Below are 57,671 nucleotides of genomic sequence, written 5' to 3'. Positions count from 1 at the left end.
ACTAAATAAAATAAAGTTTGTCCAACATGCTCCGGCAATACCATAACCAGCACCGACACCACCGATTTCAGGCAATCCGAAGTGCCCAAATATCAGTGAGTAGTTTAAGAATACATTCACTACAAAACTCGTTACTACAATGGCCATAGAATAGTGAGTTAACCCGTGGGAATCAACGGTGTTACGCAATGTATTAACCCATAACAGAGGGAATAGGCCAAGTGCGAAAGCTTTCAAATAATTGATACAAACAGCCGTAGCAGCAGGTTCTAAGTTAAGGAAATTTAGTAATGGTACTAATCCGAAAACACCGAGTAATAATATAATAAGTGCTAGGGTTGTTGCAATATAAAACCCTTGGTAGACGATGGTAGGTATACTATCTGTTTTCTTGGCTCCTAATAGCTGTGCAATGATCGGGGTGATACCCATTAGGGTCCCTTGTGCAAAGATATAGAATAATAACCATAGATTGTACCCTGTAGCAACTCCAGCTAAATCAATTGTACTATATTGTCCTGTTAAGAAGATGGCGATAAATGTGCCCCCTACAAGAGAAAATTGGGTGATGCACATAGGAGTAAATAATTTAATGAACAACCATAATTTTTGTAGTATAGAATATGTTTGATACATAATGACCTCCTAAATTGATGATATATTTTAACATAGTCTATCTATTATGGCTAGGTGTATTAAAAACTATAGAATATAGTTATATACAGGTATTCGTATTACGAATAGATGGATACATTACAGTATTGTACAAGGTAGATGCTCTTTAGTATAATAAGTATATTAAATATTTTCGTTATAGGAGGTACGAATTGGACATTGTATCTGTTCAAGGTTTGTTGGCAATGTTACAAATCATTGTCATCGATATTCTGTTGGCCGGCGATAATGCCATTGTGATTGGCATGGCTGCACGAAATTTGCCGGCTCATTTACAAAAGAAAGCAATTTTCTGGGGCACAGCAGGTGCTATCATTTTACGTCTCGTTATGGCATTCCTCTTCGTTGAGGCTTTAAATACAATTCCAGCACTTCGTTTGGTAGGTGGTATCCTTTTATTATGGATTGGGTACAAGCTCGTTGCTGATGATGACAGTGAGCATAATATCGAGGCCAAGGATAGTTTGCGAGCTGCCATCATGACGATTGTCATTGCTGACGGTATCATGGGTATCGATAATGTAATTGGTGTAGTAGGCGCTGCAGGTGGCCACATGACAATGGTTGCTATTGGTATGCTTATTACGGTGCCTATCATCGTGTATGGTAGTACATTATTTGTGAAAGTCATCGAGCGTTTCCCAATTATTCTCTACGTTGGTGGTGGTATCCTAGGATGGGTCGGCGCTGGCATGAGTGTGGAAGATACATTAATTGCTCATACAGTTGAACCGTATGCGCTGTATATTAAAATAGCTGCCGTTATCCTTGTAGTAGGTGCATCTTTAGTAGTAAAACAACTTAAAAAATAATTGGAATGTATAATATCTCTTCTCTTTTTTACAGGAGGAGAGATATTTTTTTGCAGTAGATTATGAAAGATATTAAAGCATTTGTTTTAGATGAGAAAATACATAAAATATGGTATAGTTAAGGGATAGTTATAGAATTAATTATAGTTGAGGTGCATATAATGGAATTTTTAGAAGCGGCCACGTGGGTTACGATTGGCAAGATTATATTGATAGATATTTTATTAGCCGGAGATAATGCTGTAGTTATCGGTATGGCAGCCGGTAAATTAGCACCAGAACTTCAAAAGAAAGCCGTTATATGGGGGACGGTAGGTGCCATTTTAATGCGCCTTCTGTTTGCCACCGTTTTGGTAGAAGCGTTAACCTTGATTCCTCTCGTTCATTTAGGCGGTGGACTTGTGCTCATATGGATTGCTATTCAGCTTTTAAAAGGCGATGATGAAGAGGCTCATATTGAAGCTAAAAACTCCTTAATGGGTGCTATTTGGACGATTATCGTTGCCGACGCTATGATGAGTATCGACAATGTCATCGGTGTTGTGGGCGCTGCAAGAGGTCATTTAGAGCTTGTTATCGTTGGTATGCTAATTACGGTACCTATCATCGTATTTTGTTCTACACTATTCGCTCGTATTATTAACAAATTCCCAGCCATTCTTTGGGCTGGCGGTGCACTACTTGGATGGGTTGCCGGTGAAATGATCGTAGAAGATCCACTTCTTTTACCATATATTCAAGGGGAAGAATTACTCGTTAAATTTGGTGCGGTATTCTTTGTACTCATCGTGACTGGTATCATTAAAATTTGGAAGAAAAGAGACGCGTAATGAACGGTACAGGTCGTACATCTCGTAAACATAAATCTAAAGGTAGACAACAACATACAGGTGGAAAACTTTCTAAAAAACAACAGGCCATTCTAAATGCGCCTGTTAAACTTGGTGATGAGGTTTTGGTAACCATTCATGGTATTGGCAGTAGTGGAGAAGGTGTAGGTCGCGTAGATGATTTTACCGTCTTTGTTCCCTTTGCCTTGCCTGGAGAAACGGTGAAAGTATCTATTAATATGGTGAAAAAGACCTATGCTACAGGCAAGTTAATAGATATTGTAACACCAGCTTCTAATCGTATAGAGCCTACCTGTAACTTATATGGTGTATGCGGTGGGTGCCAATTGCAACATATTACCTATGAAGGGCAGCTTTCACTAAAAACACAAAAGGTGAAGGATGTTATTGAACGAATTGGTCACCAAAATCCTGATCTTGTAAAACCTGCACTAGGACCAAAAGAACCTTGGGCGTATCGAAACAAGATGCAAATGCCTGTCGGTGGTGCTAGAGGCGACATTCAAATGGGATTCTATGCAATGGGATCTCACGATATCGTACAGGGGACGAATTGTCCTATCCAAGATGATGGAAATAATCGTATAGCCCAAATCTGTTATGACATAGCCAAAGAGCTTGATGTTGAGCCATACGATGAACATACGGGAAAGGGCGTATTGCGTCATGTTATCGGTCGTATTGGACAATCCGGATGGATGGTTATTCTCGTAACCGCTACTGATTATTTACCGCATCAAGAAGAATGGGTTAAGAGCATAACCAATCGTATACCACAAGTGGAAACCATCGTTCATAATGTGAATGGTAAACGAACCAATGTCATTTTAGGTCCTACTAATCATGTTATCTATGGAGATGGTACAATCACTGATCATATTAAGGACCTACGATTTAATTTATCACCACATTCCTTTTTCCAAGTCAATCCAGAACAAACTACGGTGCTTTATGATCAAGCGTTAGCTTATGCAGACCTAAAAGGTAATGAAACTGTTATCGATGCGTACTGTGGTACAGGTACCATCTCATTATTTCTAGCTCATAAAGCTAAACATGTTATCGGCATTGAAATTGTAGAACCAGCCATAATCAATGCTCGTGAAAATGCTCGAAATAATGGCTATGACAATACTGAATTTATCGTCGCTGATGCGGCTGTTGAAATGCCAAAACTCTATAAAGCCGGCGTACGACCAGACGTGATTGTATTCGATCCAATCCGGGCAGGCTGTAAAGAAGAAGTACTAACCTCTGCAGCAGGGATGGAACCAAAACGCATTGTCTACGTATCCTGTAACCCAGCCACCATGGCTCGAGATATTGAAATTCTCACACACTACGGCTATGAACTAAAAGAAGTCCAACCTGTAGACATGTTCCCAATGACAGCGCATGTTGAGGCAGTGGCTTTGCTTACTAGGAACGAAGTGACGCAGTAAGCATTAGCACTGCCCATGTGATAGGCGTCCAAGAACACGAGACGAAGACGAAGTGCGATTGGAAACGCCGAACCACTGAGGCAGTGGCTTTGCTAACTAGAAGCGAAGCGATGTAGTGAGGATTAGAATGGCTCATATTAGAGATATCCAAAATTTATGGAAAAGCTTATTTTTAAAAGTATATATTTTGTAGGTGAGACTATGAACTTTAAGAAACAAATTGTTTTATTTTCAATTTTAGCTATGTCTGTTATGGCAGTATCTGCTGAAGATATTAGTACTTATAATCCTCAAGTTATTGAGAAACACCAAATTACAAATGAAGATATTGCATCAGCAACATCTTATGGACAGTCTTTAGTAGAAAAGAAAAATATCAAAATGATATCTACTGCTAAGAAAAAGTTTATTAAAAGACGTTATGGTGGAATTTTCCCAAGAAATGAATTGCAAGGTATCGTATATGTTCAAACTCCATTCGCAATTTTTGCAAATACGGCATTGGAGGATGCTAGAGGTGTAGCAAGTACTTATTCAACAAGAAATGCCACTAATATATTACAGGTTAGATCTTTCCTTTATATGCCGGAAAGTAAGATGTATAATGATACTAATAATGTTGTTATATCTATAGTACAAAATGGATATACATATTATCCAATAGAAACAGTACGTGGCGATGATCAATATGAAGGTCCTGGTATGTGGGTAACAGTAGGTTATCAATCATTATTTGAATTATCTCAGATTGATACTAATAGTCCTTTTGAAGTTCATATTAAGTCTGATGCGGTTAAGGTTGGAGATGCAGTAATTCAGTTTCCAGCCTTAAATTCGTCAAATAAGTATGTTTTGGATGACTCTTATTCACTTTATAGAGGTGATGCAGTGTTTATCGATAAGAAATAATATTTATTTAAGTGCATTATTCTAGAACTGAATAAATCTGATTTTTTATTTAGACCTAATATAATAAAGCGGCTGTAATAGAATACACTTCGTTTAAATAATCAAATAATAGTTTTATAATATATTTAATTACAATTTTAGATTTCATATTGTGAGGAATAATATGGAGTTTATACATGATAGACATAGTAATATCCTTTTCAGTCTTTATGGTAGTAAAGTAAATAGAATCAAAATTCATAATAAAACATTAACATTAACAGTTGAAGAAATGTATCAATTGTTAGATGGTGAAGAAAAAGCATTCTCAGGAGAAATATGTTTTAACAACTGTGATGTGGATTTGTGTAAGGTACTAATATTTAACAAAACCTTGGGTGAAGGTCGCTTTTATGGAAAGTCTCTTTGTTTACAAGATTTTATAAATGAGTATGTAGACTCAGAATTTGAAATAATTACTGAAGGCTATTATGCTAATACAACTACATATACCGGTTGGCTTTGGGCCGATAAAAAATCTCCAGTATCCACGATTATGTATATTTGGAATAGCGGAGATATGGTGTATCGTGTCAAAAAATAACCCATGTTTTTACCGATAAAGTAATCTTTAAAAGAAATACAGCACTATTTAGGAGGACTTTTACAATCTTGAAACCTAGAGAGTTATGTGAAAAAGCTTGGCAGGAGATAGCAAGTAAATTTCCTGATTTTAAGGTAGTTAGTAAAGGTCAGAAGTTAAAGAAAACCTCTAAGAATAAAGACCTTATCTTTGAAATCTACTTTCAAGCTAATAGAAATAACTATGCAGATAGCGTAGAGTTTGTTCCACATATTGCCATTTATTCTAAATCTATGAAAAAAGCTAATATTCATAACGGGTTTGTATATGGCGGAGAATTAGGTCGTTTGTTAAATAGAACGGAATGGCATTGGTATCAATTAGCAGGTGCTAGCTATCAATATACTGTAGATGAAGTTAGCAAGTTATGTGAGGAATATATAATACCGCTATTTGCAGGTTTTGAAGATACAGAACGTAATATTGAAAAACTTATAGAGGGAGATATAAACGATTATAATCTACCATATTATATTTATCATTATGGTGGAAAAGATAAAGCTCAACAATATTTTAATAAAATAATCAAAAATTCTGAGTTAAGAAGTATGTATATTGACTTTTATAATCAGTTGAAAGAAATTCCTAAAGAAAATATTTCATTAGGCGTGAGTGAATTTTATGGATCCACTATGATTGAATTTGCATATATAAATGGAATAATAATTGAAGAAGAATAAATAAGTCCATCGCATAGAAACGATATGCGATGGACCTTTTTTTGCTTTTATATATTAAATTTAGATAGATTTTATATGGTTGTGGTTAAATCAAATAGAAGTTATATAGTAAAATTTGATGAATGATTACTAAAATTTAAACTTCATACTTGCAGAATATGTACGGCCTGCGGTAGCTTCATCATCGTAGAAAATACGATTAAATACATTTTGAATACCTAATTGTAATGTCGCTTCTTTGGAGAATTTGTAATTCATTGCTACATTAGAGATAAAGTAGCTATCTGAGGAACCGTATTGACCTGTAATATCATCTACTGATTGTCGACGACTTACATATTGAGCATCCCAAAGGGCATTCCATTTACCATTAGTATATTCAAGACCTGCATGGAAGATATGTTTAGGTATATCATAATTGATTTCCTCATATCCGCTTGCATTTGTGTTAGGAAGATCTTTATGTTTTATACGACCCATTTGCCATGTATAGTTTCCAAATACAGACCATTTTGAGGATAGTTGGTGGCGAAGTTCTAATTCTATGCCGCGACGAGTTTCTTGGTCTACATTTTCATACATTTTATAATCTACATCACCATTATTATCATAATGTGTTACATATTTAACCTTATCCTTCGTTTTTACATAGAATGCAGATAGATTTAATGCAGTTTTTGTGCCCCATTCTTTTTTCATACCAACTTCAAATGTATCTGAACGTTCTGGATTAAGATTTGGATTCGCTCGTACTACATCTGTGTAACGATATACTTGACTAAGTGGTGGTGGATTAAAAGAGTGACCATAGGAAGCATATACATTTAGCGAATCGGTTACATAATGTTCAATTGCTAATCTTGGACTCCATTCAGTATAGCTACCTTCACCATGATTTACGGTGTCGTATCTATTATTGGTCGTATCATAGGTAACATGCTGACCATCGAATTTTTTGAATCGGTCTATACGAAGTCCGGTATAAATAGCCCAATTGAAATTAGGACGATATGTGTCTTGGACGAATAGGGCTAAATTATTTGTAGCACCTTTATTGATTTCATACAATCCCCCAGGATATGTGGTTGAATCAAAGGAAGAATGATTTCTCCAATTAGTTAATTCTCTTCGTTTTTGCTCAAAGCTCTCCTTTTTCCAGTTAATGCCCGCAACAACGCTATGTTTCCCCATACGATCCCATACTTTTTGTGCATCAAAATTAATTGTTTTTCCAGGATAGAATGAATCATCACCAGGGCCGCTGTAGTTAGGTGTATTTGGATTGTTAGGGCTAGAGAATCCATCTTTTTTTCGATCTAATATATTGAAAGTAACTTGTAGCTTATTTTTGTCATTTTTATATTGTAGTTTATGAGCATGATATTCTTTTAATCCATCATAGCCTAAGTATCTACTTGTTCTAAGTGCTACATATTTTTGATTGTTAATTTTGACATTTCCAGAGAAGATAGGTGCGCCATTTACGGTTATGGTACTCATTGGATTCTCATAAGCATATCTATTTTTCGTATATAGATAAGAGTAGGTTAATGATTCTCTATCACGGAGTTTCATCGTTACATACGCAGATAGATTCTTATTATTAAATGACTTATCTCCTCGACTACCTAATAGATAGGAACCATCTTTGGTTTGTGGAACTGGGTTATCTGGTGTAACTGTTACAGTAGACGGCCTTATGTTGGCAGCTCTGCCGGTAATAAAGAAACCTGGATAACCATCTGTTTTTCTTTGCTCTCCGGACATACCGACAGTAATACGATTAGATACTTGTGCATCAAACCCTAACTCATTATTTAGTGTCCCATGAGATCCATATCCAACTTGTCCATGCCAATGGATATCTTTTACAGATTGTTTTGGTTGTTGTTGTTTTGTTTGAATGTTGATAACACCAGCAACACCTCTGCCACCATATAAAGAGGAGCTAGGACCACGTACTAATTCGATCCTTTCAATAGAATGTACTGGTATAGCTTCCCAATCAACACCATTATTAAAGGTGTTATTCATTGGTACACCATTGAGTAATACTAAGATGTCAGTAGAATCAAAACCGCGAATTTGTAATCCACCGTTTGCTTTTTGGCTTTTATACACGCCAGGTAACATTTGTAGAGCATCTGTTACGGTATCAACTCTTCGTGTTTCAATATCTTTGTCTGTTACAACAGATACAGCACTTGGTGTTTTTTATGATATCCTCCATAGTTCTAGTAGCAGTTACCGTGATGGTATGTGATACTTTAGGTTCATCGGCCACGTTGGTATCTGCTGCATATACAATGGATGCGCTCATAGCCGTTAAAATCATTGAAAATAACATGATTTTTGATGTACTGGTTTGCTTACAACCAGTTAATGTTTTATTTCTTTTACCTTCTTTCATACGTATGACCCTCTACACTAAAATAATTAAAAATACATCATTTTTAGTATAGCATTGGGATGAATAAATTATTATGAATAGTAGTTATATGAGTATAAGTAATGCTAATTATATAAAAAACGAAAACAATTTATAATTAATTTATATTATGGATTTTTTTGAATAAAAATTATTCAGAAAATGATCTGTGTATTGTGTATATCAAGAAAGGAGTCAATTTTGTAAGTGTTTTTGGTAAGTAGTTTTGTATATTCATAGAGAGAGAAGAGAGACATGAATAAAGTACAAATGATGTTAACTGGTAAGATAAAATCTCATAAATGTAATCCTAAGAACGTAAAGCGCCTTAGTACCGCAGTAACTGCTTGTGCATTTGCATTAACATTAGGCTCGGTTATGGTATTAAGCACACCTAGTGTAAATGCAGCCGGTCAAGTAATTGGTGGTTATACGACTGGTAATCAAGCGATAGGTGATGGTAGTGTTGTTGTCAGTGGTGGTAAGGATAAGGCGCCTAATTTAGCCGAAGGGGAAAATAGTGTTGTTCTTGGTGGTACAAAGAATGCAGCAGAAGGTTCATATACTTCCATCGTAGGCGGCTTTCAAAATACAGTTCATGAAGAGATTAAAAATGGTGCCATCCTTGGTGGTACGAAAAATCAATTGAAGCAGTAGGAACTTTAGTAGGCAATTATGCAACTATCAGCGGTGGGGAGGATAATATTGCGTATGGTGAGTCCTCATCTATTTCAGGCGGTAATTCTAATGGTACGTATGGATTACATAGTTCCATTGCTGGTGGTCGTGGCAATAATGCAGCAGGTGAAATTGGTTCTGTTATAGGCGGTTCTCAAAATAATGCAGATGGTAAAGGGAGTACACTTGCAGGTGGTTTAGGAAATTCAGGTGTTGGTATGTGGTCATCCGTATTTGGGGGCAGTAAGAATGAAGCCGTAGGCACTGGTGCTTCCATACTTGGTGGTGGCGGCCGTGAATTTACAGGTCGTAAATTTGTGACCCATAAAAATATTGCAAGTGGTGAATATAGTACAATCGTTGGATCTCGTGATGGTATGACGGTGGGAAATGGTAGTACAGTTGTTGGTGGTTCTAATGGTGTGACCCTTGGTCTTGCTTTAACCTCTGTAGGAGGTGGTTTTACAGGTGCTAAGGCAGAAAATAGTTTGGCATTAGGCCATAAGGCAGGTACTACTGTTAAATATGGCACTGCTATCGGTTATGAAAGCGTAGCAACTGAAGAAGGAACTATTGCATTTGGTCATGAGGCAGGAGATATATCTGGTTATACTGTAAAATATCCAGATAAGGAAATTACTACTCACTTAGGTTATAAAAAGACAGTACCAGATTATGATAAAGAACCGATAGTAACACCTACTACATACTCAGATGCTAAATATAATCGTTTGGTGAAAGTAGCCGATGGCGTTGATGCACATGATGCAGCAACAGTAGGTCAATTGGAAAATGCTATTAGCCAAGTCCAATCGGTAGGTACAAATTTAGAATCTACAGTTAATAAAGCAACTGCATCTAGCTATGCATTAGCTGCATTACAACCGAATTTCTCTGAAGGAGAAACTGGATTAGGTGTAGCCGTAGGATTTGGTCATTATCATGGAAAAACAGCTACTGCATTAGGCGCTTACTATCGCCCAAGCCGAAATGTACAATTTAATGTAGGTACTGTGGTAGGCAATGGCAACCAAGGTTTTAATGGTGGACTTAGCTTTAAGGTAGGTCCTGAATCTAAATCAAATACAACATCCACTGATGAAAGAATCGCTCAATTAGAAAAACGTATTCAAGAACTAGAGCAAGCAAAAAATGATTAGAATTAAATCAAGACGATAAAAGTATTCTGTATAGATTTTATCAAGTAGTAGGGAACATCCTTAATGTTTATAGCACTAACTATGAAAATAGTTAGTGCTATTTTATATGTACGCCGAATAGCAACCCCCTTCGCTACGATGCGAAGGGGGTTGCTATACACTAATATTTATAAATACAATATAATTAAACTAAATATTAGTTTGCTTATGAAGAAGGGTGTAACTTATATAGTTACACCTTTTGACTTATATAATTTTTTTGATAGAAATCATATTATTTAGATTTATTGATTAAATAGATTTTCATAGAGTAGGGTTTCTTATATAATATAAATATAAGTGTTTTTATAGAATATAGTGGGGAAATGGGAAATGCCAACAACAATAGAAGTAAATAAGCAAAGTGTAGAAACATTATTAGGAAGTGGGAGGGTTAAACCTTTTGTTATTCCAGAATATCAAAGACCATATGCTTGGAGTGATGAGCAAGTTGAGACACTATTTGAGGATTTGTGGGAGTTTACTGCAAGTTCTGGTGGAACAGAGAATAATGGATCTTATTTTCTTGGAAGTATTGTTTCCTATGAAAATGATGACGGTGAACAGGAAATTATTGACGGGCAACAGCGTATTACCTCTTTGTTTTTATTATTAAGAGCTATATATACTAGATTAACTGATACCTTAGAATCAGAGAGAACGGCAGAAGCTAAAATTTTCATTAGTAAAATAGAACCTACTATCTGGAGAACTAATAAACTAACAGGGGTTGTTGATTATACGGATATTTTATTAACCTCTCGTGTCATGAATAATGATGGCAATCAAATTCTTAAAGCAATACTTGAAACTGGTGAGACTAGTGAAAGTGCTAAAGATAATTACTCTAAAAACTACAGATTATTTCAGCGTTTATTAGATAAACATTCTTTAGAGAATCCTTTAATGGTATATCAATTTATTTATGCATTACTAAATCAAGCTATTTTACTTCCTATAACAGCAGACACTCAAGATACTGCATTAACAATTTTCTCTACATTGAATGATAGAGGATTGCCATTATCCGAAGCAGATATTTTCAAGGCTAAGATTTATAATCAACTTGATTTAGACAACAAGAAGATTTTTATTGAACGATGGAAGAATCTTGATGAACAAGCAACATATAATAAAGAAAGTATTCAACAGCTATTTTATTATTATATGTTCTATTTACGTGCTTTAGAAAAGGATATAAAGACTACTACCCCTGGTATAAGAAAATATTATGCTAAAGAAAAGTTTAAACGATTATTTGAAGTAGATTTAATGGATAATCTTTGTATAATTTTAAATTTATGGAAAGTGATTAATAAAGGTCAGGAGCTTGATGGGGAAGCATGGTCTAATAACAATAAAATTAAGCAATCTTTAGATACCCTATCATCATATCCAAATGAGTTTTGGAAATATCCTGTTGTAATTTATTATATTTGTCATAGAAATAAAGAAGATTTTGAAGTTAAATTTACAGTTTTTTTAAATAAATTACTTTTGGAACTATTCACAAAGTATTTAATATCTCCAACTGTTAATGCAGTTAAGACAGATATTTTAAAGCTTAATGCTGAAATTGTTAAATCTGATAAGCCTATATTCAGTTTTAAAGAGATTGATATGGCTATTCTGGAAAATCACATTCAAAATCCACATAGAAATCTTGTACGGATGTTACTAAAAATTCTTGCTTACCAAGAACAAGATACCCTTTTACCAAATAATTGGGAAATTGAACATATTTTCCCACAAAAATGGCAAGATAATTATTTCACAGATGTATCAGAAATAACCATTAAAGAAAAGATTGAATATATAGGAAATAAAGTTCCTTTTGAAAAGAAACTTAATATTATTGCTGGAAATGGTTATTTTGGTAAAAAGAAAAAAGAGTATTTATTATCGAATATTTCAATTACTAAGAAATTAGGAACACTAGAAATTGATGAATGGAATTTAGATTCTATTATGACAAGAAATATTCGTATATTAGATTCTGTGAAAAATATTTTAAGCCAATGGAATGATACATATAATAATATTTCTATAGACTCTACTAAAGAAACTCAGCCAACAGATTTTGATTTAGAGAAAATCGAAGAGTATAAACGAAAAGGGTGGATATAGGAGGAATGTAATATGTTAGGAGCAATAACTGGGGATATAGTTGGTTCACGATTCGAATTTAATAATATTAGACGGAAGGACTTTGACCTCTTTACAGATCAATGTGTATTAACTGATGATAGTATCATGACACTTGCTGTAGCAAAGGCCATTCTTATGAGCCAACCAAATTACAGAAATCTTTCAAAAAATGCAGTGGAATGTATGCAGACGATTGGGAGATGCTATCCAGGTTATGGATATGGCGATCGGTTCTATAGATGGATTTTTGCAGAGAATCCAAAGCCATATAATAGTTATGGTAATGGGTCTGCTATGAGAGTTAGTGCTGCTGGATTTGCAGCACATAGTTTGGACGAAGCAATGCTTTTCTCTAATTTAGTTACTGAGGTCACTCATAACCATCCAGAAGGCATGAAAGGTGCAGAGGCGACAGCAGTTGCCGTATACTTAGCTAAAATTGGTAAAGATGTTCAAGAAATCAGAGATTATATTAATCAGCATTATTACACCATGGATTTCACATTGGATGAAATCAGAGATACCTATAGGTTTAATGAAAGTTGTCAAGGAACCGTGCCACAAGCATTGCAAGCTTTTTTTGAATCCACTGATTTTGAAGATGCCATTCGCAATGCCATCTCAATAGGTGGCGACAGTGATACTGTTGCTGCTATTTGTGGTGGTGTAGCACAAGCATATTATGGTATTCCAACGGATATTAGAAAACAGGCTCTGTCATTTTTAGATACTAAACTGTTAGGTATATTGACTGCCTTTGAAGAGAAGTTTATACCAGTTGTGGTATAAGTAAATAGTATATAGGAGAGAGGGATATGATACATCTTAAAGATTTAGGCAGTTTTGAATCTGTACCAGATTTAGTGACAGATATTATAAATGGAAATATAACTGCTCTTGAAAGCTCATTAAATAGTGGTTGGGATATAGATGAACCTATACAAATTGGTAAATATAGTGAGTATTCACCTCTACAATTAGCGTTAGTGATGAACTGCGTGCCAAGTGTTCAGTGGCTAGTTGAGCATGGCGCAGATCTAAATGATGAAGAGAATCCAAGTTTCTTATTAGCTGTACGGTATGGCAATCAAGAGATTATAGCCTATGTTGTGGCTCATGGTGCTAACATTCATGCTTTGAACTGTGTGAACGTAGATGCCTTTCAAGCTGCCTTATATGGCAAGAAATATGAGAACTTACAACTCATTCATGATTTAGGACATACAGTACAGAAATACGGTGGTAAAGCCTTTAGAAATGCCATTACAGACGAAAATTACGAGGTTCTAGATTTCTTTATTAATAATGGTGTAGATATCAACTACAATAAACCTGATTCGGTATATCCTTTTAATCCAACGCCATTGTGCGTAGCAGCTCGGTATGTGGATTTACAGATGTGTAAATATCTAGTAGAACATGGTGCAGATGTAACCATCACAGAAAAGGATGGAATGCGTCCCTATAGTATTGCTATTGAAAAAGGCGATATGGAAATGGCAGAATATTTTAAAAATTTAGAGCCTGCTGAGTACCATGATAAACAGAATAAAATGGATCAATTAAAACCATTTAAACTACCAAAAGTGTTAATATCCTTTTTAGAGGGAGATAATCTTTACTTTGAATTGCCAGACTCAGATTTTATCTCTATAGAGTTCTTACCTTTACTTGATACAGTTCCATTTAAATGGGGGCGTCGTAAACTATTACGTTTATCTAAAGAGCTAGGTGAGTACAACGATTATCAAATTGTATGGGACCCTAAATCTAAAAAGATTTCCTGTTATGATATGGAACATCAAGAACTACGAGAGATCTGTAAATTTGATGAGTTTATAGCGGATATGGCAAGGCAATTAGAAATTTTGTTTTAATGGATATCGTAAAGGAGAGGCGATACATATGATAGATACATTTGAGAAAACATATACGGATTGGTCTATTGATGTAGGTGAGTACAAATATGAAGGCATAACCTTGAAAGAAGTAGAGCAAAATTTATATTCTATTCAAGATAATGATATGGACTTCCTAATTGTTTCACCATCAAAGGCTATTTCAGTAGGTAATAAGCTATATAATTTTGTACAAGTTTGTAGTGATCAACACACAGAATTACTACATATAGAAATTAGTGTTACTGCTATAGACGAAGAAGGTGCCATCATATATGGTAAAAATGAACTAGGCCACCAAGAGGTGTTACAGATCATAGAAGACTTTATTGCACATCATAAGGTTCCAACATTAGATGATTGGGAAATCGTGTTAGATTTAAGACCTAAGATGGAAAGCTATGTAAAGGATACTGAAAATGATTAATGAGATAATATATGATGAACGGTTAAGGCAATATACATTGACCTATGAAGGCATACAATTTTGTTGGGATGAGAAGCCAACAGATGCTAATGTAGATACTGCTAAATTATTAGCTACTAATTATCATAAGAATATAGATTCTATTGTTACTTTCATTCATAACGAAATCCAAGATTGGTATGGCGATGTAAACATTGATGAAGTGAAAACACGGATAGGTATGCCTATTATTGAACCAGAGCGAGATGCTGTGACCTATTGTGAGCAAACCTTTGATGATACGCACATCTTTTCCTTTACATTTTGGGATAATGAATTCAAAGATTTACATTACTTTGCCATAGATGGATAATATATTCTCCAATGATTTAGTTACTATCAATAGCATGCGGAGTCTATTATGTTATATACACCGAATAACCTTTTGTATAAGTATATTCGCTATCGATTTAGACGAATTCAGATTCAATGTAATATGGTATATGATATAGCACCAGAGGAAGAAGATGAAATTTATCGCAATCTGTTAAAACAGAGAGCGAAGATATTAATTCCAGTTGGCATAGTATATGCATTAATATTTGCCCTTACTTTCGCTTGGCTATTAGGCACAAGTGAGGAATTGAACCCATTAATGCAATGGGAAGTAAGAGTTATTGACTATGTTATACCATTTTTAAATACCATTGATTTTAAGTGGTATGCGTATTCACTGAATTTATTGTGGGCAGCTCTTATATTGGCCCCTGTCGGGATTATTAACGTATCTCCTTATATCATTTTTTCCTATATTATAGATACCATTTTGATACGACGCGAGGTGAAAGCTTTAATAAAAAAATATTCCATTGATCAAATAAAATGTGGTTAGATTATATCTATTTGTTTAGGAGAGAGTATTATGAGTCATCTAAAAGATTTCAATTGGACTGGATTTTGGAAAGACACCGATTATGCATTTGAGTCCTATATAGGTAGGGAGGTTACCGATGAGGATATTAAGAATGCTGAAGCTGAACTAGGCTATACATTGCCTGCAGCATATATTGAACTACTTAAAAACCATAATGGTGGTGTAGTAAATAAGAATTGTTTTATTAACGATGATGACGATTGTGTATATATAACAGGAATATATGGCATTGATAGAGATAAAAAATACTCTCTTTTAGGTGAGATGGGTAATGAATTTTGGATTTCAAAAGTAAAATATCCCCCTATCGGTATCGTTGTAGCCGATACAATTTCCGGCGGTCACGACATGATTTTCCTCGATTATCGTGAGTGCGGTCCAACCGGTGAACCTAAGGTTGTACGGGTAGATCAAGAATGTGATTACTCAATGACTCCCTTAGCAGATAACTTTGGTGACTTTATTAAGAACTTATATTTCAATATAGAAGACATTACGGATGAAGAGTTTCAAGAATTAAGTGATGAGGAAAAGGTTAAGCTCCTTAATGAACAAGAGGGCATCGATTTCAAGCGTGCGATGGAGTTATTAACTAACATAGGCATTGATAATTTGTCGCCTATATTGTTAAGTGCCTTAGGACGTATGTATAACAATAATGGCCGTGCAGCAGAGGCTATCGATTTATTTGAACGTATCGATGAGGCACATCGCGATTGGTCTTGGTACTATCGTTGTGGCTATGCTTATGGCATGCTAGGGTATGGTAAAAGCTATGAATCTGAACATGTACAGAAGGCATTACAATTAATAGAAACAGGCATAAAAATGACGAAAGAAGACCATTTAGATAAACAACTTGGTTGGTGCTGTGAAGTAGTAAAATATCACCTATTTAAAATCAAGCCGAAACAGTACAAGGAGGATTATCCTGTGATATTTGAAACCATTAAGAATGTATTTGATAAGAAAAACAGTCAAGATGCTACAGAAGGTAAAGATGTCGAAGACGTTAATGAATGCGATGAAGATAACTATCCTACATATGATGTAGTCCATTGGGTATTTAATAAGCAAACATATAGAAGAGAAGAGTTTTCCAAAGAATATAATGATAATGTAAAGAAATATGTAGATGATGATCAAGCAGATGACAATGATAGATTAGAAGAACCTGAAATTCTAGTAACCTATGAAGCTTGGATTGAAAGTTTAGACCAACTTTTTGATAATGAACGTGTTACCGATGAAGAATTGCTGGAAGAAGATAAAGAAGATGGCATGTGGCAGGTAGAAATTATGGCTCATCTTGTTGCGGATAATGGTACATATTTTACTAGAGAAGAATTACTCTTTAAATTGCATAATTTAATGGCTAATAAAGAACTTGGCGATCACGTATTCTTTGAAGGCATCGAATACGAAGGACATGAATGTGAAGGGTATGGTCTCATAGATAACGAAGACGGTATACCTGTATTTTATATTGTTTGTGGTAGCTAGCTTCTAGATAATGTTTATTTTAAGACTATATATGAAATATGATAGGGTGTGACATAATGGGATTAACGGTTGAACAATTTAATGCATTTTCTGATGCGGAGCAATTACAAACCATTAAAGAGCTTAATAATTCTGGGAATGTAGAAACTGTTATTAATATATTAACTGATGTGGGCATGGAAAATTTATCCGTACCTCTATTAGGTGAGCTTGGTAGAGCTTATAACAATAATAGCAATGAAAAAGAGGCTATTAAGGTATTAGAATCTATTGATGAAGAGTATCGTGATGCGGTGTGGTATTATCGCTGTGCCTATGCGTATGGAGCCCTTGTCTTGGATAATAGTGACGGGTACACATCGAATACTATGCAACAGATGCTAAGATTAGTAGATAAAGGTGTACGTTTAGCTACGGAAGCTAAACTAGATGATATAAAATCGTATTGTTTTGAAGTCATTGATATGTGCTATTTGCAAATGGATTTTGAAACATGTGAATCTGATTATCCTGACTTGTGTTCTGCTTATAATGAATATGTAGCAGAGAAAAAGAAGAAACGTAAAGGTGTACCTCGTCATCGGACTATCACTGTCGAAGAGATACAAGCTACCGATGATGTATGGACCATTAATGAACCTATGTATTGGACCATCAATATATATGGATCTTATGATGATTATATAGAATCCGCAAAACCTTTCACCTTAGAGCAACGCTATCTTAATGCTATATCTTGGTATTTCGCAGAGGTTAATAATGGTGGTCATCATCAATTCTTCTATAACTCGACAGGTATTGTATGGGAAGATGCTCTAGCCGGTTTACGTCTCTTTAAGATGGATGAACTAGCAGATAACTTACAAACTGTCATCGAGTACTTTGGTGGCTCAGTTCCATTTGATAGAGAAGAACGATGGAACATTTTAAAAGATTGGGAAAATGAGGATGAACTGTTCAATTTCCTTGATAAAAAAGATGATGTAGTATATGAATATGATGGAATCTATGAAGACACATTCGTACATGAACATCCTGAATTGTTTGTATTTGATGGAACCTATACGGCTCCAGAATAAATTTGGTGAGATAGACATGTTAGATAAACAAGGCGTATATGATTGTTTGCATGACCATCATATCGATTTTGAAGTTACGGATCACGCACCGCTATTTAGTATGGACGATAAACCAGATGTAGAACTGCCATATCCAGAATGGGATGCGAAGAATTTATTTATCCGAGACCATAAGCGAGAGCATTACTATTTAATTACCGTTCGTGGTTCAAAGCGTGTAGATTTAAAACAATTCCGTAAGGACCACAATCTTAAAAAGATATCCTTTGGTTCTGAAGAAGAGTTATGGGAGATTTTGAAGATTAAACCAGGTCATGTATCACCATTCTGCTTACTTCACGATGAGGAGCGTAAGGTGCATTACTACATTGATGCGGATTATAAGGATAATCTCATTGGTATCCATCCAAATCAAAATGATGCGACCGTGTGGTTACAAGGGAAAGACCTTGTTAAGCTTATAGAGGAGCATGGTACAATATTTGAATATATAACAATATAGATGTAACATAAGAGGTTTTACATGAAAGTTAAATTGATTCAACCGCGTATGTTAAAACGTCCTATGGATACAGATTTAAAAATACGCATGTCCCCTCATTTAGGTTTGTTGACGGTGGCTAATATTATTCGACATGATTGTGAAGTTACAATTGAAAATGAAAATATTAGACCCATTGATTTTGATGATGTGCCTGACTTAGTAGGCATAGCAGTTACTGTAGATGTTTTACCTAGAGCTATTGAAATTGCATCTATATATAGACAAAAAGGTGTTAAGGTTATTGCTGGTGGTATACATATTACCACTGCATCTAGTTCTGTGCCAAAGGATGCATTTGATAGCTTATGTATTGGTTTTGCAGAAAATACATGGCCTCAAATTATAGAGGACATGAAACATAATAGATTACAATCTGAATATGTATCTAAGCCTTTAACTTCTGGGAATGATATCGTAGCGCCTGCATATGACATGATAGATAAGACTGATTATTTATGGTATAACGTTGTTTCTACAAGTCGCGGTTGCCCTCATAAATGCGATTTTTGCTATAATAGTTCTGGAACTCATCAATATATAAATCGTAATATAGATGATGTGTTAGCAGATATTAAAAGTTTAGGCACAAAGCATATTATGTTTATTGATGATAATTTTATTGGTAATATTTCTTGGACTAAACAGTTTTTAGAGCGTATTAAACCTTTAAAATTAAACTGGAATGCAGCGGTTACTATGAAAATAGGACAATACCCTGAATTAATGGATTTGATGAAAGAAACTGGTTGTCAGAGTTTATTTATTGGTTTTGAAAGTATCAGTCCTCAGTCTTTATCTAGTGTTCATAAAATGCAAAATAATCGTGAAGAGTTTGAAAGACTTATTAGTGAATTACATAAGCGTGGCATTATGGTCAATGCTAGCTTTGTATTTGGTCTAGATGGAGACACGCCAGAGACATTTAAAAATACATTAGATTGGATTATTAGCCAGAAAATTGATACCATTACCTCTCATATTGTAACTCCATATCCGGGGACTGAATTCTACAAGAGAATGGAAGCTCAAAATAGAATTTTTGATCATGATTTATCTAAATACAATACGTCTCATGTGGTTGTGACGCCGCTTGGTATGTCTAAAGAGGAATTAGAAGAAGGATATCTTTGGATATATCAAGAGTTATATTCCATAAGAAATATATTCCGTCGTATGCCTAAGACTATCGGAACGATACCAGCCTATTTAACCTTTAATTTCTTTTATCGTAGATTTGGCCATTTTACATCAAAAGTATGTGAGCTTTTAACTTATAAACGTATTGGATTATGGGCTGAAAAATTATCAAGATATATGTAAAGGAGTCACTAATGAGTAAGCGATATATAAAACGAATTTTGCTAACTTCTGCTATTGCCATATTGGGTGTGAGTACATCATTTGCTGCATTCACATTTGATAAACAAGAACAAGTAGATACAGCCCCTATTGTAGGTTTGTATCGTTTCCAAGTACCGAACGAATTACAAGGTGCGTATAATACTGCAGGTGTTCAGAATTTAACAGCCTCTATGGCTAACGAGCCTAATACATTATCTATGAATGTGGCTCATGTAAAAGGTAATCCATCTGAATCATACGTAGTGGAGGTATATAAAGATACGGCTGCCTTAGAAACACACCGCAAATCCGAGCATTTCCAAAACTATATTAACGAGGTTGGTTCTAAACTGATAAATCGTAAATTGTATGATGTACAGCCTTTGTTATTGATTGAAAAACCAAATGCGTTATCTTTGATTAATGATGGTCAATCTGTTGTGACCTTAACAGATTTTACAGTAGACGGTAATGAAGTTGATACAGTACAAAAACAATATCAACTAGATATTGAACGTGCCGTTCGTGATGATGCGGGTTATAAGGCAGGTTACGTATTACGTGAAAGAAATAATAAAACTCACTGGTATGTTATTCAAATTTATAGCGATGAATCAGCTTTCAATAAACATGTAAATAGTCCGGGATATCGTTTCATGATGAGCCAAATTCAAGGTAATCTACAAAACGTTACTACAAAGGTTTTAGATGGGGATATCCTCGTTAACCATGGTGGTCAAGATTTTGTAAGACCATAACTTTTGATATATTATAAACAGTAAAGTTACTGCTAGCATATGCATATGTATGTGCTAGCAGTTTTTTGTTTTATAATAGGTGAACGTATAGTCTATACTAAAAGGAGTTACATATGACACAGCAAGAACGGTTACGCTATTTGGTGGAAGGTTTAGTAGCAGAATACAAAGAGAAGCATAACGAACATATAGAGATCCCTGTGATTGAAGAAGAGCAATTTACTCTCTTTAGATCTTTATGTAATATTCGCCCTGCTGGTGGAATGCCTCTTGAATGGATGAAGATAGAGAGTGAATATTTAAATATATTGGTCCATGAAAAGGGCATCGTAACCATTAATGATATGGAAGAGCGAGAGACTCAGATTTATCTGTGGCAAGGAGACATTACTCGATTATCTGTAGATGCTATTGTAAATGCAGCCAATAATCAATTATTAGGATGTTTTTCTCCAAATCATAAATGTATCGATAATGCCATTCACACCTTTGCAGGTATTGAACTTCGTATGGAATGTGCTAGAATGACTGAGTATATGGAAATGCCAGAGAAAACAGGTGTAGCTCGTATGACCTATGGGTATAATTTACCAGCAAAACATGTAATTCACACAGTTGGACCTATTATTAATGAGAAGGTAACAGCTAAGGAGAGAAATGAACTGGTATCATGTTATCGGTCCTGTTTGCAACTAGCTAATGCTTATAACTTACAGTCCATTGCATTCTGTTGTATTTCTACTGGTGAATTTAGATTCCCTAATGAAGAAGCAGCACATATTGCCATAGATACGGTACGAACATATTTAAAAGAAACAAATAGTAAAATACAAGTGGTATTTAATATATTTAAGGATATAGATTATGACATCTACAACAAATTATTGGGATAAATAAGATACTCCTTTTGAAATTCATAAAAATACTGTATCATTTAATAATGACATACAAAAGGTTATGAATGATTTGTTAGTTTATAAAGGAGTTAATGTACTATGAATTATAAATACACCTATGAAAGCCCATTAGGAACTATGATTATGCTTGGTACATTAACGTATTTAACAGATTTATTTTTTGTAGATGAAAGCCATGCTCCTACTTATGATGATGCGGAATATATTGAACAATTAACAGGCCCTTTTGAAGTGACCATTATGTGGCTAGACCAATATTTTAAAGGTCAAAAACCGTTTATTACTCCACCAATACAATTAGAAGGAACAGAGTTCCGTAAATCTGTATGGTCTATATTACAAACTATACCTTATGGGGAAACTACAACCTATGGAGCTATTGGCAAACAAATAGCTGAAAAGCAAGGTAAAGATAAAATGTCTGCTCAAGCTGTGGGCGGTGCCGTAGGACATAATCCTATATCTATTATCATTCCATGTCATCGTGTAATTGGCAGTAATGGTAAATTGACCGGATATGCAGGTGGTATTGAACGTAAGAAATATTTGCTAGATCTTGAAGTGAAACATAAATAGTACATAAAAGATTGTAAAATCATATTTAAATAGACTTATAGAAAAAGAAGAAAGAGATTACTCATGATGGATAGACACATCATAGGTAATCTCTTTTGGTATATATAGGGGGACTATTTAAATTGATTTACTAAGGTACCAATGCCACTAATCGATATAGATACGGTATCTCCTGATTGTAACCAACCATATCGTTTTTCATTTTTACCGAGTACAACACCACTAGGTGTACCGGTAAAGATGATGTCACCTTTTTGTAGTGTAATATACTGAGATACAAACTCTATGATTGCATCTGGTTTAAATAGCATTTGTTCTAATTTAGCTTGTTGACGCACTTCACCATTTACTGTTGTAGTAATAGTGGCATTGTCAAAATCAAAATCGTCAGGTGATACGATAACAGGACCGATAGGGGCAAAGTTATCTAGTGATTTACCTAAAATCCATTGTGTACCTCTAAATTGTAAGGCTCGAGCTGAAACATCATTTCCAATAGTATAGCCTAATATATGGTCTCTGGCCTGTTCACGAGATATATTTTTACCAGCCTTACCAATGACGATAACCAGTTCTCCTTCGTAATCATAATGAAGGCTTTCATCTTGAATGGGAACTATATCTTGATGTGACGCCAATGCATTAGATGTTTTCATAAAGATTTCTGGAAAATCATGTGTAGCAAGACTAGTTTCCTCTATATGGTCTGCATAGTTTAAACCGATACAGATAATGTTTTGGGGGTTAGTAATTAGGGTATGGTTAGTAGATTCTTTCATGAGAGATACCTCCTTACGAGATGAGATACATATATGGTAAGTTAATTATAATATAAATCGGTATGTAAAGAATATTTTTGACGAAATAATTATATAGAGGCATTTTTGTCACATCTTGTTTGTTATACTTAAACAAAGTAATAAAAGGAGGAGTCCCTATGTATATGCATAGAAATGTGACAGATAAATTTATAGGTACCGTAGTATCTTGTGACATTATAAGTACGGGTAGCTGGTATGGTGATTTACCAGATGGCGTTCCAAAGGAAGTGAAATTAAATCGTAAAGATTACTATATTGAAGAGATACAACATATTTCTATTAAGGCAACCATTAGTGTTACCTATGGCATTAAATGGGAGCATATCTCGAAACCTGTAGAGGGGAAAATAGAATCCTTAACTACTAAGGAGTACTCAATTGACGAATCTAAAAAACAATATCTATTAGAGCTTATGGGGCGTAGATTTTCCGATGATATTGACCTATATGATGAGGATGAGTGTGCTGTCCAAGTGCAGCTCATCAACACTGAGGATCAGGAATTTATATATGAATTTCCTTTTGATAATACCCTGAGGGCCATGTCTATACTATTCAGACAAATTCTAGGTATACCTACATTACTTTTATTTGATGGAAATCGAGAAAAAGATAGAATTCAAGAGATTCATATTGAAGTGCAAAAAAATATGTACCAAGAATATGGTGACGTAAATACATTGAATTTTAATTGGAATGAGCCGTCTATTTCCATTGATTGTAATAGTAAGCAATTTGGTCACTCTAGCCATAGTCATAGCGAGTATGTAGATTATCAAATGATTCATCAATTGAAGCAAGATATTGACTTTCACATTGGCGAAACGTTATATAGTCTAGATTCCTTTAGTCTTAGTGAAAGTCATGACCTTGATAGAGATCCTGCTCGTGGTGGTATAGTAACAGTACGTATTAAATGGGCGCATAAAGAGGATACATTGTTTATAGGGAATGTAACTAATCAGTATGTGCCCACTTGGTATAAAAATCTAATTAATTTTATACATGCTCATACAAGAGATAAATCTTTACAAGAGTTTTTACAATCAAATCATACATCTGGTAGAAGAATTTATACATATTGTTCTGTATATATTTTTAAGATAAACCAGGAATTTTATTATCGTACTGATAGAAATGATATATATGAAGGGGATATTGTAAAAGTTCCGTTTGGATCCGATAATGCGGTTCGTACTGGTCGTGTAGAATCTATTTCATATCATACGCGTTACGACGTACCTTATGATTTGAATCGTACTAAGTTTATTATAGATAAACTTCCGACCTCTATAGAATATGTTGAAATAACTTGCTCATAGTGTTAAGATTATAAGTATATTAATAAGCATGGAGGTTATTGTTATGAGCAAGAATATCGATTGGGATAATCTCGGTTTTGGTTATGTAGAAACCGACTACCGTTATTTGACTACATATAAAGATGGTAAATGGGACGAAGGCGGATTAATTACTGATGCTAACGTTGTTCTTAATGAATGTGCAGGTGTATTCCAATATGCGCAAACTGTATTCGAAGGTTTAAAAGCATACTACACTAAAGATGGTCACATCGTATGCTTCCGTCCAGATCTTAATGCAGAGCGTTTAAATCAATCTTGTGAACGCCTTGTAATGCCTACATTACCTGAAGGACGCTTCCTTGAAGCTGTAAAAGAAGTTGTAAAAGCAAACAAAGACTTTGTTCCTCCTTATGGTCATGGTGCAAGCCTTTATATTCGTCCATACATGATGGGTACAAACTCCGTTATCGGTGTAAAACCTGCAGATGAATATCAATTCCGTGTATTTACTACACCAGTAGGACCTTACTTCAAAGGTGGCGCAAAACCAATTAAAATCCGCATTACTGATTTTGACCGTGCAGCACCTCATGGCACTGGTCATATCAAAGCTGGTCTTAACTATGCTATGAGCTTGTACGCTATTACTGATGCACATGCAAAAGGCTATGCTGAAAATATGTACCTTGATGCGGCTACTCGTACACATGTAGAAGAAACTGGTGGTGCAAACTTTATCTTTATCACTAAAGATGGCGCATTGGTAACACCTAAATCTGATAGTATCTTGCCATCCATTACACGTCGTTCCTTGATGTATGTAGCAGAACATTATCTTGGTATGAAAGTAGAACATCGCACTGTTTATAAAGATGAATTAAAAGACTTTGCTGAAATGGGTCTATGCGGTACAGCAGCGGTTATTTCTCCAGTAGGTCAAATCGATACTCCAGAAGGCACTATCAATGTACCAGCTGGCATGGATGATATGGGCCCTGTAACTAAAAAATTATATGATACATTACTTGGTATCCAACATGGTGAAATCGAAGCTCCAGAAGGTTGGGTAGTTAAGATTTGCTAATCTTTAAGTAATATACAATAATATAATATTAAAACATCCTCCATAATCAGAAGATTGTGGAGGATGTTTGCGCTTATAGAATTTATTTGATTGGATCTATCGATTTAGTTTGATGCTTTTCGTGCACCGACCTTAGTCATAAATTTCTCGTTATTAATGACGAATCGTTCATGTGAGCCTTTACCGATGACACCAACACCATCGGATGCTTCGATGGCAAAGGAGATTTTTCGCCCTTCCACAGCTGTTACTGTAGCAGTGGCTGTAATTGTAGCACCCATAGGGGAGGGAGCATCATGGCTAATGGATAGGGAGATGCCTACCGTGCCTTCACCATCATTCAATTCTGGTTGTACCGCTGCTTGTGCAGCTTCTTCCATAAGTGCACACATAGCAGGAGTAGCGAATACCTCAAGAGAACCAGACTTCATTGTTTTTGCAATATTAGATTCTGTAACTGTAACCGTTGCTGTTGCAGATTGACCAACTTGTATCATAGTAAACCTTCTTTCGTAATGAACTAGAATATATTTGTATTATACAACTCTTATGAGTATATATGCTAATTTTGTAATGATAAAATTTATTATTTCCTAAAATAGACTTAATTATACAGACTCTATAGAATCCGTGCTATAATAGTACTAGTTTTATTAAACGAGGTAACTATGAAAGAACGAAAATTTTCGCCTTCTGGTGAAGGCTTGGTGCAGGTAATAGCAGGCGTATTATTTGTCGTACTACTAATCATCATTAATATTGTAGATCCTACATTTTACCCAACTATGTGGCATCTAGCAACGAGTGGTTCTATGGAGGAAATTGCCGAGTATATTCAAGGCTATGGTCCTATGGCCATGGTGGTGAGTATGCTCCTTGATATTTTTGTCAATGCTGTAGGGTTTTTGCCATCCATCTTTATTTCCACAGCGAATGGTCTCGTGTTTGGCATGTGGCCTGGCATTATTATTTCTTGGCTCGCTGAAACCATTGGGGTAGTCATCAGCTTTTACATTATGCGTTATTTCTTACGAGATGCGGCGGATAAGCTAATTTCTAAGAGTACCACATTGATGAAGGTTGATGATTTTTCCGGTAATAATGGTTTTGTGGTCATGTTATTTGCTAGATCATTACCTTATTTTCCATCTGGTGTCATCACTGCGCTAGGGGCTATCAGTAAGATTAAACCGCGTGACTATATTTTAGCAAATTTAATTGGTAAATTTCCGTCTACAGCCCTTGAAGTTGCTATTGGCACAGATATTGTCAACTTCCAAGAAAATATGGGGCGTCTAGGTATTATTGTCGTCGTAGCAGCCATTGTATATTTTATTCTATGGAAGGTATATAAACGATATATTAATAAACGTAATGCAGAACGAGAACATGATTCTAATGCTTAATAAACATGTATTTCTATGTAGTTAAAATAAAAGAGGCGATACTATGAGTTTTTCACTTCCTGAACGCGTAATATTAAAAGGGCCTAATTTCATCCGTGAAGTATTTGAACGTGGTGTGGGTGTACCTGGATTTATCAGTTTTGGTATTGGTAATCCAGCACCAGAGGCAATTCCTGTGAAAGTTATCGAAGATGCCTTTGATTTCATCGTTCATGATAATCCTATGAGTTTATTACAATATGGTCCGATGCAAGGGGATGCGCGATTAGCAGAATTGACCTTACAACGTTTATCGAAAGTTCACCATATGAATTTAGAGGGTCAAGGTTTGATTATTTCTAATGGGGCTGGTCAATTATTGGGCTTGGTGCCAATTACTGTGTGTGAACCTGGCGATGAAGTGTACATGGATGATTATACTTTCACAAGTGCTATTAATTCTGTACGCAATATGGGGGCTAAGGCAGTCGGTATCAAAACTGATGAATTCGGTATGATTCCAAGTGAGTTGGAAAAAGCTGCTCAATCAGGCAAGGGGAAATATATCTATTTAATTCCAAATTTCCAAAACCCAACAGGCATTACCATGCCACTAGAACGTCGCAAAGAGATTTACGCCATAGCATCAAAATATGATTTGTTTATCTATGAAGATGACCCATATGGTGAAATTCGTTTTGCAGGTGAACATATCCCAACATTTAAATCCTTTGATTCAGAAAATCGTGTTCTCTATGCCGGTTCCTATTCTAAAACATTATCTGCAGGCTTGCGCGTAGGGTTCTTGTTGGGCCCAGAAGATGTTATCGGTACTATTCAGGCACTTAAAAATAATACGGCTGGACAAATGCCACTAGTTACACAGAAGGTGGTAGCACACGTACTAGACCATATCGATTATGATGCACATTTAGAAAATGTACGGAAGGTATATAAATCTAAATGTGATGCTATGATGCGTGTCTTTAAAGAAAAAGGTAGTTCTAAGGTTCATTTGACGCAACCTACAGGTGGTATGTTCGCATGGATGACAATGCCGGATACTGTTGATTGTGATGAATTCTTTGAAGCGTGCATGAATAAAAATGTAGGCATTATTAAATGTGGTGCTTTTGCAGCGGATGGTGTACAAAATGGTCATGCATTCCGTTTGAGCTATACGGTGCCAACCATTCCAGAAATTGAGAAGGGGATGGAAATCCTCTGTGCTCTTACAAAGGACTATTGTGGTGAATAATTCCTTTGAGATATTTTAATAAATATATCTATATTGAAAATTATTGAAATGACATGATACAATAACACTGTAAATATATGATGTGTTAGTTGTAGAAAGAGCTTTCACAATGAACGATATTTACAATGAGATAATAATTTTCTAACTATATATTGTTGAGGGAAGTCCTCGAAGAAAGTAGGTGTTTACTATGGGTTGCGGTAGCAGCAGTAGTGATTGCAATAGTTGTCCATCCAAATCCGCAGGTTGCGGTGGTGCACAACAGCCTCAAGATATGACGGCACCATTGCATGAATTGAGTTCCGTTAAACATGTTATCGGTGTTGTATCCGGTAAGGGTGGCGTAGGTAAATCCTCCGTTACAAGCTTGATGGCCTTAACGATGGCTCGTAAAGGTTATAAAGTAGGTATTCTTGATGCTGATATAACTGGTCCATCTATTCCTAAGATGTTTGGTATCAAGGAAAAAGCTTACGCTGACGAAGTTGGTATGTATCCTGTTAAAACTAAGCAATATGGCATTGATGTAATGTCTGTTAATTTGTTGCTTGAAAATGATACAGATCCTGTATTGTGGCGTGGTCCTATTCTAGGCAATGTTGTAAAACAATTCTACAGTGATGTTATTTGGAAAGACATCGATTATTTATTCGTTGATATGCCACCAGGAACAGGTGACGTAGCGATTACTGTATATCAATCCTTGAAATTGGATGGCATTATCATTGTTACATCTCCTCAAGACTTGGTATCCATGATTGTTGAAAAAGCAGTTAAAATGGCTGATTTGATGCAAGTGCCTATCATCGGTGTAGTAGAAAACTATTCGTACTTCCATTGTCCAGATAATGGTAAGGATTACCAAATCTTTGGTGAAAGCCATATTGAAGAAATTCTTCAAAAATATGGTCTATTATTGTTGAGCCGTTTACCAATCGATCCTAATATTGCAAATTTATGCGATAAAGGTGATATTGAGTCTATCGACAAAACAAATTTAGAGGATGTATCTTTGCCTGAGTAGGATATATATGACGATGAAAGCTGTGCATAGTTTTAGATGCACAGCTTTTTTCATACAAAGTTTAATTTTTTTCCTATGTAGGAGGTATGTGTATGAAAAAACTATTGAACTGGATTATTCCAGCGGTCTTTGGTATAGGCCTGTGGTTTATTCCAACACCAGAGGGTTTAACACCTCAGTCTTGGCACTTATTCGCCATCTTTGTTGCTACTATCGTAGGCTTTATTACGCAGCCATTACCAATTGGCGGTGTATCTATCGTTGTTATCACTGTGGCTGCACTCACAGGTACATTGAAAATTGGTGAAGCTATTTCTGGTTTTGCGAATTCTGCCATTTGGTTAATTGTTGGGGCCTTCTTATTCTCTCGTGGTTTTATTAAGACTGGTTTGGGTAAACGTATTGCTTATAACTTGATTGCTGCATTTGGTAGCAGTTCTTTGCGCCTATCTTATGCTTTAGCTTTATCTGATTTGATTTTGGCGCCTGCCACACCATCTAATACAGCTCGTGTGGGCGGTGTTATTATGCCAATTACGACAAGTTTGGCAAAAGCGTTCGGCTCTGAACCACAAGATGGTCCTCGTAAGATTGGTTCCTTCTTGATGCAATCTATTTATCAAGTCAATACGATTACATCTGCTATGTTCCAAACATCTATGGCGGGTAATACATTGGTTGCTGCATTGGCACTTCAATCCTTTGGAATTGGCATTACTTGGGGGGATTGGGCTATGGCAGCCATTGTTCCTGGTATCATTGCATTAATCATTATGCCGTATTTCATTTACAAAGTATACCCACCTGAAATTAAAGATGCTCGTGAAGCACAACAAATGATTCGTGAAGAGCTAAAAGGCCTTGGTAAAATGTCGTTCCAAGAATGGGTTATGCTAGGCGTATTCGTTTTAGCTTTAGTGTTATGGGCTACCTCTCAATTCACAAAAATTGATGCTACCACTGTTGCATTCTTAGGTATTTCTATTTTGCTTGCTACAGGTGTTCTTATTTGGGACGATGTTAAAAGTGAAAAAGGTGCTTGGGATACATTGGTTTGGATGGGTACATTGATGGGCTTTGCCGGTTTCTTGTCCAAATTGGGCTTCATCAAATGGGCTACAGTACTTGTAGGCGGTTATATTCCAGAAGGATCTTGGATTATTGCCTTCGTTATAGCTGTACTTATTAATACATATTCCCACTATGTATTCGCATCCTTAACAGCACATATTTCTGCTATGTTCGTAGCATTCTCCGCCATTGCTATCTCTGCAGGTGCACCACCAATGTTGACATTGTTGATGATTGCATTCACATCTAACTTGTGTATGTCCTTGACTCACTATGCAGCAGGTCCTTCTCCAGTAATCTTCAACACTGGATATGTTCCTCAAAACACATGGTGGAAACTCGGTTTCTTCTCATCTGTTATCAACTTAATCATCTTTGTAGGATTAGGTTCTATCTGGATGAAAGTAATTGGTATGTGGTAAAATACAATTACATAAGCGTATACGATTATGTATACATGACGCCGTCCCTTGTGGGACGGCGTTTTTGTGTTACAATGACAATAGATTATGTATACTACATAATAATTTGCATGTAATAATTAAGTAGGAGGTCATATGAAATTTGATAATCCTCAATTAATAAAATATATCAAAGGATGTACATCTCCGTATCATACGGTAGATACTAGTTTGCAACTATTATTAGATGCAGGATTTACAGAGTTATCCTTAGAAGAACCTTGGAATTTAACATCTGGAAATTATGTGGTTAATGTATTTGGTACGACATTATTTGCCTTTCACATAGGCGAGGACTATCGTCATTCCTTACGCATTGCATCGGCTCACACAGATTTTCCTGCTATACGGGTCAAGCCAAATCCTATTACTGATGTGAAAGGATACACAAAGCTCAATGTTGAGATGTATGGTGGGTTAATTCAAAATACTTGGTTAGATCGACCTTTAGGGGCCGCTGGAACAGTTGTCTTAAAGGGTGAAAATCCATATGATGTTGATTCTGTTCTATTTGATACGAAGCGGCCAATCGCCATTATCCCTAATTTAGCGATTCATATGAACCGTAATGTGAATGATGGGGTAGCCTTAAATCGCCAAAAAGAAATGTTACCTATCATCATGATGAAACCAGATGGAGATACGACAAAATCTGAGGAAGAAGTATGGAATCAATTTTTAGCAGACGAGATTAATTGTGATTCATCTGAAATTCTATCCTATGAAATTACACTCTATCCTGTAACAGAAGGTGCATTAGTTGGTACAGATTTCGATTTCATTAGTTCTCCAAGACTTGATAATTTAACGTCTTGCTTCGGTGTTCTCGCGGGTATTGTAGAGGCAAAGAAAAATAAAGTTGACGGTATTCGCTGTGCAATCCTATTCGACAATGAAGAGGTAGGTAGCCGTACTAAACAAGGCGGAGCAGGAATGTTATTGCCAAACTTATTAGAACGTGTGTATCGCAGTTTAGGATTAAACCGTGATGATATGGATCTAGATGTGGCTCGTGGCTTCATGATTTCATCTGATGTAGCCCATGGATTGCATCCAAATTATCCAGAGAAAAATGATATTACCAATTTTCCGGTACTCAATGGAGGCGTTACATTAAAACAGGCCTGTAGCCAATCTTATGCAGGCGATGCAAAGGCTATTGCCATTGTGAAAGGCCTTTGTGAGGAAGCTAATGTAGCCTACCAGATTTATGTTAATCGTTCTGATATTCCAGGCGGCTCAACTGTAGGTTCTATTTCATCAGCTATGTTACCAATGCGGACGATGGACATTGGCTTACCATTATTGGCTATGCATTCCGCTGTTGAAACGATGGGGGCTCGTGACCAAGAACAATTGAATCATTTAATGCAACATTTCTTGGGTGATGAATAAATTACATAAATATAATCTTATTCCACATTCGGTGTATGTAAAAATACATATGAAAAATTAATGAATAGAATAATTTCTATATTAGGTTAAATAATTTATAAATATAACCATATTGATGATTAATGCTTTTAATATCTGAAAATTATTGTATAATAGAAGTATATTTGATTCATAATCGGATATCAAAAAAAGTGATAAATGTTTAAGTAAAACATGTATTTCGATATGCATATATACAATGTATATCAATGCACACGAACCTATCATTCGATAGGACTCGGTAGGAGGCAATTATGAAGAAAATTAAATCCGTTTTGGTAGCCAATCGTGGCGAAATCGCAATCCGCGTATTTCGTGCATGTAACGAAATGGGTATTAAAACAGTAGCTATCTATTCTAAAGAAGACACATTGTCCTTGCACCGTAACCAAGCTGATGAAGCATATTTGGTTGGGGAAGGTAAAAAACCAGTTGATGCCTATTTGGATATTGAAGATATCATCCGCATTGCTAAAGAGCATGACATTGATGCTATCCATCCTGGCTATGGTTTCTTATCCGAAAACGAAGAGTTCGCTCGACGTTGCGGTGAAGAAGGTATCATTTTCATTGGACCTCACGTAGAACATTTGAATATGTTCGGCGACAAGGTTAACGCTCGTACACAAGCTAAATTGGCAGATATTCCAATGATTCCAGGTTCTGATGGGGCATTGCGTGATTTTGCACAATTAGAAGAATTTGCTGAAACTCACGGCTATCCATTGATGATTAAAGCCGTAAACGGTGGTGGTGGTCGTGGTATGCGCGAAGTTCACCGCAAAGAAGATTTACGCGATGCTTATGACCGCGCTAAATCCGAAGCTAAAGCAGCATTTGGTGATGACGATGTATATGTAGAAAAACTCATCGTTGAACCTAAACATATCGAAGTTCAAATCTTAGGTGATGAACATGGCAATGTAGTTCATTTACATGAACGTGACTGCTCTGTACAACGCCGTCACCAAAAGGTTGTTGAAATGGCACCAGCTTTTGCATTGCCATTAGAAACTCGTAAAGCCGTATGTGATGCAGCCGTAAAAATCATGAAAAATGTTGGCTACGTTAATGCTGGTACTGTTGAATTCTTGGTAACAGCTGATGGTTCCTTCTATTTCATCGAAGTTAACCCTCGTATCCAAGTAGAACATACCGTAACAGAAATGATTACGGACATCGATATTGTTCATTCTCAAATTCGTATCGCTGAAGGCTATGATTTGCACAGCCCAGAAATAGGCATTCCTGAACAAAATGAAATTCCTTGTAAAGGTACTGCAATTCAATGTCGTATCACTACAGAAGATCCTAAGAATAACTTTATGCCAGATACTGGTAAAATCTTAGCATATCGTAGTTCCGGCGGCTTTGGTATCCGATTAGACTCCGGTAATGCTTTCACAGGCGCTGTAGTAACACCTTACTATGATTCCCTATTGGTAAAAGCAACTGCATTCGGTCCTAACAATGAAGAAACCATTCGTAAAATGCTTCGTTGCTTGAAAGAATTCCGTATTCGTGGCGTTAAAACAAATATTCATTTCTTGATTAACGTTCTTGAAAACCCTGAATTCCAAAGCGGTAACTACACAGTTAACTTCATTGAAGACCATCCTGAATTATTCGAATTAAAACCAGATCGCGACCGTGGTACTAAATTGCTTCGCTACATTGCGGATACTACAATCAATGGTTACTCCGGTGCAGGCCCTCAAGAGGTACCTGATTTTGAACCAATGCAATTGCCATCTAAACTAGATGTATCTCCAGCACCTGGTACAAAACAAAAATTCGACGAATTAGGTCCAGAAGGCTTCAGTAAATGGTTGGCTGACCAAAAACAAGTGTTCTTTACAGATACAACATGGCGTGATGCTCACCAATCCTTATTTGCTACACGTTTGCGTACCATCGATATGGCACGCGTAGCTGGCGATGCCGCTAAAGGTGTACCAAATCTATTCTCCTTAGAATGTTGGGGCGGTGCAACATTTGACGTATCTTATCGCTTCTTGCACGAAGATCCATGGGAACGTTTGCGTATGTTCCGTAAGGAAGTGCCTAATACATTGCTTCAAATGTTGATTCGCGGTGCTAATGCCGTTGGGTATACATCCTATCCTGATAATGTAGTTCGTAATTTCATTCAATTGTCCGCTAAAAATGGTATCGACGTATTCCGCGTATTTGATAGCTTGAATAGCCTTGACAATATGAAGGTTGCTATTGATGAAGTTCGCAATCAAAATAAGATTGCTGAAGTTGCATTGTGCTACACAGGCGATATCCTCGACAGCAATCGTCCTAAATACAATCTTGATTACTATGTAAAAATGGCAAAAGAATTGCAAAATGCTGGTGCCAATATCATTGCTATTAAAGATATGGCTGGTTTGTTGAAACCTCAAGCTGCATACAACTTAGTATCCGCTTTGAAAGACGCTGTGACAGTACCAATTCATTTGCATTCTCATGAAGGTTCTGGCAATACGATTTACTCCTATGGCCGCGCTGTAGATGCTGGTGTAGACGTAATCGACTTAGCTTACTCTGCATTTGCAAATGGTACAAGCCAACCTAGTATGAACTCCATGTACTATGCATTGGCAGGTACAGAACGTCAACCACAAATGAACATCGACTACATGGAAGAAATGTCTCATTACTTCGGTAGTATTCGTCCTTACTACAGAGGCGTTGATAAAGCTGAAAAATATCCAAATACAGAAGTATACCAACATGAAATGCCAGGCGGTCAATATTCCAACTTGCAACAACAAGCTAAAATGGTTGGACTTGGTGATCGTTGGACAGACATTAAAAAAGTATATCACCAAGTTAATATGATGTTTGGTGATATCATCAAGGTAACACCTTCTTCTAAAGTCGTTGGTGATATGACATTGTACATGGTACAAAATAATTTGACTGAAAAAGATATCTATGAAAAAGGTGATACTCTTGATTTCCCTCAATCAGTAGTAGAATTCTTCGAAGGTCGTCTAGGTACACCATATCAAGGGTTCCCTGAAGAACTTCAAAAAATCATCTTGAAAGGTGCTCGCCCTATTACTGTTCGTCCTGGTGCTGTATTACCTCCAACTGATTTCGAACATGTTCGTAATGAATTAAACGAAATGGGTGCTAATACTACTGATGAAGATGTAAGTGCATACTGCTTGTATCCTAAAGTATTTAAAGACTACACTAAATTTACTAAAGACTTTGGTAATGTATCTGTACTAGATACACCAACATTCTTCTTTGGTATGAAACGTGGTGAAGAAATTCAAGTTACTATTGAAAAAGGTAAAACATTAATTATCAAGATGAATGGTGTATCCGATCCTGATGAAGATGGTAATCGCATCGTTCTCTTTGAATTCAATGGCCAACCACGTTCTATTAAAGTTCATGATAAACATGCTAAAACAACTGGTGTTGTTCGTCGTAAAGTAAATGAATCCAACCCTGGTGAAATTGGTGCTACGTTGTCTGGTTCCGTTGTTAAGATTCTAGTTAAGAAAGGTCAATCCGTAACTAAAGGTGAACCATTAATCGTAACAGAAGCTATGAAGATGGAAACAACAATTACAGCTCCTATCGGTGGTATCGTTGAAGAAATTCTTGTTCGTGAAGGCAGCCGTATCGAATCCGGTGATTGCTTGTTACACATTGAAGATGCTATTAAACGTTAATTTCATACGATTTAGCACGTAAGTGCATAAAAAAGTCCCCCATATAATACTATTTTGTATTATATGGGGGACTTTTCCTACTAAATATGGTACTATATAAGGTATAAGAAAATAGGCGTATTGTGCCTTTTTCATGATTACTGACTGATTAGAAAAGGAGTATTAGCTAATGAGATGTCCTTATTGCCAACATACAGACACGAAGGTAACAGACTCAAGAACGACAGATGAAGGAAATAGTATCCGTCGTCGTCGGGAGTGTATTAATTGTGGACGCCGCTTTACTACTTATGAAATCATCGAAGAAGTACCACTCATGGTAGCAAAGAAGAATGGTCGCCGTGAATTATTTGACCGTGGTAAATTGTTAAATGGCTTGTTGCGTTCCTGTGACAAACGAACAGTGCCTATGTCCGTTATGGAAGAAGTAGTCAATAATGTTGAGCGAGATATTCGCAATGAAGTAAATCAAGAGATTTCTACAGATCGTATTGGTGAACTTGTATTACAACAATTAAAAGATATTGACCAAGTTGCCTATGTACGTTTTGCTTCTGTATATCGCAAGTTTGATAATATTGACAGCTTTATGGCTGAACTGAAAGCATTAAAAAAATTAGATGCTAAAAAAGCAAAGAAATAGCGTGAATATATGATTGATTTACATTGTGATACGATAATGCAATTAATCGACCACCCTCATGATGGTGATTTATTTTCTAATAACTGGAAAATTGATATTGAGCGCCTTATCAAAGGGCATAGTCGATTGCAGGATTTTGCGTTATTTGTAGACTTAGAAGAACAAGACGATTCGTATGGTAGATATGAATCTATGCGCCAATTGTTCGATAGTCAGATACAAAAATATAGCGACTATATCAGTCATGTGCGTTCTTATGATAATATTACAGCGTGTTATGAAAATCATAAAGTAGCTGCTTTATTATCCATTGAAGAGGGGGGCGTTCTGGGAGGCGATTTAGCTAAGTTAGACAAGGCTTATGCTGATGGTGTTCGACTTATTACATTGACCTGGAATTATCCTAATGAATTGGGAGAACCTAATACTGGAGATTCTCATAAGAAATTGACTGAAACAGGCATTGCATTTGTAGAACGGATGCAAGAATTAGGCATGATTGTCGATTGTTCTCATCTTAATGATGGGGGAACAGAACAATTAGGCGATATTCTTGATGTGCCTTTTATTGCATCTCATTCTAATGCGCGAGAAGTGACAGCCCATCGTCGTAATTTGCCGGACCACTTGATTCGTCTAATTGGCGAAAAGGGTGGCGTTATTGGTTTGAACTTTGCTCAATCCTTCTTAGGGATTTCACCCATCAGTCGCATCGATGATATTGTGAAGCACGGATTGTATATCATCAATAAGGGCGGTGAAGATGTAATTGCTCTAGGCACCGATTTTGATGGTATCAAGCCAAATACAGAAATTGAGGATATTTCAGATATGCATCGTTTGTATAATGCATTTAGAGGCGCCGGGCTTTCAGAAGAACAAACGGAAAAACTATTTTGGAAAAACGCGGATCGCCTACTAAAGGAGATTTTATAATGACAGATATAAATCCAATCATTGCGGATCGATTTACAGACCATCTTGATGTGTTTAGTAAAACAATGGATCAGATGGATGTTATTCAAGAAATTGCTAACCGCTGTATTGTGGCTTTGAATAGTGGCAATAAAATTTTATTCTGCGGTAATGGTGGTTCCGCTGCGGATTCTCAACATCTTGCAGCAGAACTTATTGGACGTTTTAAAAAAGAACGCCGCTCTCTTGCATCTATTGCGCTTACTACAGATACATCTATTTTGACTGCTGTTGCCAATGATTATGACTATGATGCAGTGTTTGCGCGTCAAGTTGAAGGCTTAGGCCGTTCTGGGGATGTACTTATCGGTATCTCCACATCGGGTAATTCAAAAAATGTTGTGAAAGCCGTGGAAATGGCACGAAATACAGGCATGCACACGATTGCTTTCACCGGTGAAGGTGGCGGTAAATTGGCAGAATTATGCGATCTTACACTAGCTATTCCAAGTACTGTTACGGCGCGTATTCAAGAAATGCACATTTTAGCTGGTCATATCATTTGCGAACTTATTGAAGAAGATTATTAATCGAGATAGGGAAGAAATCACAGATTTCTTGAAAGGGGACCTATGATTACAAAAACAGTGAATGAGTTTTTGACAAATTCATTACCGAACCTAAACATTGCAGTTATCGGTGATGTTATGGTGGATCGTTATGTATTTGGCGATGTGAGTCGTATTTCACCAGAGGCTCCTGTGCCGGTCAATCGCGTATCCTCTGTGAAAGAAGTACTTGGCGGGGCAGGTAACGTAGCGTCTAACTTAGCCAATCTCGATTGCCATGTCTATTTAGGGGCCGTAGCTGGTGTCGATGACCATGGTAGAGTGCTCGATAACTTATTGGCTGCTGATCATATTGATACATCCGGTCTCATTCATGATGAAAGCCGGTCAACGATTACTAAAATGCGTATTTTAGGTGATCGTCAACAAATGATGCGCCTCGATTTTGAAACGATTACACCTATTACAGCTGCTGAAGAAGAACAATTAATCATTTGGCTAGAAGGACTTTGTCAACGTGGATTACAAGGCATCGTCATATCTGATTATGGAAAAGGCGTATGCACACCGACATTGTTGCAACATGTATTCAAGTTGGCGAACACTTATCAAGTACAGACCATCGTAGATCCTAAGGGTGCTGATTGGTCCAAATATGATGGTGCTACATGTATTACACCGAATGTAAAAGAATTGGGTGAATCATTAGGTCGTGTGATTCCAAATGATGATACCTCAGTTATTGAGGCGGCTAAGGAAGTACTAAATAAGGTTAATATTAAATATATTATCGGTACTCGTTCCGCTAAGGGTATTACCGTTGTGGCTAAGGATGGTAGAACTTGGCATAATCCAGCAACACAACAGGATGTATTCGATGTGAGTGGCGCTGGTGATACGGTCGTAGCTATGATGATTTCATGCTTAGCCAGTGGTTTATCCATGCGTTTAGCCCTACATATCGCTAATGGCGCTGCTGGTATCGTCGTATCTAAGGTGGGAACATATCCAATCCATCGCCAAGAGTTGATTGAGTTATGGCGCTCTGTACGCCAATTGACAACATCTAGCCCTTTATATACGAAAGAAGAAATGAAGGCGTTAATCGATAAATGGCAAAGCATGGACGAAACCGTTGTATTTACAAATGGTTGCTTTGATATTCTGCATCGAGGGCACATTACGTATTTACAAGAAGCGGCACAACTTGGGGCTCACCTCATTATTGGACTAAACTCTGATGCATCTGTTAGACGCTTAAAAGGTGAAACAAGACCTATTGTATCCGAAGAGGATAGAGCAGCCTTATTAAGTGCCTTACAATGTGTAGATGGTGTTGTCCTTTTTGAGGAGGATACACCTGCCGAATTATTAGCTTACTTACGTCCTAATATTCTTGTTAAGGGCGGCGATTATAAAAAAGAGGATATCGTTGGTAGAGAATCTGTAGATGAAGTAGAGGTACTTTCATTTAAAGAAGGATACTCTACATCGGATATCGTAAAGAAAATAGCCACGATGGCTAAGGAGGGGAAATTATGATTATTGTAACTGGTGGTGCCGGTTTTATTGGTAGTAATATTGTGAAAGCCTTAAATAAACGCGGTCGCAATGATATTTTAATCGTTGATGATTTAACAGATGGTCGTAAAATTCGCAATCTCCAAAATTTAGATTATTTAGATTACATTGACTGTGATGATTTTGATGCTGCCATTGCAGACGGCACATTCAATGTAGGTCCTATTGAAGTCATTTTCCATGAAGGCGCATGTGCAGATACGATGGAATACAATGGCAAATATATGATGAAGAATAACTACGAAGGTTCCAAAAATCTATTCCACTATTGCCAAGATCGTGCTATTCCATTTATCTATGCATCCTCTGCATCTACGTATGGCAATGGTACAAATGGCTTTGTTGAAAAGCCAGAAGCAGAAGAAGCTTTAAATCCGTATGCATATTCTAAGCTATTATTTGACCGCTATGTACGTAAATTTGAAGGCGAATATACAGCGCAAGTGGTAGGTTTGCGTTATTTCAATGTATTTGGTCCTAATGAAGCACATAAGGATAAAATGGCATCTCTTGTACGCCAAATGTTCTATAAGAACCAAGAAACAGGCGTTATCAATTTGTTTGAAGGTACTGATGGCTATGAAAATGGTGGTCAAACACGTGATTTCATCTATGTCAAAGACGTGGTAAATGTAAACTTCTATTTCTGGGAACATCCTGAAATTTCTGGTACATTCAATTGCGGTACAGGTCACGCACATAGCTTCAATGAATTCATGCAAGCTGTTATTGACTATAATGGTAAAGGTCGCATTGAATACATTCCGTTCCCAGAAGTGTTGATTGGTAAATACCAAAGCTTTACCGAAGCTGACACAACAAAATTATTGGCGGCTGGTTATGATAAGGGATTCACGCCATTAGCAGATGCTGTAAAAGAATATTGTGAATTATTAGATAATAACGAAGGTTACTTGCGTTAATTTGCTGTGATAGATTAATGTCAATTCTTTGATAATTGTAAAGGATGTAGTATGAGAAAGGTGTTATTCCTCGATAGAGATGGGGTTATCAACAAGGATGTTTCCTATCTCTATAAGATAGCGGATCTACAGTGGGTTGATGGTGCAAAAGAAGCATTGAAATTAGCCCATGATTCTGGTTATGAACTTATAGTCGTAACAAACCAAAGTGGTGTGGCACGAGGTTATTATAAGGAAACCGATGTACAAATCCTACATGATTATATGGGAAATGAACTATTTAAAGCGGGTGCACCTATTTTACATTTCTATTATTGCCCACATCACAAGGATGGCACTGTAGAATGCTATGCTGTCGATTGTAATTGTCGTAAACCAAAGCCTGGTATGATTTTGCAAGCTATCAAGGATTTTGATGTTGATGTAGAACATAGCTTTCTCATCGGTGATAGCCAACGTGATGTAGATGCTGCTGAGGCCGCAGGGGTAAAGGGATATCTGTTTACAGAATCCAATCTATTACATTTCATGAAAAAGATTTTAAAACATTAATTTTTGGATGAACCACATTTATGTGTATTCTTCGTTCATAGAGGGGTTATTATGAAGGACTATTCCAATATACTCATCATAAAAATGAGTTCCTTAGGTGATGTCATTCACGCATTGCCAACATTATATGCATTGCGCCAAAATTTGCCGCACGCAAAAATTACCTGGGCCATACATGAACAATTTGCGAGCCTCTTGCCAGGTACCCCTTGGGTGGACGAAGTAATTGTCATCGATAAGAAACAATTAAAATCGCCGTCTTATTTATGGAATCTTCGTAAAGAACTACATAGTCATCATTTCGACATGACCTTAGATTTACAATGTATCGCCAAAAGTGCCATTGTATCTCTACTATCAGGTTCTCCTGAGAAATATGGCTATTGGGAACTTCGCGAGGGCAGTCAATTAGTTAATAAAGCTCTAGTAGGAGCTCATAAATATGATCACGTTATTGAGCGCTATCTCGATACGGTACGTGCCTTAGGTGGCGAAGTGGATGGCGTGGAATTTCCGATGCCTCATGACCATGAAGCAGAAGGGAAGATTCGCAACCGGCTGTCCGAACTAGGTGTAACCGATGATTATGTTGTCGTTGTACCTGGTGCGCGATGGATTGTTAAGGAATGGCCGTTATTAAATTTTGGTGAATTATGTATTCGCCTTTGTGAAAGTGGTAAAAAGGTGGTCATTGCAGGTTCGCCTGATGATAGTGAAAAAGGTCAATTTATAGAAAACTATGTGAAGAGCGATAATCTCATTAATTTAGTTGGTCAAACGACCATGGCTGAGTTAATCGAGTTGATTCGTCACTGCCATATTTTCATCAGCGCTGATACGGGGCCTTTACATATTGCAAACGCGTTAAAGAAACCATTAATCGCGTTGTTTGGTACGACATCACCGCATAGAACGGGCCCGTATGGGGGCAGTCATGTACATCTTATTATTTCCCCTACCTCGAAGGCTACACCTGAACAGCCGCTAGTAGATGATCCCGACTGTATGGCACAAATTCCAGTAGATGCGGTATGGGATGTGTATTCTGAAATGTTGAGAAAGGATTTATGATGGAACTTGATTATAAACGTATTGTCGTAACCTTTCTCATGCATTTAGGTGATGTAGTATTAACGACTCCATTTCTAGAGGTGTTGCGTAAAGCAGCACCTCATAGTCATATCACCTATGTGATTGATGAAAAGTTACAAGATGTGATGAAATACAATCCTTATATCGATGATTTGATTACGGTCGATAAAAAAGGACGTCATAATAGCATTAAAGGGTTAAATGAAATCGCTCGTCGTATTAACGACCAAGGTCGTCCAGATATCGTTATCAACCTGCATCCTAATGAACGTACATCATATTTGGCATGGAAAATTCACGGTAAGGTAACAACAGGGATGAGTCATTTCCTATTTAGACCATTTATGACAAAATATACCCGTCTTGATCGCAAGACACGTCATGCTGCTGATATGTACATTAACTTATTAGAGCAATTAGGCGTCACCGACGTAGCTAATCACGGATTACATATCGAGACTAGTAAGGAATGGAATGACGAGGTATTCCGTTTTTATAAAAGCCAAGGCGTTATGCCTAGAGATAAGATTATTGGTTTTAATATCGGCAGTGCAGTGCCTGAAAAACGATGGCCCGCAGAACGCTTTGCAGATGTAGCCGATTATTTTGGCAATAAAGGGTATAAAACTGTATTCTTTGGTGGCCCCATGGATTTGGACATGGTAAAACCTGTTGTAGAACAGATGAAGACGTCGCCAATCGTGGCTACAGGTGCTTTTAAATTGGGCCCTTTAGCTGCGGCCATGAAATGGTGTGACTTGCTGATTACGAATGATTCTGGACCTATGCATGTAGCCATTAGTCAGGGTGTTCCTATCGTAGCCCTTTATGGACCGTCTAATCCATTTTTCTATGGTCCGTACCAAGCAAAATCTATTGTACTTGAATCGATGGACCATTATGAAATTGGTAAAAGCATGAAACAGGTTATTAAAGAAGGCAAGTATAAAGGTATTTCTGTTATTACCGAAGAACAAGTGATTAAGGCAGCTGAAACATTACTGCAGGAATCGTAAGTTATGGATTATATTATTTTTGATTTAGAGTGGAATCAACCATATAGCAACGACATTAGCTTTATGAAGCGAGCACGGATGCCGTTGACCGGTGAAATCATTCAAATCGGAGCTATTAAGCTCAATGAGAATTTAGAGATTGTGGATTCGTTCACAATGTATGTAAAACCTAAATATTTACCACATATGCATAAGCATGTAAAGGCCCTTACAGGAATCACCAATCAAGATTTGAATCGCGGTGTCCCATTTAGAGCGGCCTACAGTCATTTTCAACAATGGTGTGGCAAGGATTATATGCTCCTATCTTGGGGCGCTGACGATATTCTTATATTGCGAGAAAATTTATTGCTCCATAAATTAAAGAGTATCGACTATGATTCTTGGGCGGATGCACAGATGCTATACAGCTATCAACGATATGGCACGACACAACAGTACTCCGTAGCTCATGCTATGGAGGATTTACATATATCATCTGAAGAATTATCTGCTCATAATGCACTTCACGATGCTATATTTACGGCACATATCTGCCAAAAGCTAGATTTGCCAACAGCATTATTGCATTATGATTCCATACGGAAAGAGGCGCCAAATCCATTTTTATATCCACCGGGTTTGACCTTCTTTATGTACGATAACTTTCAAGAAAAGAAACGTATCGTATATGATAGACGAGTGCGATTATCCTTTTGTCCCTATTGCCAAAGTCGGTTGGAAACGACACGTCCTGAGCGGATACAAGGAGATAAGCATTTATCTATAGGCGTTTGTCCGAAACACGGAGCATTTGCCATTCAGTTAAAGGTAGGAAAATATACGATTAAGTCGGGAATTACCAAGTTTTATGTAACAAAGGTATTGAGTCATAGTACTGATGAAATCGATAAACTATATAGAGAAAAATCGGAAATTAACCGAGAGAAAGAGCGGCTCTACTATGAGCGCCGTCAAAAAGAATTATTAGAAAAATCAAAAGCATAACACACGATATACTGTGCTGTATGCTTATATAGAAAGGAATAAAATTATGGAACGTAAATATGCTTGGCATAATTATGACGAACAAACATTACAAGACGTGATGTCATTAGGTGACTCGTATCGTCAATTTTTGGATAATGGTAAAACAGAACGCGAATGTGTCATTCAATCTGTAGAAGCTGCCAAAAAAGCTGGCTATGTTGATTTAAAAGACTTGATTAAATCTAACACGCCAATTAAAGCGGGCGATAAGATTTACTATACTCATATGGATAAATCTATTGCGTTATTTAATATCGGTACCGATGATTTAGACCTCGGTATGAATATCCTTGGTGCTCATATCGATTCTCCGCGCATTGACGTAAAACAAAACCCTCAATATGAAGATAGCAATTTGGTGTTTTGGGATACACACTACTATGGCGGTATAAAAAAATACCACTGGGTAGCTATGCCGCTTGCCATTCATGGGGTTGTAGTAAAAACAGATGGTACACGCATCAACATTAATATTGGTGATAAAGAGTCTGATCCTGTATTCTGCATTACAGATTTATTGCCTCATTTAGGACAAGAACAAATGCAAAAGAATGCAGCCAAGGTGATTGAAGGTGAGGCTCTTGATCTTCTCATCGGTAGTCGTCCTGTTAAAGATGAAGAAAAAGAAGGGGTTACTAAATTTATTAATAACCTCCTTGAAAAAGAATATGGATTTGTAGAACGCGATTTATTATCTGCTGAACTTGAAATTGTACCAGCTGGTAAGGCGCGCGATATGGGCTTTGATCGCTCCATGGTATTAGCATACGGCCAAGATGACCGTGTCTGTGCTTATACATCCTTAGTAGCTATGCTCGAAGTTGATAAGGTAAAACGTACGACTTGCTGTTTATTGGTAGATAAAGAAGAAATTGGTTCCGTTGGTGCTACAGGCATGCAATCTCGCTTCTTTGAAAATGCGGTAGCAGAAATCTTAACATTGATGGGGAAATCTAATTCAGTAAATGTGCGCCGTACATTGGAAAATTCGCGTATGCTATCCTCTGATGTTAGTGCTGGATATGATCCATTGTATGCATCTGCTTTTGAAAAGAAAAATGCTTCTTACCTCGGTATGGGCGTCGTATTTAATAAATTTACCGGTTCTCGTGGTAAATCCGGTTCCAATGATGCCAATGCAGAATATATGGGTTTTATTCGCCGTGTAATGGAATCTAATAACGTAACATACCAAACGGCTGAACTCGGCAAGGTTGACCTTGGCGGTGGTGGCACCATTGCGTATATCATGGCCTTATATGGTATGAATGTAATCGACTGCGGCGTTGCTGTTCTTAGCATGCATGCACCATGGGAGGTTACATCTAAGGCCGATATTTATGAAGCAAAACGTTGTTACGTAGCATTTTTGAATGCAGATGATGAAACAATCTAGTATGATGGGGCTTTCACCATTGGTGAAAGTCCATGTTATGTGAGGTATAGGATGAAACAAACGGAATTAGGCGCTGCTATCGAGGCGGCGAAGGGAGAGGCAACAGAGGTTAAGACCGTAAAGGTCGATATTTTTGATATTCCTGAAACAAAGGCAAAAGAGTATATCGCTACCCGCGAAGAGGTGGCTAAAGCTGCTATGGAGGTCATGAAACCATATTGTGTGACTGTTAAACGGGAAACCTTAGATGAAGATGAAGGGGAAGCCGTTGTGGGTTATTATGTAACGGGAGAAATTTTAATGTGTGTCATTTTGGACCCATTTGAAGTACCTGTTATGAAGGTGGCCCTCGATAAGGGGACACTAAAAGAATACATTCTAGCAGCCAATGAATTGACAGAGGATATGCTAGCTTCTCTAGATAAATAATAAATCTGTTAGAATACAATATGTGCTCTACATAAGGACAAATGTAAAATACTTTAGTCTGATACATTGATGTAGTGCACAAAGTTGTTTATAATAGAAGTATTATTATTTCGAATATAGGAAGGAAGACCCAATGAACTTGAAAAAAGGCATTGCCCTCGCGCTCACGGCGGCAGCATTGATGGCTTTTACAGGCTGTGGCACAAATGAAACTACATCTAATGGAGAATATAAGGTTGGTGTTGTACAACTCGTAGAACATCCAGCACTAGATGCGGCAAATAAAGGTTTTGTTGATGCTCTTAAGGAAAAGGGCTTATCTGATAAAATTACCTTTGATCAACAAAACGCACAAGCTGACCAATCTAATTTGAATAGTATTGCACAGCGTTTTGTATCTGATCGTAAAAATTTGATTTTAGCAATTGCTACGCCAGCGGCTCAATCCATGGCGAACGCAACTCATGATATTCCAATCTTGGGTACAGCTATTACGGATTACGAAGCTGCTAAACTTGTTAAATCTAATGAACATCCAGGTGGTAATGTATCTGGTACATCTGATATGAACCCTGTAGAACAACAAGTAGATTTGATTTTAAAAGTATTGCCAAATGCTAAAACAATCGGTACGATTTATAGCTCTAGCGAAGTAAATTCTCAAATTCAAGTTGAAAAGATGAAAGCTTACGCAGCGACAAAGGGCATTAAGGTTGAAGAGGTTACTGTTTCCAATGTAAACGATATTCAACAAGCGGCACAAAACCTTGTATCTCAACGTGTTGATGCTATTTATGTACCAACAGATAATGTGGTAGCATCTGCTATGAGCAATCTTGTAGCGATTACCGACCCTGCAAAAATTCCTGTATTCGGCGGTGAAGATAACCACGTAAAAGGCGGTGCGGTTATGTCCTTATCTGTAGACTACTACAAACTTGGTTACCAAACTGGCTTGATGGCGGCTAAGGTGCTAACTGGTGAAGCTAAAGTCGAAGATATGCCGATTGAAATGCAAAAAGAATTCAAATTAGTTGTAAATAAAGATAAATTACAAAAATTGGGCATCACCTTACCAGAGGATTTGATGAACAAAGCAACTATGATTTAGTACTTAACTGGTAAGGAGTTACACATGAACTGGAAAAAAGGTATTGCAGTGGCACTTAGTGCCATCACTGTTATGGCAATGGTAGCTGGTTGTGGTTCCAATACTACTACTAGTGACCAAAAGAAAATTGGCGTTATTCAATTAGTAGAACATCCATCCCTTGATGCTGCTAATAAAGGCTTTGTAGATGGTCTTGCATCTAAAGGTTTTAAAGATGGGGAAAACATTAAAATCGACCAACAAAATGCACAAGCTGACCAATCTAATTTGAATAGTATTGCACAACGTTTCGTATCTGATAAAAAGGATTTAGTATTAGCAATCGCAACACCAGCGGCTCAAACGATGGCAAATGCATCTCATGATATACCAATTATGGGGACAGCTATTACAGATTATGTGACAGCTAAACTTGTTCAATCTAACGAACACCCAGGTGGCAACGTAACTGGTACGTCTGATATGACACCTGTTGAAAAAGAGGTGGATCTTATCATCGCATTAGTGCCAAATGTAAAACGCATTGGTGCGATTTATACATCCTCTGAAATTAATTCCCAATTACAAGTTGAAAAAATGAAAGCCTATGCTGCTACAAAAGGTATTACAGTTGTAGAAGCTACAGTTTCCAACGTAAACGATATTCAACAAGCAGCAACAAATCTTGTAAATCAAGATGTACAAGCTATTTATACACCAACAGATAATGTATTAGCATCTGCTATGGCTAATTTAGCACAAATTACAGATGCTGCTAAAATTCCAGTATTTGCAGCTGATGAAGGTATGACAATGACTGGTGGCGTAGCAACATATTCTGTAGATTACTATAAATTGGGTTATCAAACAGGTTTGATGGCAGCTAAAGTTCTTTCTGGCGAAGCAAAAGTTAGCGATATGGCCATCGAAACACAAAAGGATATTAAATTAACTGTCAACGAAGAACGTGCTAAAAAATTAGGTATCATAATTCCTGATGCACTTCGTAAAGATATGAAATAAAAGAGGAGATTTTGATGTTAGATTTAGTGGTAGGCACCATAACAACAGGCCTTTTGTGGTCCTTGTTGGCGGTCGGTGTATTCATTACCTTCCGCGTTCTTGATGTGGCCGACTTGACTGTTGAAGGGACATTCCCAATGGGGGCGGCCATCTCCGCCATCTTGATTACAACTGGTATGAATCCAATTCTTTCTATCTTGATTGCTGGCGTAGGTGGCATGGCTGCCGGTGCTGTAACAGGTTGGATCCATACAAAATTAAAGATTCCTGCATTGTTAGCTGGTATCTTAACGATGATTGCTTTATATTCCATTAACCTTCATATTATGGGGAAAGCCAACGTATCCTTACTTCGCATGGATACAATTTATACAATTATTGGTAGCGTGCTTCATACACCAAATATGTGGTCTGCTGCCATTGTTGGTGTTATCGTAGCTGTTGTTGTATGTTTATTACTGTTCTGGTTCTTCGGTACTGAAATTGGTACCGCATTACGTGCAACAGGCGTTAACCCTCAAATGATTCGCGCCCAAGGCGTGAACACAGATAATATGATCGTTCTTGGTCTATTGATTTCCAACGGTTTCGTTGGTATGTCCGGTGCGCTTATCGGTCAATTCCAAGGCTTTGCCGACGTAGGCATGGGTATTGGTACCATCGTAATCGGCTTGGCATCCGTTATTATCGGTGAGGTTGTATTCGGTACAAAATCATTTGTTCGTAGCCTCATTGCTGTAGTACTTGGTTCCATCGTATATCGTATCGTTATCGCTGCCGTACTTTACATGGGTATGCCACCAAACGATTTAAAATTATTCACTGCTATTCTCGTTGCCATCGCGCTTTCTTTGCCTACATTGAAAGCCAAATGGTTAGCTCGTTAAGGAGGACACTATGTTAGAAGTAAAAAATATGGTAAAGACCTTCTTTAAGGGCACAATTAATGAAAAAACTGCACTACAAGGCATCGACCTTCGCTTAGAAGAAGGCGATTTCTGTACCGTAATCGGTGGTAATGGTGCTGGTAAAAGTACATTGCTAAACTCCATCGCTGGTGTATTTCCTGTCGATGAAGGCAGTATTACCATCAATAATATTGATGTAACAAAAATGCCAGAATACAAACGTGCTAAATACATCGGCCGTGTATTCCAAGATCCTATGGTTGGTACAGCAGGCAATATGCAAATCGAAGAAAACTTGATCCTTGCGATGCGCCGTGGCAAAAACTTGGGTCTTAAATGGGCTTTCAAAGATAGTGAACAAGCATTCTTTAAAGAACGCCTTGCACTATTAGGTCTAGGCCTTGAAGATCGTCTATCTGCACGGATGGGCCTATTATCTGGTGGTCAACGTCAATCTATTACATTGCTTATGGCTACTATGCTTCGTCCTGATTTATTACTCTTGGACGAACATACAGCAGCACTTGATCCTAAGACAGCTGAAAATGTATTGCAATTAACAGATAAACTTGTTTCAGAACATAATCTAACAACCCTTATGATTACGCACAACATGCGTGATGCATTGCGCTTTGGTAATCGTCTTATCATGATGGACGCTGGTCGTATCATCTATGATGTAAAAGGGGAAGAAAAGAAAAAATTAACAGTTGCTGATTTGTTACAAAAATTTGAAGTAGCTGGCGAAGGTGCGTTAAGTGACCGTATGATGCTCGGTTCAAAATAAGTACCTAAATAATATAGTTTAAAAAAGAGGGGATATTATCCTCTCTTTTTTCATGAAAACCTTTACACTATGGGGATTATACTGTATACTTAACTAAGTCATAAGACATATCGTAAGCGAAGTATTCGAATCTCCAACGGTTACTTAAGCTTATCGGGATTATTATTTTTTTAGGAGGTAACATTAATGTTAACTACAGAAGCTAAATTAGCAGTTATTAAAGAATACGCTACTCATGAAGGTGACACTGGTTCTCCAGAAGTACAAGTTGCGATTTTGACAAGCCGCATCACATACTTAACTGAACACTTGAAAGAACACAAAAAAGACCATCATTCCCGTCGTGGTTTGTTGAAATTAGTTGGTCAACGCCGTAACATGCTTGACTACCTTCGTCGTAAAGATATCGAACGTTACCGTTCCCTTATCGAACGTCTTGGTCTTCGTAAATAATACAATTAGCCGTCCTATTGGACGGCTTTTTTATTTTATTTCCTTGTGTTATAATGAATTTAGGCAAAGGGAAACAACTGCCGATAATCTATTGTGGAAACACAGAAAAAAGGACAGAGCGGCAACTCTGTCCTTTTTATTGTGCTAGTTGCTATTTAAATCTACTATCTAGTCACTTGATGACGTAATGGCAAGTTACACCACCTATGATAGTGATTATAAGGGAAACAACATAATCTACCATAGAAACACCTCCTTTCTGTTGCCAGATTAGGAGTTAGCAACATTTTAAGTATAGCATAATAGAATGAATAAACGTATATTATAATAATTCGCTTATTTTTTACTGATGATATATAATAATAAGGTATACGTATAAGAAGATTTTTAGGAGGAATAGGAATGGAACAATTCCAAATGGACCTAGCTGGTCGTACGCTTACGATCGAGACTGGGGAACTTGCAAAACAAGCTGGCGGTGCCGTAATGGTTGGTTATGGCGATACACGCGTACTCGTTACCGCTACAGGTTCTAAAGAGGCGAAGGATATCGATTTCTTCCCACTCACAGTAGATTATGAAGAAAAAATGTATGCTATTGGTCGTTTGCCAGGTGGCTTTATTAAACGTGAAGCACGTCCACCTGAATCTGCTATCTTGAATAGCCGTTTGATTGACCGTCCTATTCGTCCACTATTTGATAAAGGTGTACGTAATGAAGTACACGTTGTAGCTACAGTCATGTCCGTAGATCAAGATTGTGATCCTGCTATCTGTGGTATGATTGGTGCATCTGCAGCATTATCTATTTCCGATATCCCATGGGCTGGCCCAATTGCTGGCGTTCGTATGGGTCGTGTAAATGGTGAATTTGTTGTAAACCCAACAAAAGCTCAATTAGAAGAAACTGACCTTAATATCGTAGTAGCTGGTACAAAAGACGCTATCCTTATGGTTGAAGGTGGCGCTCAAGAGGTTCCAGAAGAAACAATTCTTGAAGTTATCATGGCTGCTCACGAAGAAATCAAAAAAATCGTAGCATTCCAAGAAGAAGTTAAAGCTAAAGTAGGCAAGGAAAAACGCGTATTTGAAAGCAAAGACGTACCTGCTGAAATCGCTGATGCAGTTCGCGCATATGGTCATGATAAACTTGACGCAGCAGTTCGTTGTGCAGATAAACAACAACGCGATGCACAAGAAACAGAAGTACGTGAAGATGTATTAGCACATTTCGCAGACATCTACCCAGATAACTTAGCTGATGTAAATAAAGCATTCGATGCGATGACGAAGGAAATCGTTCGTCATATGATCACTGTTGAAAAAATCCGTCCAGATGGCCGTAAACTTGATGAAGTTCGTCCTATCTCTTGTCGTACAGGCGTATTGCCTCGTACACATGGTTCTGGCCTATTCACACGTGGTCAAACTCAAGTATTGAACGTAGCTACTGTAGCACCATTGTCTGAAAAACAAACAATTGATGGCATTGGTTTAGAAACAGAAAAACGCTATATTCACCACTACAATTTCCCATCCTTCTCCGTAGGGGAAACTCGTTCCTCTCGTGGTCCTGGACGCCGTGAAATCGGTCATGGTGCTTTGGCTGAACGCGCATTGGTACCTGTCATTCCTAGCGAAGAAGAATTTCCATATGCATTACGCCTAGTATCTGAAGTATTAGAATCTAATGGTTCTAGCTCCATGGCTTCCGTATGTGGTTCCACATTGTCTTTGATGGATGCTGGTGTACCTATTAAAGCTCCTGTAGCAGGTATTGCAATGGGTCTTGTAACACAAGGTGAACACTACACAATCTTAACAGATATTCAAGGTATGGAAGATGCTCTTGGCGATATGGACTTCAAGGTGGCTGGTACAGCTAAAGGTGTAACAGCTATCCAAATGGATATTAAAATTTCTGGTTTGTCTCGTGAAATCCTTCACGAAGCATTGGAACAAGCTCATAAAGGCCGCATGCACATTATGGGCATTATGTTAGATACCATTGCTGAACCTCGTCAACAAATGTCCCAATACGCTCCACGCATCATTACAATGAAAATTGACCCAGACAAAATCCGTGACGTAATTGGTTCTGGCGGTAAAGTAATCCGTAGCATCATTGACGAAACAGGTGCAAAAATTGACATCGAAGATGATGGTACTGTATTTATCGCTTCTGTAGACCAAGAAGGTGCTGCAAAAGCGCAACAAATCATCGAAAACCTTACTAAAGAAGTTGAAGTAGGTGAAGTATACCTTGGTAAAGTAACTCGCTTGATGGCATTTGGTGCTTTCGTAGAAGTATTACCAGGTAAAGAAGGTCTTGTACATATTTCTAAACTTGCAAAAGAACGCGTTGAAAATGTAGAAGACGTTGTGAATGTAGGCGACGAAATTATGGTTAAGGTTATCGAAATTGATAAACAAGGCCGTATTAACTTGTCCCGTAAAGATTGTTTGAAATAAGAGGTGTTACATGGATATTCGTGGCTTTGAAGTAGTTTCTGCTTTTGAAGAACAAAATATCAATTTACCAACACGTAAAACCACAGAAAGCGCAGGCTATGATATTGAATGCGCTGAAGCTGTTACATTAGAACCAAATCAAGTAGTTCTCGTGCCAACAGGTCTTAAGGCTTTCATGGCATACGACGAATACCTTGCTATACACATCCGTTCTAGCATGGCTATCAAACGCAAACTAGCACTTGTGAATAGTACTGGTATCATCGATAGTGATTACTACAACAATGAGGACAACGAAGGTCATATCATGATCGCCCTCCTAAATTTTGGCAACGAACCTGTTACCCTTGAAAAAGGCGAACGCGTTGCACAAGGCATTTTCTCTAAATACCTTATCACTAATGATGACGACGCAACAGGCGTACGAACAGGTGGTATCGGTAGCACTGGGACTATGTAAACTACATACAATTCTGAACAGAATGGTGAAAGCCGCTCAACTTAGGTTGGGCGGCTTTTTGTGTGTAAAAAATTACGTATAGGGTTAGATATACTAAAGGTAATCCAGAACCATATTTATTTTGTTTGTTGTGTTATATAGGAGATTAGCTATGAAAACTTTAAAAGAAAACATCATCACAGTAGAAGACATTACAGCAGAAATTGAAAAAGCAGAATTTGATGTTCCAAGAGAAGATGAGGATTTTGGTGATCGCTATGATCGATTACATGCAGAATGGGCTGTAAAAGGATTAAAGAAGTATAGAGATGAATTAAAGGAACCCTTTGCTGACAAAGAACATTTTAAGGATTGGGTAATAGATATATGGGGAGATGTAAATACTTTTATAGCTGTAATAAACGAAGAACTACGCTTACGTTCTATTGAATCAATTCGAGAAGCATCCGAATGCGCTGCATTGATGAAAATTTTTATTCCCTCTGAAAGTGGTTCAAGAGATGAAGCTGAAGAAAAGGTAAAACGTAATCTAGAAGAAGCTTTAGAAGAACATGACCAAAGAATTATTAATATCTTTGATGTTGAAATTGTGCCACTTTTACAATGGAATGAAGAATTACTTGCTATGAAAGCCTTCTTGACTAATGATTTCTATATGAAAGGTACATTTACAGATGAATTAAAACAAATCTACATAAATGTATTTACCTTATTAGATAGAAATCTAAGCGAAAAGGTTGAATATAGTAATGCACATTCATTTGAGTACTATACGGATTTAGAGGATGAATGGGAATTCTTGTATTTGGATGATCTAAATCCTGTAGAAGAACTGTTAGCTATATTACCTGGTAGTCCATATGAATGTGATGTTATGTATTATGCTCATTCAATTAATTGGAGTATCAAGAATAAGCATGTAAATACTTTCAAAGAAAAATGCAAAGAGTTATATAATTCTTTGCATCAATAGTAGTATAGATTATTTATATGAGCTAAGGAGTGTTTGTATATGAGAAATATGTTAGTTAATGAAGAATCAAAAGAATCTGTTTTAAATCTATTTGAAAAAATATTGAATGTAAAATTGAAAGAAGCAGAAATCAAACAGGCTGATTGGGATGCAAAAGGTTTAAAACCTAAAAAAAATGAAATTATAGAGGCATTTAAGCATTTGGATTCATTTGATACATATATTGAATCAAATTTTGAATCTAAAGAAAATTTTGAGCTTCTCATCATAAATGAAATAAAAATTCGAATGGAGGAATTGCTAGAAGGTTTTCATGGTGTGGGGCGACCTATGATTATTCCGTGTATTAAAAGTGGACCCTATAATGAAATAAAAAAACAAGTAAAGGATTTGTTACATACAAGACTTAATAGTCATGATAATGAACTTCCTTATTTATTTGATAAGTTTATCGTACCTGATCTTGCCTGGAGCGAAGAATTATTTGCGATACTAGCTTATTTAAAAGAGAAAACCTATAAACCTAATTCATTAACTAACGAATTAAGAACAATCTTTATGAAAGCCTATGTAACACTTGAGGAAAATCTACAAGACCCAGAATGGTATTGTAATGCCAAACCATTGACATACTATTGGCATATAAAATCAGACTTAGAAGAAATCTATTATGATGATTACTTACCAATTCAAAAACTAATATCTTTTATACCTAATAATTCATTAGATTGTTATATATCTTACTGTCCAAATTATATCAATGAAACCTGGGCAGAATTACAAGACGGAAAAGTTAAACAAGCAATTTATAAGACTTATTATGATTTGCTACAAAAAATTAGTTAGTTGTTTGCGATAAGGAGGAGAAAGGCTACATATGAATTTATGTAGCCTTTTATGACTTTAATTTATGAGGATAAGATGAATTATTTTATGAAGAATTTATGAAATATTGAATATATAATAATATTTTATTGGTAAAATATGTCTATAAAAATACGTATACATGCTAGATTGTTTATAATATTCGGATAATTAAATAAGTAATAATACATTGTAAAATAATGGTGAGCAACTGTGACTGAACAAAATGAAAATATATTAGAAAGTATAGTTGATAGATTAAATCAAATCGACAACTTGTTAAAGTTATCTTTAATGAACAATATTATTTCAGAGTGTGAGAAATATGTACCCATTGATGTATATGATGATATAAAGTTGTTTCTAAAAAAATGTAAATGTCAATATAAGAATGTACAATTTTGACGATGTACAATGTACAGTTATTCCTTCTGTTGCATATGGTTTCGTAACCGGTATGAATCTCCAGTTATGCTAATCACATGTGCATGGTGAAGTAATCGATCAACAATAGCATTAGCTACTCGCTCATCATGTAATATGGTAGCCCACTCATCAAAATTAATGTTAGACGTTACGATGGTACTTTTCTTTTCGTACCGTCTATCAATAATTTGAAATAGTAAGTTAGCATCACCTGGTTGTAACGGTAAATAGCCAATTTCATCAATGATGAGTAATTGGTAGCGTGCATAATGCTTGAGCCGAGTTTCTAATCGTCCTTCATCTTTTGCACTCTTAAGGTTTTGAATTAAATCATGGCATTTAATAAAATAGGTGCTTCGTCTGTTACGAGAGCTTTCAATACCTAGTGATGTAGCTAAATGTGTTTTCCCCACTCCGCTAGAGCCAAGAAATACAATGTTTTCAGCTTGTTCCATGAATCCTAATGATGCTAAATCCTTAATTTGCATTTCGTTAATTTGTGGTTGAAATGAAAATTCAAAATCAGCTAGTGTTTTCAAATGAGGAAAATTACTAATTTTCACCATATGGTTAATTACGTTTTGTCGTTTAATATCAACTTCGTAATCACTCAGCTTCAATAACCACTCAATATGAGATAAGCTCTGTGTATTAGCTAATTCAATTGTTTCATCTAGGTGTAACATGCATTGTTTTAGTTTTAGATATGCTAGATTATCTTGTAAGCGTTGGTAATTAGTCTGTAGTGTCATAGATAGCTCCTATCTTTTCCAAATTAGATTTTGCTTTAGCTTTCACATCTTCAGAACTTAGATAAGGAATTGTTTTCTGCAATTGTGCCTCATAATGAGAAGGCAAATAGTTAACCTTCTTACCACTTAATGGGTGCTGTGCAATCAATTCTGTGCTATCATATATGTATAGCATCTTATCTATGGTCTTTAAGGTCATAGATTTGGCCACATATCCTGGTGGTACAGAATAGTGGCTACCACGAAAGCTAATGAGATTACTTGCTGAAACCTTAGCTTTTGGGTGATCTATGCGGTAGGAATCTCTTATCACTTTTGTTGGAAGTGGGGTAAGAGATTCCTTTTCTTTTTCAAGCAGTGCAGACGGTATTTGTCTTGTAGCTTGAGAAATCGCTAGATTACTACGTAAAATAATTTTTTGAATCTGTTCTTCCACTTCTTGTATTGTTAATTTTCCTTGGTACGCATGAATTTCATCTAGAATTTTCATTTGGCTTTCTACTTTGCCTTTCGTTTGTGGACGGCGCGCCATACACGGCTTAAATGTAAAGCCAAAGTCACTTGAAAATTGTTCTGCTTTGGTATGAAGCTGTCCTTTAGTTCCAGCTAGCCTCGGTTGTACCATCACGGTTTTCATATTATCTGTTAATAGTACATGTGGAACACCTTGTAATTGTTCAAAGAATTCTACCAATGCATCTTGTAGTGTTTCAGTAGTTCTATCGAAAGTGACCTTTGCTAATTTGTATCGAGAATAGCCTAATGTCATCAGCAATATATTAAAAGTTATGTGTGTGCCATCATGCAATAGGAATTTAATATTCTCTTTCCAATCAACTTGAGCCTGTTCAGCTGGTGCGGTTTCAAAGCGAATCGTATGCTGTGTGCTAGGCGATGTATGTTTTCTATCAAAATAGGATTGAAATACTGGTATCTTTAAAATATAACCGCGAAATGTAGAGTAAGCAGCTGTGAGTCCATGGTTATCTACCAAGTATTGCCACAAGACACGCTTATAATAAAATTGTTGGGGTGTATCATCAGATAATAAAGTCTGTATTACGTCATGAAATTTATCAATCATAGATGGTTTATGACGATGTGGATCAGGCGTTCCATTTTCATAATGAGATTTTATGGTGCGTCTATCATAGCCTAATTCACGACCTAGTAAACTATAATTAGGTTTCAAATTGCAAGCCTCCAGAATGTCTCTTAACATTGGTAAGTCTAATAATGATGTTACAGTAAATGAACTGTTAATAGCGTATACGTATTGCATGTTGTTATCACCTCAACTATAGTATCGGTGATACAATCAAAGTTGTACATTCTTATATCATCATTTTTGTACATTCTTAGAGTATCATTTACA

Annotated in this window: 56 protein-coding genes (1 of these 56 running past the window's edge); 49 read left to right on the top strand and 7 right to left on the bottom strand. The window is 36.7% G+C overall.

Annotated elements, in window-relative coordinates; genetic code table 11:
* Positions 1–636 carry the start of an MATE family efflux transporter gene (locus HMPREF1151_RS02030; protein WP_009660904.1) on the bottom strand. It extends 720 nt beyond the left edge of the window, so the window shows 636 of its 1,356 coding nt (coding positions 1–636); it begins with the start codon at positions 634–636; its stop codon lies beyond the left edge, outside the window.
* A gap of 191 nt (positions 637–827) precedes the next feature.
* On the opposite strand from HMPREF1151_RS02030, the gene HMPREF1151_RS02025 reads away from it, so the two are divergent.
* The 6 genes from HMPREF1151_RS02025 (at position 828) to HMPREF1151_RS02000 (ending at position 5,991) form a co-directional block, all read left to right on the top strand.
* Positions 828–1,487 carry a TerC family protein gene (locus HMPREF1151_RS02025; protein WP_005380893.1) on the top strand — a complete coding sequence of 220 codons (660 nt, stop codon included), beginning with the start codon at positions 828–830 and terminating at the stop codon, positions 1,485–1,487.
* Between the two features lie 161 nt (positions 1,488–1,648).
* Positions 1,649–2,317 carry a TerC family protein gene (locus HMPREF1151_RS02020; RefSeq protein WP_009660870.1) on the top strand — a complete coding sequence of 223 codons (669 nt, stop codon included), beginning with the start codon at positions 1,649–1,651 and terminating at the stop codon, positions 2,315–2,317.
* On the top strand, positions 2,317–3,780 hold the full coding sequence (gene rlmD, locus HMPREF1151_RS02015; protein ID WP_009660931.1) for a 23S rRNA (uracil(1939)-C(5))-methyltransferase RlmD: 1,464 nt from the start codon (positions 2,317–2,319) through the stop codon (positions 3,778–3,780). The genes HMPREF1151_RS02020 and rlmD overlap by 1 nt, the downstream gene beginning before the upstream one ends.
* Positions 3,781–3,936: 156 nt before the next feature.
* Entirely contained in the window at positions 3,937–4,689 is a 753-nt protein-coding gene (locus HMPREF1151_RS02010; protein WP_009660903.1) for a hypothetical protein, read from the top strand.
* A gap of 163 nt (positions 4,690–4,852) precedes the next feature.
* Positions 4,853–5,272, top strand: coding sequence for a hypothetical protein (locus HMPREF1151_RS02005; protein ID WP_009660898.1), 420 nt, complete (start codon positions 4,853–4,855; stop codon positions 5,270–5,272).
* A 68-nt stretch (positions 5,273–5,340) separates the two neighbouring features.
* Complete coding sequence (locus tag HMPREF1151_RS02000; RefSeq protein ID WP_009660953.1) at positions 5,341–5,991, top strand: DUF4304 domain-containing protein; 651 nt, start codon at positions 5,341–5,343, stop codon at positions 5,989–5,991.
* A 129-nt stretch (positions 5,992–6,120) separates the two neighbouring features.
* On the opposite strand, the gene HMPREF1151_RS01995 is transcribed toward HMPREF1151_RS02000, so the two are convergent.
* Both HMPREF1151_RS01995 and HMPREF1151_RS09890 read right to left on the bottom strand, forming a co-directional pair.
* Positions 6,121–8,166 (bottom strand): TonB-dependent receptor, encoded by a 2,046-nt coding sequence (locus tag HMPREF1151_RS01995; RefSeq protein ID WP_232198002.1) that lies wholly within the window; start codon positions 8,164–8,166, stop codon positions 6,121–6,123.
* Entirely contained in the window at positions 8,162–8,401 is a 240-nt protein-coding gene (locus HMPREF1151_RS09890) for a hypothetical protein (RefSeq protein WP_009660859.1), read from the bottom strand. Before HMPREF1151_RS09890 ends, HMPREF1151_RS01995 begins: the two co-directional genes overlap by 5 nt.
* Positions 8,402–8,674: 273 nt before the next feature.
* Between HMPREF1151_RS09890 and HMPREF1151_RS09885 the strand changes: the two genes are divergently transcribed.
* From HMPREF1151_RS09885 to HMPREF1151_RS01925, 15 genes are all read left to right on the top strand, one after another.
* Positions 8,675–9,076 carry a hypothetical protein gene (locus tag HMPREF1151_RS09885; protein ID WP_009660943.1) on the top strand — a complete coding sequence of 134 codons (402 nt, stop codon included), beginning with the start codon at positions 8,675–8,677 and terminating at the stop codon, positions 9,074–9,076.
* Positions 9,077–9,315: 239 nt separating this feature from the next.
* Positions 9,316–10,257, top strand: coding sequence for a YadA-like family protein (locus tag HMPREF1151_RS09880; RefSeq protein ID WP_009660863.1), 942 nt, complete (start codon positions 9,316–9,318; stop codon positions 10,255–10,257).
* A 372-nt stretch (positions 10,258–10,629) separates the two neighbouring features.
* Positions 10,630–12,423: a DUF262 domain-containing protein gene (locus HMPREF1151_RS01985; RefSeq protein WP_009660917.1), complete on the top strand. Its 1,794-nt coding sequence runs from the start codon at positions 10,630–10,632 to the stop codon at positions 12,421–12,423.
* Between the two features lie 12 nt (positions 12,424–12,435).
* Positions 12,436–13,233, top strand: a complete 798-nt coding sequence (locus tag HMPREF1151_RS01980; protein WP_009660843.1) for an ADP-ribosylglycohydrolase family protein — start codon at positions 12,436–12,438, stop codon at positions 13,231–13,233.
* Positions 13,234–13,259: 26 nt separating this feature from the next.
* A complete protein-coding gene (locus HMPREF1151_RS01975) occupies positions 13,260–14,321 on the top strand; it encodes an ankyrin repeat domain-containing protein (protein ID WP_009660882.1) in 1,062 nt (353 codons plus the stop codon).
* A gap of 28 nt (positions 14,322–14,349) precedes the next feature.
* Complete coding sequence (locus HMPREF1151_RS01970) at positions 14,350–14,769, top strand: hypothetical protein (protein ID WP_009660853.1); 420 nt, start codon at positions 14,350–14,352, stop codon at positions 14,767–14,769.
* Positions 14,762–15,121 (top strand): hypothetical protein, encoded by a 360-nt coding sequence (locus tag HMPREF1151_RS01965; RefSeq protein WP_009660873.1) that lies wholly within the window; start codon positions 14,762–14,764, stop codon positions 15,119–15,121. The genes HMPREF1151_RS01970 and HMPREF1151_RS01965 overlap by 8 nt, the downstream gene beginning before the upstream one ends.
* Positions 15,122–15,169: 48 nt before the next feature.
* On the top strand, positions 15,170–15,640 hold the full coding sequence (locus HMPREF1151_RS01960; protein WP_009660881.1) for a hypothetical protein: 471 nt from the start codon (positions 15,170–15,172) through the stop codon (positions 15,638–15,640).
* A 30-nt stretch (positions 15,641–15,670) separates the two neighbouring features.
* Positions 15,671–17,185, top strand: a complete 1,515-nt coding sequence (locus HMPREF1151_RS01955; RefSeq protein ID WP_009660957.1) for an SMI1/KNR4 family protein — start codon at positions 15,671–15,673, stop codon at positions 17,183–17,185.
* A 56-nt stretch (positions 17,186–17,241) separates the two neighbouring features.
* Positions 17,242–18,264: a DMP19 family protein gene (locus HMPREF1151_RS01950; protein ID WP_009660907.1), complete on the top strand. Its 1,023-nt coding sequence runs from the start codon at positions 17,242–17,244 to the stop codon at positions 18,262–18,264.
* A 16-nt stretch (positions 18,265–18,280) separates the two neighbouring features.
* Positions 18,281–18,766 (top strand): prolyl-tRNA synthetase associated domain-containing protein, encoded by a 486-nt coding sequence (locus HMPREF1151_RS01945; protein WP_009660927.1) that lies wholly within the window; start codon positions 18,281–18,283, stop codon positions 18,764–18,766.
* A 21-nt stretch (positions 18,767–18,787) separates the two neighbouring features.
* A complete protein-coding gene (locus tag HMPREF1151_RS01940) occupies positions 18,788–20,128 on the top strand; it encodes a radical SAM protein (protein WP_009660910.1) in 1,341 nt (446 codons plus the stop codon).
* 11 nt (positions 20,129–20,139) lie between these two features.
* Entirely contained in the window at positions 20,140–20,907 is a 768-nt protein-coding gene (locus tag HMPREF1151_RS01935; RefSeq protein WP_009660932.1) for an antibiotic biosynthesis monooxygenase, read from the top strand.
* A 113-nt stretch (positions 20,908–21,020) separates the two neighbouring features.
* On the top strand, positions 21,021–21,800 hold the full coding sequence (locus HMPREF1151_RS01930) for a protein-ADP-ribose hydrolase (RefSeq protein WP_009660891.1): 780 nt from the start codon (positions 21,021–21,023) through the stop codon (positions 21,798–21,800).
* Between the two features lie 102 nt (positions 21,801–21,902).
* Positions 21,903–22,400: a methylated-DNA--[protein]-cysteine S-methyltransferase gene (locus tag HMPREF1151_RS01925; protein WP_009660861.1), complete on the top strand. Its 498-nt coding sequence runs from the start codon at positions 21,903–21,905 to the stop codon at positions 22,398–22,400.
* A 113-nt stretch (positions 22,401–22,513) separates the two neighbouring features.
* On the opposite strand, the gene HMPREF1151_RS01920 is transcribed toward HMPREF1151_RS01925, so the two are convergent.
* Complete coding sequence (locus HMPREF1151_RS01920; RefSeq protein ID WP_009660915.1) at positions 22,514–23,179, bottom strand: fumarylacetoacetate hydrolase family protein; 666 nt, start codon at positions 23,177–23,179, stop codon at positions 22,514–22,516.
* Positions 23,180–23,337: 158 nt separating this feature from the next.
* Between HMPREF1151_RS01920 and HMPREF1151_RS01915 the strand changes: the two genes are divergently transcribed.
* Together HMPREF1151_RS01915 and HMPREF1151_RS01910 are read left to right on the top strand one after the other, a co-directional pair.
* Entirely contained in the window at positions 23,338–24,543 is a 1,206-nt protein-coding gene (locus tag HMPREF1151_RS01915; RefSeq protein ID WP_009660879.1) for a hypothetical protein, read from the top strand.
* A 43-nt stretch (positions 24,544–24,586) separates the two neighbouring features.
* Positions 24,587–25,609 (top strand): branched-chain amino acid aminotransferase, encoded by a 1,023-nt coding sequence (locus HMPREF1151_RS01910; RefSeq protein WP_009660923.1) that lies wholly within the window; start codon positions 24,587–24,589, stop codon positions 25,607–25,609.
* Between the two features lie 104 nt (positions 25,610–25,713).
* On the opposite strand, the gene HMPREF1151_RS01905 is transcribed toward HMPREF1151_RS01910, so the two are convergent.
* Positions 25,714–26,106 (bottom strand): thioesterase family protein, encoded by a 393-nt coding sequence (locus HMPREF1151_RS01905; RefSeq protein ID WP_009660872.1) that lies wholly within the window; start codon positions 26,104–26,106, stop codon positions 25,714–25,716.
* A gap of 171 nt (positions 26,107–26,277) precedes the next feature.
* On the opposite strand from HMPREF1151_RS01905, the gene HMPREF1151_RS01900 reads away from it, so the two are divergent.
* From HMPREF1151_RS01900 to HMPREF1151_RS01775, 26 genes are all read left to right on the top strand, one after another.
* Positions 26,278–27,015 (top strand): TVP38/TMEM64 family protein, encoded by a 738-nt coding sequence (locus HMPREF1151_RS01900; protein WP_009660945.1) that lies wholly within the window; start codon positions 26,278–26,280, stop codon positions 27,013–27,015.
* Positions 27,016–27,058: 43 nt separating this feature from the next.
* A complete protein-coding gene (locus tag HMPREF1151_RS01895; RefSeq protein ID WP_009660930.1) occupies positions 27,059–28,252 on the top strand; it encodes a PLP-dependent aminotransferase family protein in 1,194 nt (397 codons plus the stop codon).
* Positions 28,253–28,442: 190 nt separating this feature from the next.
* Complete coding sequence (locus HMPREF1151_RS01890) at positions 28,443–29,276, top strand: Mrp/NBP35 family ATP-binding protein (protein ID WP_009660951.1); 834 nt, start codon at positions 28,443–28,445, stop codon at positions 29,274–29,276.
* 92 nt (positions 29,277–29,368) lie between these two features.
* Positions 29,369–30,769: an anion permease gene (locus HMPREF1151_RS01885; protein WP_009660890.1), complete on the top strand. Its 1,401-nt coding sequence runs from the start codon at positions 29,369–29,371 to the stop codon at positions 30,767–30,769.
* Positions 30,770–30,904: 135 nt separating this feature from the next.
* A complete protein-coding gene (locus HMPREF1151_RS01880; protein WP_009660940.1) occupies positions 30,905–32,203 on the top strand; it encodes a M18 family aminopeptidase in 1,299 nt (432 codons plus the stop codon).
* A gap of 293 nt (positions 32,204–32,496) precedes the next feature.
* A complete protein-coding gene (locus HMPREF1151_RS01875; protein ID WP_009660876.1) occupies positions 32,497–35,943 on the top strand; it encodes a pyruvate carboxylase in 3,447 nt (1,148 codons plus the stop codon).
* A 169-nt stretch (positions 35,944–36,112) separates the two neighbouring features.
* Positions 36,113–36,586, top strand: a complete 474-nt coding sequence (gene nrdR / locus HMPREF1151_RS01870; protein ID WP_005379058.1) for a transcriptional regulator NrdR — start codon at positions 36,113–36,115, stop codon at positions 36,584–36,586.
* Positions 36,587–36,595: 9 nt separating this feature from the next.
* Positions 36,596–37,522, top strand: coding sequence for a dipeptidase (locus HMPREF1151_RS01865; protein ID WP_009660885.1), 927 nt, complete (start codon positions 36,596–36,598; stop codon positions 37,520–37,522).
* Positions 37,522–38,091, top strand: coding sequence for a D-sedoheptulose 7-phosphate isomerase (gmhA, locus tag HMPREF1151_RS01860; protein WP_005381034.1), 570 nt, complete (start codon positions 37,522–37,524; stop codon positions 38,089–38,091). The genes HMPREF1151_RS01865 and gmhA overlap by 1 nt, the downstream gene beginning before the upstream one ends.
* A gap of 42 nt (positions 38,092–38,133) precedes the next feature.
* Positions 38,134–39,612, top strand: coding sequence for a D-glycero-beta-D-manno-heptose 1-phosphate adenylyltransferase (gene rfaE2, locus HMPREF1151_RS01855; protein WP_009660865.1), 1,479 nt, complete (start codon positions 38,134–38,136; stop codon positions 39,610–39,612).
* A complete protein-coding gene (gene rfaD, locus HMPREF1151_RS01850; protein WP_009660958.1) occupies positions 39,609–40,574 on the top strand; it encodes an ADP-glyceromanno-heptose 6-epimerase in 966 nt (321 codons plus the stop codon). The genes rfaE2 and rfaD overlap by 4 nt, the downstream gene beginning before the upstream one ends.
* Positions 40,575–40,625: 51 nt before the next feature.
* The gene (locus HMPREF1151_RS01845; RefSeq protein ID WP_009660912.1) at positions 40,626–41,126 is read left to right on the top strand and encodes a D-glycero-beta-D-manno-heptose 1,7-bisphosphate 7-phosphatase; all 501 of its coding nucleotides are present in this window, start codon (positions 40,626–40,628) and stop codon (positions 41,124–41,126) included.
* Between the two features lie 51 nt (positions 41,127–41,177).
* Positions 41,178–42,197 carry a glycosyltransferase family 9 protein gene (locus HMPREF1151_RS01840; RefSeq protein WP_009660845.1) on the top strand — a complete coding sequence of 340 codons (1,020 nt, stop codon included), beginning with the start codon at positions 41,178–41,180 and terminating at the stop codon, positions 42,195–42,197.
* Entirely contained in the window at positions 42,197–43,234 is a 1,038-nt protein-coding gene (locus tag HMPREF1151_RS01835; protein ID WP_009660883.1) for a glycosyltransferase family 9 protein, read from the top strand. Before HMPREF1151_RS01840 ends, HMPREF1151_RS01835 begins: the two co-directional genes overlap by 1 nt.
* Positions 43,235–43,237: 3 nt before the next feature.
* Positions 43,238–44,221, top strand: a complete 984-nt coding sequence (locus HMPREF1151_RS01830; protein ID WP_009660936.1) for a 3'-5' exonuclease — start codon at positions 43,238–43,240, stop codon at positions 44,219–44,221.
* 46 nt (positions 44,222–44,267) lie between these two features.
* Positions 44,268–45,659 carry an aminopeptidase gene (locus HMPREF1151_RS01825; protein ID WP_009660869.1) on the top strand — a complete coding sequence of 464 codons (1,392 nt, stop codon included), beginning with the start codon at positions 44,268–44,270 and terminating at the stop codon, positions 45,657–45,659.
* A gap of 51 nt (positions 45,660–45,710) precedes the next feature.
* Positions 45,711–46,088, top strand: coding sequence for a hypothetical protein (locus tag HMPREF1151_RS01820; RefSeq protein ID WP_005383868.1), 378 nt, complete (start codon positions 45,711–45,713; stop codon positions 46,086–46,088).
* Between the two features lie 133 nt (positions 46,089–46,221).
* On the top strand, positions 46,222–47,199 hold the full coding sequence (locus HMPREF1151_RS01815; protein WP_005378884.1) for an ABC transporter substrate-binding protein: 978 nt from the start codon (positions 46,222–46,224) through the stop codon (positions 47,197–47,199).
* A gap of 24 nt (positions 47,200–47,223) precedes the next feature.
* A complete protein-coding gene (locus tag HMPREF1151_RS01810; protein ID WP_009660896.1) occupies positions 47,224–48,201 on the top strand; it encodes an ABC transporter substrate-binding protein in 978 nt (325 codons plus the stop codon).
* Positions 48,202–48,215: 14 nt separating this feature from the next.
* Positions 48,216–49,088, top strand: a complete 873-nt coding sequence (locus HMPREF1151_RS01805; RefSeq protein ID WP_005378866.1) for an ABC transporter permease — start codon at positions 48,216–48,218, stop codon at positions 49,086–49,088.
* Positions 49,089–49,098: 10 nt separating this feature from the next.
* Positions 49,099–49,896 (top strand): ABC transporter ATP-binding protein, encoded by a 798-nt coding sequence (locus HMPREF1151_RS01800; RefSeq protein WP_005379071.1) that lies wholly within the window; start codon positions 49,099–49,101, stop codon positions 49,894–49,896.
* Positions 49,897–50,082: 186 nt separating this feature from the next.
* Positions 50,083–50,349: a 30S ribosomal protein S15 gene (rpsO, locus tag HMPREF1151_RS01795; protein ID WP_005379030.1), complete on the top strand. Its 267-nt coding sequence runs from the start codon at positions 50,083–50,085 to the stop codon at positions 50,347–50,349.
* A gap of 402 nt (positions 50,350–50,751) precedes the next feature.
* Entirely contained in the window at positions 50,752–52,821 is a 2,070-nt protein-coding gene (locus HMPREF1151_RS01790) for a polyribonucleotide nucleotidyltransferase (protein WP_009660894.1), read from the top strand.
* A 10-nt stretch (positions 52,822–52,831) separates the two neighbouring features.
* On the top strand, positions 52,832–53,281 hold the full coding sequence (gene dut, locus HMPREF1151_RS01785) for a dUTP diphosphatase (protein WP_009660864.1): 450 nt from the start codon (positions 52,832–52,834) through the stop codon (positions 53,279–53,281).
* 151 nt (positions 53,282–53,432) lie between these two features.
* On the top strand, positions 53,433–54,254 hold the full coding sequence (locus HMPREF1151_RS01780) for a hypothetical protein (RefSeq protein ID WP_009660842.1): 822 nt from the start codon (positions 53,433–53,435) through the stop codon (positions 54,252–54,254).
* Between the two features lie 39 nt (positions 54,255–54,293).
* Positions 54,294–55,100 carry a hypothetical protein gene (locus tag HMPREF1151_RS01775; RefSeq protein WP_009660908.1) on the top strand — a complete coding sequence of 269 codons (807 nt, stop codon included), beginning with the start codon at positions 54,294–54,296 and terminating at the stop codon, positions 55,098–55,100.
* 440 nt (positions 55,101–55,540) lie between these two features.
* Here HMPREF1151_RS01775 and istB read toward each other — a convergent pair whose 3' ends face one another.
* Both istB and istA read right to left on the bottom strand, forming a co-directional pair.
* Positions 55,541–56,296 (bottom strand): IS21-like element helper ATPase IstB, encoded by a 756-nt coding sequence (gene istB, locus HMPREF1151_RS01770; protein WP_005382493.1) that lies wholly within the window; start codon positions 56,294–56,296, stop codon positions 55,541–55,543.
* Positions 56,280–57,578, bottom strand: coding sequence for an IS21 family transposase (gene istA / locus HMPREF1151_RS01765; RefSeq protein ID WP_009660914.1), 1,299 nt, complete (start codon positions 57,576–57,578; stop codon positions 56,280–56,282). The genes istB and istA overlap by 17 nt, the downstream gene beginning before the upstream one ends.
* Positions 57,579–57,671: the final 93 nt, after the last annotated feature.

The organism is Veillonella sp. ACP1, assembly GCF_000286635.1.
Lineage (GTDB): Bacteria > Bacillota > Negativicutes > Veillonellales > Veillonellaceae > Veillonella > Veillonella atypica.
The sequence above is the reverse complement of the archived record's forward strand: the minus strand, read 5'-3'. Positions and strand labels throughout refer to the sequence as shown.

What these genes read in the sequence shown, in the direction of transcription:
- HMPREF1151_RS02020 (WP_009660870.1), top strand. Translation starts at nt 1,649, where the DNA reads ATGGAATTTTTAGAAGCGGCCACGTGGGTTACGATTGGCAAGATTATA.
- rlmD (WP_009660931.1), top strand. Translation starts at nt 2,317, where the DNA reads ATGAACGGTACAGGTCGTACATCTCGTAAACATAAATCTAAAGGTAGA.
- HMPREF1151_RS02010 (WP_009660903.1), top strand. Translation starts at nt 3,937, where the DNA reads ATGGAAAAGCTTATTTTTAAAAGTATATATTTTGTAGGTGAGACTATG.
- HMPREF1151_RS02005 (WP_009660898.1), top strand. Translation starts at nt 4,853, where the DNA reads ATGGAGTTTATACATGATAGACATAGTAATATCCTTTTCAGTCTTTAT.
- HMPREF1151_RS09890 (WP_009660859.1), bottom strand. Translation starts at nt 8,401, where the DNA reads ATGAAAGAAGGTAAAAGAAATAAAACATTAACTGGTTGTAAGCAAACC.
- HMPREF1151_RS09885 (WP_009660943.1), top strand. Translation starts at nt 8,675, where the DNA reads ATGAATAAAGTACAAATGATGTTAACTGGTAAGATAAAATCTCATAAA.
- HMPREF1151_RS09880 (WP_009660863.1), top strand. Translation starts at nt 9,316, where the DNA reads ATGTGGTCATCCGTATTTGGGGGCAGTAAGAATGAAGCCGTAGGCACT.
- HMPREF1151_RS01985 (WP_009660917.1), top strand. Translation starts at nt 10,630, where the DNA reads ATGCCAACAACAATAGAAGTAAATAAGCAAAGTGTAGAAACATTATTA.
- HMPREF1151_RS01980 (WP_009660843.1), top strand. Translation starts at nt 12,436, where the DNA reads ATGTTAGGAGCAATAACTGGGGATATAGTTGGTTCACGATTCGAATTT.
- HMPREF1151_RS01975 (WP_009660882.1), top strand. Translation starts at nt 13,260, where the DNA reads ATGATACATCTTAAAGATTTAGGCAGTTTTGAATCTGTACCAGATTTA.
- HMPREF1151_RS01970 (WP_009660853.1), top strand. Translation starts at nt 14,350, where the DNA reads ATGATAGATACATTTGAGAAAACATATACGGATTGGTCTATTGATGTA.
- HMPREF1151_RS01965 (WP_009660873.1), top strand. Translation starts at nt 14,762, where the DNA reads ATGATTAATGAGATAATATATGATGAACGGTTAAGGCAATATACATTG.
- HMPREF1151_RS01960 (WP_009660881.1), top strand. Translation starts at nt 15,170, where the DNA reads ATGTTATATACACCGAATAACCTTTTGTATAAGTATATTCGCTATCGA.
- HMPREF1151_RS01955 (WP_009660957.1), top strand. Translation starts at nt 15,671, where the DNA reads ATGAGTCATCTAAAAGATTTCAATTGGACTGGATTTTGGAAAGACACC.
- HMPREF1151_RS01950 (WP_009660907.1), top strand. Translation starts at nt 17,242, where the DNA reads ATGGGATTAACGGTTGAACAATTTAATGCATTTTCTGATGCGGAGCAA.
- HMPREF1151_RS01945 (WP_009660927.1), top strand. Translation starts at nt 18,281, where the DNA reads ATGTTAGATAAACAAGGCGTATATGATTGTTTGCATGACCATCATATC.
- HMPREF1151_RS01940 (WP_009660910.1), top strand. Translation starts at nt 18,788, where the DNA reads ATGAAAGTTAAATTGATTCAACCGCGTATGTTAAAACGTCCTATGGAT.
- HMPREF1151_RS01935 (WP_009660932.1), top strand. Translation starts at nt 20,140, where the DNA reads ATGAGTAAGCGATATATAAAACGAATTTTGCTAACTTCTGCTATTGCC.
- HMPREF1151_RS01930 (WP_009660891.1), top strand. Translation starts at nt 21,021, where the DNA reads ATGACACAGCAAGAACGGTTACGCTATTTGGTGGAAGGTTTAGTAGCA.
- HMPREF1151_RS01925 (WP_009660861.1), top strand. Translation starts at nt 21,903, where the DNA reads ATGAATTATAAATACACCTATGAAAGCCCATTAGGAACTATGATTATG.
- HMPREF1151_RS01920 (WP_009660915.1), bottom strand. Translation starts at nt 23,179, where the DNA reads ATGAAAGAATCTACTAACCATACCCTAATTACTAACCCCCAAAACATT.
- HMPREF1151_RS01915 (WP_009660879.1), top strand. Translation starts at nt 23,338, where the DNA reads ATGTATATGCATAGAAATGTGACAGATAAATTTATAGGTACCGTAGTA.
- HMPREF1151_RS01910 (WP_009660923.1), top strand. Translation starts at nt 24,587, where the DNA reads ATGAGCAAGAATATCGATTGGGATAATCTCGGTTTTGGTTATGTAGAA.
- HMPREF1151_RS01905 (WP_009660872.1), bottom strand. Translation starts at nt 26,106, where the DNA reads ATGATACAAGTTGGTCAATCTGCAACAGCAACGGTTACAGTTACAGAA.
- HMPREF1151_RS01900 (WP_009660945.1), top strand. Translation starts at nt 26,278, where the DNA reads ATGAAAGAACGAAAATTTTCGCCTTCTGGTGAAGGCTTGGTGCAGGTA.
- HMPREF1151_RS01895 (WP_009660930.1), top strand. Translation starts at nt 27,059, where the DNA reads ATGAGTTTTTCACTTCCTGAACGCGTAATATTAAAAGGGCCTAATTTC.
- HMPREF1151_RS01890 (WP_009660951.1), top strand. Translation starts at nt 28,443, where the DNA reads ATGGGTTGCGGTAGCAGCAGTAGTGATTGCAATAGTTGTCCATCCAAA.
- HMPREF1151_RS01885 (WP_009660890.1), top strand. Translation starts at nt 29,369, where the DNA reads ATGAAAAAACTATTGAACTGGATTATTCCAGCGGTCTTTGGTATAGGC.
- HMPREF1151_RS01880 (WP_009660940.1), top strand. Translation starts at nt 30,905, where the DNA reads ATGAAATTTGATAATCCTCAATTAATAAAATATATCAAAGGATGTACA.
- HMPREF1151_RS01875 (WP_009660876.1), top strand. Translation starts at nt 32,497, where the DNA reads ATGAAGAAAATTAAATCCGTTTTGGTAGCCAATCGTGGCGAAATCGCA.
- nrdR (WP_005379058.1), top strand. Translation starts at nt 36,113, where the DNA reads ATGAGATGTCCTTATTGCCAACATACAGACACGAAGGTAACAGACTCA.
- HMPREF1151_RS01865 (WP_009660885.1), top strand. Translation starts at nt 36,596, where the DNA reads ATGATTGATTTACATTGTGATACGATAATGCAATTAATCGACCACCCT.
- gmhA (WP_005381034.1), top strand. Translation starts at nt 37,522, where the DNA reads ATGACAGATATAAATCCAATCATTGCGGATCGATTTACAGACCATCTT.
- rfaE2 (WP_009660865.1), top strand. Translation starts at nt 38,134, where the DNA reads ATGATTACAAAAACAGTGAATGAGTTTTTGACAAATTCATTACCGAAC.
- rfaD (WP_009660958.1), top strand. Translation starts at nt 39,609, where the DNA reads ATGATTATTGTAACTGGTGGTGCCGGTTTTATTGGTAGTAATATTGTG.
- HMPREF1151_RS01845 (WP_009660912.1), top strand. Translation starts at nt 40,626, where the DNA reads ATGAGAAAGGTGTTATTCCTCGATAGAGATGGGGTTATCAACAAGGAT.
- HMPREF1151_RS01840 (WP_009660845.1), top strand. Translation starts at nt 41,178, where the DNA reads ATGAAGGACTATTCCAATATACTCATCATAAAAATGAGTTCCTTAGGT.
- HMPREF1151_RS01835 (WP_009660883.1), top strand. Translation starts at nt 42,197, where the DNA reads ATGGAACTTGATTATAAACGTATTGTCGTAACCTTTCTCATGCATTTA.
- HMPREF1151_RS01830 (WP_009660936.1), top strand. Translation starts at nt 43,238, where the DNA reads ATGGATTATATTATTTTTGATTTAGAGTGGAATCAACCATATAGCAAC.
- HMPREF1151_RS01825 (WP_009660869.1), top strand. Translation starts at nt 44,268, where the DNA reads ATGGAACGTAAATATGCTTGGCATAATTATGACGAACAAACATTACAA.
- HMPREF1151_RS01820 (WP_005383868.1), top strand. Translation starts at nt 45,711, where the DNA reads ATGAAACAAACGGAATTAGGCGCTGCTATCGAGGCGGCGAAGGGAGAG.
- HMPREF1151_RS01815 (WP_005378884.1), top strand. Translation starts at nt 46,222, where the DNA reads ATGAACTTGAAAAAAGGCATTGCCCTCGCGCTCACGGCGGCAGCATTG.
- HMPREF1151_RS01810 (WP_009660896.1), top strand. Translation starts at nt 47,224, where the DNA reads ATGAACTGGAAAAAAGGTATTGCAGTGGCACTTAGTGCCATCACTGTT.
- HMPREF1151_RS01805 (WP_005378866.1), top strand. Translation starts at nt 48,216, where the DNA reads ATGTTAGATTTAGTGGTAGGCACCATAACAACAGGCCTTTTGTGGTCC.
- HMPREF1151_RS01800 (WP_005379071.1), top strand. Translation starts at nt 49,099, where the DNA reads ATGTTAGAAGTAAAAAATATGGTAAAGACCTTCTTTAAGGGCACAATT.
- rpsO (WP_005379030.1), top strand. Translation starts at nt 50,083, where the DNA reads ATGTTAACTACAGAAGCTAAATTAGCAGTTATTAAAGAATACGCTACT.
- HMPREF1151_RS01790 (WP_009660894.1), top strand. Translation starts at nt 50,752, where the DNA reads ATGGAACAATTCCAAATGGACCTAGCTGGTCGTACGCTTACGATCGAG.
- dut (WP_009660864.1), top strand. Translation starts at nt 52,832, where the DNA reads ATGGATATTCGTGGCTTTGAAGTAGTTTCTGCTTTTGAAGAACAAAAT.
- HMPREF1151_RS01780 (WP_009660842.1), top strand. Translation starts at nt 53,433, where the DNA reads ATGAAAACTTTAAAAGAAAACATCATCACAGTAGAAGACATTACAGCA.
- HMPREF1151_RS01775 (WP_009660908.1), top strand. Translation starts at nt 54,294, where the DNA reads ATGAGAAATATGTTAGTTAATGAAGAATCAAAAGAATCTGTTTTAAAT.
- istB (WP_005382493.1), bottom strand. Translation starts at nt 56,296, where the DNA reads ATGACACTACAGACTAATTACCAACGCTTACAAGATAATCTAGCATAT.
- istA (WP_009660914.1), bottom strand. Translation starts at nt 57,578, where the DNA reads ATGCAATACGTATACGCTATTAACAGTTCATTTACTGTAACATCATTA.